We start from the raw sequence: 56,346 nt of genomic DNA on the forward strand, positions 1-56,346 counted from the left end.
GATCGTGTCCGGGACGTAGAGCGTGATGTGTGGCGCACGAACGCCCGAACCAGCGACCGGGCAGAACGCGCCGTAAATCATGCAGTCCCGGACGCGAACCCGGAGCGCACCCCGGCAACAACCCGCACCCGACCACCGGCCCGAGCCGCAACGCACCCCGGCAACAACCCGCACCCGGAAACCGGCCCCAGCCAAAACGCAGACCGCCCGAAACGCACCGCCCGCCTCAGAACACGGATTCCGCTTCGAACATCCGGTTCTCCGGCACCGTCTTGAGCTGCGTCACCGCCTCCGCCAGCGGCACCATCTCCACCGTCGTCCCCCGCAGCGCCGTCATCCGCCCGAACTCCCCCCGGTGCGCCGCCTCCACCGCATGCCAGCCGAACCGCGTCGCCAGCACCCGGTCGTACGCCGTCGGCGTACCCCCGCGCTGGACATGGCCCAGGATCACCGGCCGCGCCTCCTTGCCGAGGCGGCGCTCCAACTCCGCCGCCAGTACGTTGCCGATGCCCCGGAAGCGCTCGTGCCCGAACTGGTCGATCTCGCCCTTGCCGTACTCCATGGAGTCCTGCGCCGGATGCGCGCCCTCCGCGACGCAGATGACCGCGAACTTCTTGCCCCGCGAGAACCGCGCCTCGACCATCTTGACCAGGCTGTCGACCTCGAAGGGCCGCTCCGGCAGACAGATCCCGTGCGCGCCGCCCGCCATGCCGGACTCCAGCGCGATCCAGCCCGCGTGCCGGCCCATGACCTCGACGACCATGACCCGCTGGTGGGACTCGGCGGTGGTCTTGAGCCGGTCGATCGCCTCCGTGGCGACCGTGACCGCCGTGTCGAAGCCGAAGGTGCGGTCCGTGGAGTAGATGTCGTTGTCGATGGTCTTGGGGACGCCGACCACGGGCATCCCTGCGTCGGAGAGCAGTCGCGCCGCGGTCAGCGTGCCCTCGCCACCGATCGGGATGAGCGCGTCGATGCCGTACCGGCGGGCCAACTCGGCGCAGTTCTCCGCCGCTTCGCGGAGCCGGCCGCGCTCCAGGCGGGCCGAGCCGAGGATCGTGCCGCCGCGCGCCAGGATGCCGCTGACGGCGTTCAGGTCCAGTGGCCGGAAGTGGCCGTCGAGCAGCCCCTTGAAGCCGTCCTCGAAGCCGATGACCTCATCTCCGTGCCCGGTCATGGCCCGGTGCACGACCGAACGGATCACTGCGTTGAGGCCCGGACAGTCGCCGCCTGCGGTGAGAACTCCGATACGCATCGTGCTGTGTCTCCTGCTCGCTAGTGCTCGCCAGTGCTGTGCTTGTCCGGGAAGGGAGGGCCCCGGGCTGAGCGGTCCGATCCTCCCACGGGTGATCCACGCCACGTGCCGACCGCCCGGGCGGCGACCGCGGCTCGGGCGGTCTCGCCGGGCGGTGCCCGGATGTCCGGTCAGGGGGGTCCGTTCGGCGGGCGGGAACGGTCCGACCTGGGGTTTTCCGGGGCCGGGCGGCGTCTCGTACTCCCCGGGCGACGTAACCACCCCCGGAGGTATTGTCAAGAGGGCATTGCCACCCTAACGGGAATCGCTGATCACAGGAGCCGGGACCTCCTACGGGCCGCGGGGCCACCCCGTCGGAGTGGGACGTCCCCATGAACAGGGACGGGAGAGCACGCGTGACGCGCAGCGTGTACGTGACCGGGATCGACCGCGGGGACGGCCGCCAGGTCGTGGAGCTGGGGGTCATGGAGCTACTGACCCGGCAGGTGGACCGGGTGGGGGTCTTCCGTCCGCTGGTCCATGACGGTCCCGACCGGCTCTTCGATCTGTTGCGCGCCCGCTACCGGCTGTCACAGGATCCGGCGACGGTGTACGGGCTCGACTACCACGAGGCGTCCGCGCTCCAGGCCGAGCGGGGCACCGACGAGTTGGTCTCGCGGCTGGTCGAGCGGTTCCACCGGGTGGCGCGGGGGTACGAGGTCGTGCTCGTGCTCGGTACGGACTTCGCGGCGACGCAGCTGCCCGACGAGCTGGCGCTCAACGCCCGGCTCGCCAACGAGTTCGGCGCGTCGGTGATACCCGTGGTGGGCGGCAAGGGGCAGACGGCCGAGTCCGTACGGGCCGAGGCGCGCAACGCCCACCGCGCGTACCAGGTGCTGGGCTGCGATGTGCTGACCATGGTCGTCAACCGGGTGGCCGCCGAGGACCGCGAGTCGATCGCCGAGGGGCTGGCGGCCCAGCTGCCGGTGCCCTGTTATGTGCTGCCGGACGAACCGGCGCTGGCGGCCCCGACGGTGGCCCAGATCACCGCGGCCCTGGGGGGCACGGTGCTGCTCGGCGACGACTCGGGCCTGGCCAGGGACGCGCTGGACTTCGTCTTCGGCGGCGCGATGCTGCCGAACTTCCTGGGCGCGCTGACCCCCGGGTGCATGGTGGTCACCCCCGGGGACCGTGCCGATCTGGTCGTGGGGGCGCTCGCCGCCCACTCCGCGGGGACACCGCCCATAGCGGGGGTGCTGCTCACGCTGGACGAACGTCCCGAGGACTCGATACTGACCCTGGCGGCGCGGCTCGCGCCCGGCACGCCGGTGGTGTCGGTGCCCGGCCGCTCCTTCCCCACGGCCACCGAACTCTTCGGTCTGGAAGGGAAGTTGAACGCCGCGACACCACGCAAGGCGGAGACGGCGCTGGGTCTGTTCGAGCGGCATGTGGACACCGCCGCGCTGCTGGCGCGGATGTCGGTGGCGCGCAGCGGCCGGGTGACGCCGATGATGTTCGAGCACGAACTGCTCGAACAGGCCCGCGCGCACCGCCGTCGTGTCGTCCTGCCCGAGGGCGCGGAGGAACGTGTGCTGCGCGCCGCCGATGTGCTGCTGCGCCGCGATGTGTGCGAGCTGACGCTGCTCGGCGACCCGGAGGTCATCCGTAAGAAGGCGGCCGACCTCGGTATCGATCTCTCCGCGACACAGCTGATCGATCCGGCCACCTCCGAGCTGCGCCGGTCCTTCGCGGAGCGGTACGCGGAACTGCGCGCCCATCGGGGCGTGTCGGTGGAGCTGGCGTACGACGTGGTGGCGGACGTCAATTACTTCGGCACGCTGATGGTGCGGGAGGGGCTGGCCGACGGCATGGTCTCCGGTTCCGTGCACTCCACGGCCGCCACCATCCGGCCGGCCTTCGAGATCATCAAGACGCGGGCGGACGCCTCCATCGTCTCGTCGGTCTTCTTCATGTGCCTGGCCGACAAGGTGCTGGTGTACGGCGACTGTGCCGTGAACCCGGATCCTGACGCGGCGCAGCTCGCGGACATCGCCGTCCAGTCCGCCGCCACCGCCGCCCGTTTCGGGGTCGAGCCGCGGATCGCGATGCTCTCGTACTCCACGGGTACGTCGGGCTCGGGCGCGGATGTCGACAAGGTGCGCGAGGCCACGGAGCTGGTGCGCGCGGCGCGGCCGGATCTGCGGATCGAGGGGCCGATCCAGTACGACGCGGCGGTCGAGCCGTCCGTGGCGGCGACCAAGCTGCCCGAGTCGGAGGTGGCGGGCCGGGCGACGGTGCTGGTCTTTCCCGACCTGAACACCGGTAACAACACCTACAAGGCCGTGCAGCGCTCGGCGGGAGCCGTGGCCGTGGGCCCGGTGCTCCAGGGGCTGCGCAAGCCGGTCAATGACCTTTCGCGCGGGGCGCTCGTGCAGGACATTGTGAATACGGTCGCCATCACGGCCATCCAGGCGCAGGGCGAGGGCGTGTGAGCACCGCCGCCCGCGACGATGACCACGACTCCATGACTACGACAGAAGGCCGACAGCCCGTGACCGCGCACTCCCCCGCCACCCGTGTCCTCGTCCTCAACTCCGGCTCGTCGTCGCTGAAGTACCAACTGCTGGAGATGCGGGACAGCTCCCGGCTCGCGGTCGGTCTGGTGGAGCGCATCGGTGAGGAGACCTCACGGCTGGTGCACACCCCGTCGGCCCGGGAACTCGGTGGAAAGCGCGAGCGTACGGGGAGGATCGCCGATCACGCGGCGGCGCTTGAGGCGGTCGCGGACGAGCTGGCGCGCGACGGGCTGGGGCTCGACTCCCCCGATCTGGCGGCGATCGGTCATCGCGTCGTCCACGGCGGGCTGGAGTTCAGCGAGCCGACCCTCGTCGACGACGCCGTGCTGAAGGAGATCGAGCGGCTGGTACCGGTGGCGCCGCTGCACAATCCGGCGAATCTCATCGGTATTCGTACGGCGCGCGAGCTCCGTCCCGATCTGCCGCAGGTGGCGGTCTTCGACACCGCGTTCCATACGACGATGCCGGAGTACGCCGCGCGGTACGCGATCGACGCCGCGACGGCCGACGCGCACCGAATCCGCCGCTACGGCTTCCACGGCACGTCGCACGCGTATGTCTCCCGGAAGGCCGCCGAGTTGCTCGGCAAGGATCCGTCCGAGGTGAATGTGATCGTGCTGCATCTCGGCAATGGCGCGTCGGCGTCGGCCGTCGAGGGCGGCCGGTGCGTGGACACCTCGATGGGGCTGACGCCGTTGGAGGGGCTGGTGATGGGGACGCGGTCCGGGGACATCGATCCGGCGGTCACCTTCCATCTGAAGCGTGTCGCCGGAATGTCCGTTGACGAGATCGATGAACTTCTGAACAAAAGGAGTGGTCTGGTCGGCCTCTGCGGGGACAACGACATGAGGGAGATCCGCCGCAGGGTCGACGAGGGCGACGCGCGGGCGGCACTCGCTTTCGACATCTATATCCACCGGTTGAAGAAGTACATCGGCGCTTATACCGCGGTGCTCGGGCGAGTGGACGCCGTGGTCTTCACGGCGGGTGTGGGCGAGAACGCGGCGTCGGTGCGGGAAGCTGCCGTCGCAGGTCTGGAGAGTCTTGGCCTGACGGTGGACGCGGAGCGCAATACCGTACGTTCCGACGAGCCGCGGATCATCTCGGCGGAGTCCGCCGGGACCGTGGTGGCCGTGGTCCCGACGGACGAGGAGCTGGAGATCGCGCGACAGACCTTCGCACTGGTCGTCGAGGATCGGGCAGTCGACGCCTGAGCGGGCACCCGCCCATTTGTACATTCCACCAGACGGAATATTCCGCATCGAAACAAACCGATAGGATCCGCCTCATGCGCCGTTCCAAAATCGTCTGCACACTGGGCCCCGCCGTCGACTCGTACGAGCAGCTGAAGTCGCTCATCGAGGCCGGTATGAATGTGGCCCGACTCAACATGAGCCACGGAAGCCACCCGGAGCACCAGGAGCGGTACAACCGCGTGCGGAAGGCGGCCGCGGACACCGGCCGCGCCGTGGGTGTCCTCGTCGACCTCCAGGGCCCCAAGATCCGTCTGGAGACCTTCGCCGAGGGCCCGGTCGAGCTGGTGCGCGGTGACGAGTTCACCATCACCACCGAGGATGTCGCCGGCGACAAGTCCATCTGCGGCACCACCTACAAGGGCCTGCCCGGGGATGTCTCCAAGGGCGACCAGATCCTGATCAACGACGGCAATGTCGAGCTGCGGGTGGTCGAGGTCGACGGCCCGCAGGTCAAGTCCATCGTCATCGAGGGCGGGGTGATCTCCGACCACAAGGGCATCAACCTGCCGGGCGCGGCGGTCAATGTCCCCGCCCTGTCCGAGAAGGACATCGAGGACCTGCGCTTCGGTCTGCGGATGGGCTGCGACATGATCGCGCTCTCGTTCGTCCGCGACGCGCACGACGTGCTGGACGTCCACAAGATCATGGACGAGGAGGGCCGCCGGGTCCCCGTCATCGCCAAGGTCGAGAAGCCGCAGGCGGTCGCCAACATGGAGGCCGTGGTCGCGGCCTTCGACAGCGTGATGGTGGCGCGCGGTGACCTGGCCGTCGAGTACCCGCTCGAAAAGGTCCCGATGGTGCAGAAGCGGCTGATCGAGCTGTGCCGCCGCAACGCCAAGCCGGTGATCGTGGCGACCCAGATGATGGAGTCGATGATCACCAACTCCCGCCCCACCCGCGCCGAGGCGTCCGATGTCGCGAACGCGATCCTGGACGGCGCGGACGCGGTCATGCTCTCCGCCGAGTCCTCGGTGGGCGCGTACCCGGTCGAGACGGTCAAGACGATGTCGAAGATCGTGGTCGCGGCCGAGGAGGAACTGCTCTCCAAGGGCCTCCAGCCGCTGGTCCCGGGCAAGAAGCCGCGTACCCAGGGCGGTTCGGTGGCCCGCGCCGCCTGTGAGATCGCGGACTTCCTGGGCGGCAAGGCGCTGGTCGCCTTCACCCAGTCCGGCGACACGGCCCGCCGTCTCTCCCGCTACCGCGCGGCCCAGCCGATCCTGGCCTTCACGACGGACGAGTCGACCCGTAACCAGCTCACCCTGAGCTGGGGCGTGGAGTCCTTCATCGTGCCCTGGGTGAGCAGCACGGACGCGATGGTCGATCTGGTGGACGAGGAGTTGCTGAAGCTCCAGCGCTACAACGAGGGCGACGCCATGATCATCACCGCCGGCTCCCCTCCCGGCGTCCCCGGCACCACCAACATGGTCCGCGTCCACCACTTGGGCGGCGGCGACCGCGACTGAGGCGTATGCCCGACGCGGTGACGAGCGTGTACGGCTGTGGGCCGCGCCCTTGAGGGGGCGCGGCCCACAGCCACATCTCTCCCGCGGCTCACGGGGATTCGGATCAGTTCGTGATGTAGTTCTGGAGGCCGGGGACCGTGAGCGTGCCGCCGAACTGGCCCGCCTGGGTCACCTCGACGTCGGTGAAGAAGGCGAACGGGATGTTCAGCGGGGGCGGGGTCTCCGGGCTGAAGGTGATCGGGATGAGGCCGAAGAGGTTGCCCTTGAGCCGTTCCGTGTACATCGTCACCTCGCCGTCGCGGATCGTGGAAGTGGAGCCCTCGCGCGCCTTCACATGGCCCGTCCTGCCCTGGGGGTAGACGACGGTCTGGTGCAGGTCCTTGATGTCCAGCGAGGTGGAGGTGAACTTCAGCGCCTTCTTGATCTTGCCGCTGCCCGTCTTCACCTCGACGATCCCCTTGTAGTCCAGGCCACGCAGCGTCAGCAGTGAACTGTGCAGCGTCCATGGGTGGTCGGGCAGGAGCGGGATGCCCTGCTCCTGCTCGGCCGCGGCCAGGGCCTCGGGGTCGGCCGTCGGGCAGGGGAAGGGCTCCTTGCCGTCCGCGCCCGCGGGGATGTCGTCGTCCTTGCGGGCGTCGAGCCCCTTCGCGTCCTCGTCCAGTTCCTCGACCTCGGCGCCGACCTTGTCCGCCGCGTCCTTGATGGCGTCCTTGGTTCCGTCGACGGCCTGGTCGGCCGGCCCGTCGCTCGTCCCCTTGTCGTCGGTGGAGCCGTCCGCCGGGCCCTCCGTCCTGGAACTCTCCGGTTCGGACGTCGGCTTCGTGGTCGGTTCGGTGTCCGGCTTCCGTGTGGCGGAGGTGCTCGGCGCCGGGCTGCTCGTCTTGTCCTTGTCCGGTACGCCGAGGAGGTCTCCCAGCGCGTCTCCCAGCCCCAGCGGGTCCAGCGGGTTCCTGGACTCCGTGGGGGCCGGGGTCGAGTCCGGTCCTGACGACTCGTCGGCGGGCCGCTTGGAGTCCGAGGCCTCGGAGTCCGACGTTCCGGAGTCCGACGATCCGGAGTCCGAGGAACCTGAATCCCCGGATTCCGGCGCTGAACTCCCGCTCGTCGTCGGCTCAGGCGACTCCGGCTCCGGCTCCGGCTCCGGCGGTGACTCACCCGGCTTCGGCGACGCCGACTCCGACGCCGACGGCGTGGGACCGGGCGACTCCGACGCCGAGGCGGACGGCTCGTCCGAGCGGGTCACGCACGGCCCGGGGGCGAAGGGGATGTCCTTGCTGTCGTCGGCCAGCGCGAGCCGGGGTGTGAGCCCCATGCCCACGAAGACGGCCGTCGGCATCGCCGCCAGCGCCATCGCCTTGCCGGCGGGTATCTGGAGCTTGGTCAGGAGCGACTTCTTGGGGGCCGCGTGCCGCGGCCCTTTTCTCACCCGGGAATCATCGCCTCCGGCCGCGACTCGCTGTGTGCTGTCACCCCGCACTGTTCCTCCCGCCGTTGGCATGGGCAGTCGTATCCGTCACGTTCGGGTCCTCCCCGTCGCGCGGACCGGGGAAGAAAGGGTCACCGTCGCCGTCGGACTCCGGTGCCTCGTGGGGGGTGTCGAGTTCGGCGGCCGACCTGACCCACTTGTCGGGTGCCCAGGAGATCGAGAGCGCGCCGCCGAGCATGGCGAGCAGGAAGCCCAGCAGGAAGCCGCCGATGTTGGAGACCGGGATCGATACCAGCGCCAGCAGAATGGCGGCGACACCGGCGAAGACCCGGACGGCGCTCTGGAACCACATCGTCAGACCCAAGGTCACCAGCAGTACGCCGATGATCAGCGAACCCGCGCCGGCCGTGGTGGACATGGCCAGGGTCAGATTGCCGAAATGGAGCTGGGCGTAAGGGAAATAGGCGATCGGCAGCCCGCCGAGAAGGGTGAACACGCCCGCCCAGAACGGCCGGGAGCCTCGCCAGGCGCGGAACCGAAGCCGCCAGTAGGTGAATCCGCGGGAACCTGTGGACTCGGCGCTCATGAAAAACAGCTCCCTGGAAAACGGTATGCGGTATTGCGATCAAAGACAGGGGGCCGAGCGGGCCGAACAGTCCGGGGACCGCCCGGCCCACTCGTCGGCGGTGCTTACGGCCGTGACCGGCGATGTCTGCCGCGCGACCGGGCAGAGCGCGCCGGGAGGCGCACTAGAAGCACTCGTATTTCTTGGGGTCACCGATCTTGAGCCTCAGATTGAGGTCGGGAAGCTTGAACGTGCCCGCGGTGGTCGCCCACGCGGTCTGCCTCACGTCCCTCAGAACGGCCTCATCGGCCTGCTGGGCGAAGCCGTTCGGGTCCGCCCTCGTTCCCGGCTGGATGCCGGGGGTCTTGGTGGAGCCGGCCGCCACACCGATGTCGATGTTCTTGAACTCCGCGTCGGCGTCGAGCGATTCGACATCGAGGTAGAGGTTCTCCGCCTTGATGTCCGTGCCCTTGTTGCCGGCCTTCAGCACCAGCGTCACATGGCTGCCCCACGGCAGCGGGGTGACCACGGACTGGCACATGTTCGTGATGTCGGCGGTCTTGAACCCGGACACGGCCACCGGGTGCGCGGCCGGCTTGCCCTTGGAGTCGACACCCTCGGCAACGCCGCCGTACTGCACGAAGTTGTAGCCGACCAGCTTCTCGGCCCGCACCTTGAAACTCTGCCCCGACACGCTGAACGACGCGGCCAGCGCCCCCTGTGCGAGCGCGACACCTATCGCCGCGGTCGCGGCCACACTCGGCACCATGACGACGGCGAACCGCCGCCATCTGGTCCCGCCTCGAACTTGGGACTCCATGAATGTCCTCCTTCTCGGACGTACATCTCCGGATCGGGTGGGAGCCCGTCCTGGGATGGGAGAAGTGCTACGTCCTCGGTAAGGAGAGCGCCCGTGCCCGAGGCGCCAACCGCGTCCGGAACCACCGGCGATCACCCCCGAGCGACAACCACTGGCCACGCCTTCGCGCAACCTCTGGACAGGCCCTGCCGGGTAGGCAGGAACCCCCCTGTCCGGGCCGGCGGACGCTGCCGCCGGTCCGCTCGGTGGGGACCCAGGACCGACGGCGCGGCTGGCTGCCGTGCTGGTGCGGAATTGGACCGAGCGTCGCCGATCGTGGTGCATTCGCGCCCGGGACACAAGGGGGTTCGTTACTGGCTAGTAACGGCCCGATAACCAGCGGGCGACCCGGCGGTATCGGGCGGCCACACAGGGTGTGACCCAACGGTGCGACAGAAACGGCGATTGCCCCTCATAGCAGGACAGGGCAAGGGGGTCGATTTACTGCGAGTAACAGCGGCCGCTTTTACCAAGTTTTGGTAAAGCGCGACCGCTGTCGTCGCCGTGTCACCAAATCCGCGCGCACACCGCGGAGTCGGCGACCGTGAATCCGGCGAATACCTCAACTACCTCAACGCATCAGAAAAGAACCCTCGCCAGAGCCGAACGCGCCGCCGTCACCCTGGAGTCGTCCCCACCGATCACTTCGAACAGCTCCAGCAACCGCACCCGCGCCGCCTCCCGGTCGTCCCCGGCCGTCCGGCGCACGGCCTCGACCAGCCGGCCGAAGGCGTCCTCCACATGTCCGCCGACCAGATCGAGGTCGGCCGCCGCGATCTGCGCCTGGACATCGCCCGGCTTGTCCGCCGCGTCCTTGCGTACCCGCGCCTGGTCCATGTCCTGTACGCGCGCGAGCAGTTCGGCCTGGGCGAGGCCGAGCCTGGCCTCCGAGTTGCCGGGGTCGTCGGCCAGGACGTCGCGGTACGCCCGCGAGGCGCCGGCGAAGTCATTGGCGTCCAGCGCGCGTACGGCCGCCTCCAGCAGGGCGTCGTACGGTCCCTCCGGTTCGACGGCCTCCTGCTCGGCGCCGTCCGCCGCGTCCGTCTCCGCGCCGGGGTCGACCGCGATGCCGGTCAGCCCGAAGCGCTCCTCGCCGACCTGGATCAACTGGTCCAGGGTCCCCCGGATCTGGGCCTCCGGGGCCGCGCCCTGGAAGAGCGGCAGCGCCTGTCCCGCCACCACCGCGAAGACCGCGGGGATGCCCTGGATCCCGAACTGCTGCATCAGCATCTGATTGGCGTCGACATCGATCTTGGCGAGGACGAACCGGCCGTTGTACTCACGCGCCAGCCGTTCGAGCACCGGGCTGAGCTGCTTGCAGGGCTCGCACCACTCGGCCCAGAAGTCGATGACGACCGGGACCTCGGTGGAACGCTGGAGGACATCGCGCTCGAAGCCCGCCTCATCGACGTCGATCACCAGACTGGAGGGGGGTACGGCAGCGGTGCCGCCCTGGCGGGCCGCCTCCGCGCGGGCCTGCTCCGCCTTCGCCTTGGCCTCACCGGCCGCCTTCACCGCGGCAAGGTCGACGACGCCGCTCATGGACATGTTCCTAGGCTGCATGAGTACATCCTCCCCCCTCCGCGCACACTTCTGAAAAGCGGTAGGCCCACCACCGCGCGACGGGCGTGCCCGCCTCCGCTTTCGCTACGCCCCGTAGCGTAACGGCCGGGTGGCGTGGCAGGGAAGATCCATCCGGTGAACTGGCTCACAGCGCCTGGGCTACTGGCCGGTATGGTCGCCGTCATGTGCAGTCGAAGAGGGCGCCCCCGCAGCGCCGAGGCCGACTCCGCCATTCTGGAGGCGACCCGGGCCGCGCTGGGTGAGCTGGGCTGGTCCAAGCTGACGATGGGCGATGTGGCGGCCCGGGCGGGCGTCGCCAAGACCACGCTCTACCGACGGTGGCCGGCCAAGAGCGCGCTGGTCGTGGACGCGGTCGCGGTGCTCTTCGACGAGCTGGAGCTGCCGGACCGGGGCAGCCTGGCGGCCGATGTCGAGGGCGTGGTGGTCCAGTTCGCGGCGCTGCTGGAACGGCCCGAGACCAAGACGGCCCTGATGGCGGTGGTCGCGGAGGCCACCCGGGACGAGGCGCTGCGGGCCCGTGTCCGCGCCTCGATCGTCGACCGCCAGAAGAGGCTGGTGCTGCTGGGCCGCGAGCGCGCCCAGAGCCGCGGTGAACTCCCCCGCGAGCCGGACCAGGTGAAGGCGGCCCGCACGGCGGATCTGATCTTCGATGTGATCGCCGGCGCGGTGTTCCATCGCACCCTGGTCAGCGCGGTGCCGGTCGACGAGGAGTGGGCGCGCATGTTCACGGCCCTGCTGCTCGGCGGTCTGGCCGCGGTACAGGACTGACTCAGGCGTAGGGGGCCGGCTCGGGCGTACGGGCCGGCTCGGGCGTACGGGCCGGCTCAGGCGAGAGGCCGGCTCAGGCGTACGGGCCGGCTCAGGCGCACCGGGCCGACCGCCGTACCGGACCGGCTCCGCCGCGGTTCGCGTATGTGTCGCGTCAGCGGGCCAGCCGTCCCAGCAGCGACGAGGCCGCCGCGATGCCCACGGCCGCCGCCCCCAGCAGTACGCCGAAGTCGAGCAGCAGATGGGACGGCGTACCGAGCAACAGCCCGCGCAACGCGTCGACCTGGTAGCTCAGCGGGTTCATCTTGCTCAGCACCTGGAGCCAGCCGGGCATGATCGCCACCGGATAGAGGGCATTCGAGGCGAAGAAGAGCGGCATGGTGATGGCCTGCCCGATACCCATCAGCCGGTCGCGCGTCAGCACGATCCCGGCGATCGTCATCGACAGACAGGAGAAGAACGCCGAGCCGAGGACCACCACGACGGCCACCCCGAGCAGCCGCAGCGGGTTCCAGGTCAGACCGACGCCCAGGGCCGCGGCGATGACGATCACCACCACCGCCTGGATCAGCGCCTTCACCCCGGAGGCGAACGCCTTGCCACTGATGAGCGCGGCCCTGGGGGTTGGCGTGACCAGCAGTTTGGTCAGAATACCGGCGTCCCGCTCCCAGATGATCATGATGCCGTAGAAAATCGCGATGAACATCGCGGACTGGGCGATGATGCCGGGCGCGAGAAAGTCGATATACGGAATGCCGCCGGTGGGGATGGCCTTGATCCTGGTGAAGGTCTCACCGAAGATCAGCAGCCAGAGCGCGGGCTGAACGGCCCGGGTGTACAGCTCGGTACGGTCGTGCCGCAGCTTCTGCAACTCGACCACGCACATCGCGACGACCCTGGCGGTCAGCACTCGCCAGCCGGTGCGGGCACGGGGTGGTACGAGCAGCAGGTCCAGCCGGCCGGGGCCGGTCTCCTCAGCCGACGCGGGACGCGGTGCGGCGGGTGCTCCTGACATCTCGGAAGTCGCCTCCCTCCTCGTCGAGACCGCTGCCTGCCACATCCCTGAAGACATCCTCCAGCGTCGGCAGGGCGTCCTTCCCGCCCGAGCCCGAGGCACCCGAGGCGCCCGAGGCGCCCGAGGCACCCGACGCCGCCCGGCGCTCGCGCAGTTCGGCCCTCAGCTCACCGGGGGTGCCGAGCGCGTGGATCCGTCCGTGGTGCATCAGTGCGACGCGGTCGCAGTACTGGTCGGCCTCGTCCATGTAGTGCGTGGTCACCAGCACGGTCATGCCCGTGGCTTGCCGTACGGCGTTGATGCGCTCCCAGACGCTGGTGCGGGCGATCGGGTCGAGGCCGATCGTCGGCTCGTCGAGCATGAGCAGTCTCGGCGCGCTGACCAGCGCCTGCGCGAGTTCGAGCCGGCGGATCATGCCGCCGGAGTACGTCTTGGCCATCCGGTCGGCCGCGGCGGTCAGATCGACGGCGGCCAGCGCCTGGGCGACCCGTCGCGAGCGCTCGCGGCGCGGGACGTCGAAGACCCGGGCGAACAGTGTCACGTTCTCGCGGCCCGTCAGCGCGGCGTCGGCGGACAGTTGCTGGGGTACGTAGCCCAGCAGGCGGCGTACCGCCATCTTCTCCTTCGCCGCGTCGTGTCCGAACACCCGCACCATGCCCGCCGGTACGGGCAGCAGGGTGGTGATGCAGCGGATCGCGGTGGTCTTGCCCGCGCCGTTCGGACCGAGCAGCCCGAAGACCTCGCCCGCGTGGACCGAGAGGTCGAGGTTCTGGACGGCCCTGGTCTCGCCGAACGCGTAGTCCAGTCCGCGGCAGCTGACGGCGTCGGGCCCGGCGGGGTCCACGCCGTCCGGCCCGGCGTCGCCGGTGAACGGTGTGTCGGTCATGTTCCCTCCGTTCTCCGTCCCCCCGCTCCCACTCCCCCCGCTTTCACTCCCCCCGATTCCCGCACTGCCCCCGCTCGCGCGCCTCCGTCGTGCAGGTTCTCGGCGAGCCCGCGCAGTGCGGGCAGGGCCGCCACCAGCGCCGCGCGCTCCTCGTCCGACAGATGTTCCACCTGCTCGCGCAGGAGCGCGCGCCGGCGCGATTCCCATTCGCTCAGCCGCGCCTCGGCCGCCGGGGTGGGCAGCAGACGCGCCGAACGCCGGTCGTCCGGGTCGGTCTCGCGCAGCAGATAGCCGGCCCGGCTGAGCTGATTGACCAGGGTGGAGACCGAGTTGCCGGCGAGAAACAGCTCCCTGGCGGCGTCCGACACCCGGATCCCCGGACGGGCCGCGACCAGCCGCAGCAGCTCGATCTGCGCGCCGCGCAGCGGCGGCACGGGCGAGCTCTCGCGCAGCCGCCGCCGGATCATCCGCTGGACGCCCGCGAGGACGACCGCGAGCGAGTCGGGGAACTCCTCCGTGGTCATACCACCATTTTAGCTCTCACTCAGAGGTATTCGCGAAGAGGAGAAGGGAACCAAGCGGCCACAGGGGCCGAGTGGATCAGAAGCCGGGGAGCCTCAGAAGCCGGGCGGTTCCGTGTACGTCCCCCACTCCTCGCGCAGCACGCCGCAGATCTCGCCGAGCGACGCCTCGGCCCGTACCGCCTCCAGCATCGGGGCGATCATGTTCGAGCCGTCGCGGGCGGCGCTCAGCATGGCCTCCAGGGCCGTACGGACCCGGGCGTCGTCCCGGGCGCCCTTGCGCTCGGCCAGGACCTGGACCTGGTCGCGCTCGACCTCATGGCTGACCCGCAGGATCTCCAGATCGCCGGTGACCGAGCCATGGTGGACATTGACGCCGACGACCCGCTTGTCGCCCTTCTCCAGCGACCGCTGGTAGCGGAACGCGGACTCGGCGATCTCGCCGGTGAACCAGCCGTCCTCGATCCCCCGCAGGATGCCGGAGGTGATGGGACCGATCGGGTGCTGTCCGTCCGGGTGGGCGCGCAAACCGCGCTCCTTGATCTGTTCGAAGATCTTCTCGGCGTCGGCCTCGATCCGGTCGGTCAGCTGCTCGATGAACCAGGAGCCGCCCAGCGGGTCGGCCACGTTCGCGACGCCCGTCTCCTCCATCAGCACCTGCTGGGTACGGAGCGCGATCTCGGCGGCCTGCTCGCTCGGCAGGGCGAGGGTCTCGTCCAGTGCGTTGGTGTGCAGGGAGTTCGTACCGCCGAGGACGGCCGCCAGCGCCTCCACCGCCGTCCGTACGACGTTGTTGTACGGCTGCTGCGCGGTGAGGGAGACACCCGCCGTCTGGGTGTGGAAGCGCAGCCACTGGGCCTTGTCGGTCCGCGCGCCGTACACCTCCTTCATCCAGCGCGCCCAGATCCGGCGGGCCGCGCGGAACTTGGCGATCTCCTCGAAGAAGTCGAGGTGGGCGTCGAAGAAGAAGGAGAGACCGGGCGCGAAGGTGTCCACGTCCAGGCCCCGGCTCAGCCCCAGCTCCACATAGCCGAAGCCGTCCGCGAGGGTGTACGCGAGCTCCTGCGCGGCCGTCGCCCCGGCCTCGCGGATGTGGTACCCGGAGACGGAGAGCGGCTTGTACGCGGGGATGGAGGTGGCGCAGTGCTCCATCAGATCGCCGATCAGACGCAGATGCGGCTCGGGCTGGAACAGCCACTCCTTCTGCGCGATGTACTCCTTGAAGATGTCGGTCTGGAGCGTGCCGTTGAGTATGGCCGGATCGACGCCCTGGCGCTCCGCCGCGACCAAGTACATGCAGAAGACCGGCACCGCGGGGCCGCTGATGGTCATCGAGGTGGTGACCTCGCCGAGCGGGATTCCGCCGAAAAGGATCTCCATGTCGGCGGCGGAGTCGATGGCGACCCCGCAGTGGCCGACCTCGCCGAGCGAGCGCGGATCGTCGGAGTCGCGGCCCATGAGCGTCGGCATGTCGAAGGCGACGGAGAGGCCGCCGCCGCCGTTGGCCAGGATCGTCTTGTAGCGCTCATTGGTCTGCTGGGCGTTGCCGAATCCGGCGAACTGGCGGATCGTCCACGTCCGGCCGCGGTAGCCGGTGGGGTGCAGCCCCCGGGTGAAGGGGTACTCCCCCGGCCACCCGATCCGCTCGAAGCCCTCATAGGTGTCGCCGGGCCTGGGCCCGTAGACCGGCTCCACCGGGTCACCGGAGAGCATGCTGAAATCCGCGTCGCGCTTGCGGGCCTTGTCGTACCGGGCCTGCCAGCGCAGGCGGCCCTCCTCCATGGCGTCCATGCCTTCAAATTTACTAGGACGTCCAAGTAAATGTCGATGCCAAACCGCCCACAGCTCGTGCGGGCGGGGCCGTCAGGCCTCGGCGGTGGCGGGCTCGCGGTCCGTGACCAGCGGCCGGGCCTCGCGGGTGATCTTCGGCTCGACGAAGAACGACGCGACCGGGATGCACCCCGCGGCCAGCACCCAGAGGAGCTTGCCGAAGGGCCACTTCGCCTTGGAGCCCAGATCGAAGGCGAAGACGACGTACACGATGAACAGCACACCGTGGATCTGGGAGATCAGCATCGTGTCGCCGGTGTCGAATCCGTACTTCAGGATGATCGCCACGGTGAAGACCAGCAGCCATACGGCGGTGACGTACGCCATCACCCGGTAGCGGGACAGCACGCTCTGTTTCATGGCCCCGAGCGTATCCCGGGCCCTTCCGGCGCCGACGGGCCCCCCGGCTCAGCCCGCGTCGTCGAAGCCCCCTGGCTCAGCCCGCGTCGTCGAAGTCCCTGGCCGCCACCCGCAGCGGGCGGAGCATCGCGAAGATCTCCGCGCACTCCTCGGTGTCGTAGGCCCCGAGCCCGAAGTCCATCTCCACCAGATCGTGGGTGGCCGCCTCCACCACCTCACGGCCCTTGTCGGTGATGGACGCGAGCGTGCCGCGGCCGTCGTTCGGATTGGGCCGCTTGTCGACCAGACCGGATTTCACCAGCCGGTCGACGGTATTGGTGACCGACGTCGGGTGGACCATCAGCCGCTCGCCGATCTTGGACATCGGCAGCTCGCCCGCCTTGGAGAAGGTGAGCAGCACCAGCGCCTCATACCGGGCGAACGTCAGCCCGTACGGCTTGACCACCGCGTCCACGCCCGCCAGCAGGATCTGTTGCGCGCGCATGATCGAGGTGATCGCCGCCATGGCCGGCATGGGCCCCCAGCGCTGCTGCCAGAGTTCGTCGGCGCGGGCGATGGGGTCGAAGGGAAGGCTGAGCGGTTTCGGCACGGCTCCGACCCTACCGAGAGGTCACTTGACGGCGGGCCCCGTCTCGCACTTCGGTCCGTTCGGTCGGCCCGGCCGCCCTCGGCAGGTGTCGCACCTCACAGTCGACGCAGTGTTATGTAACGATATGCCGGTCTTGTCACTGCCCAGTCATCTTCCGAGGGGGCTGGATGTCCAGCCGGGGACCACACCGCCCGCACGCAACGCGCCGCCGCCCGCGCTCGCTCGCCTCCGCCGCCCTCGCGGCGGCGCTGGCGCTGACGGCCACCGGCTGCTCCCCCGAAACCGGCGAGGACTCCGTCGAGCGGACCGACCGGGCCGGGCGGACCGGCCCCTCCGCGCTCCGCGGCGAAACCGACCCCACCACGTCCTCGCCTTTCTGGATCGACCCGGAGAGCGACGCGGCCCGCCAGGTCAGGGTGTGGGAGAAACAGGGACGTACGGACGACGCGAAGGCCCTGCGGCGGATCTCCGAGCGCGCGGTGGCCGAATGGCCGGCCGGTGACAACCCCGAGCCCGGGATCGACCGGGTCGTACGCGGCGCGAAGGCCACCAGGAGCACGGCCGTCCTCGTCGCGTACAACATCCCCCACCGCGACTGCGGGCTCTACTCCGCGGGCGGCGCCCATGACGCCCAGTACTACCGCGACTGGATCGGCGCCTTCGCCGAGGCCATCGGCGACGCCGAGGCCATCGTGATCCTGGAGCCGGACGCCATCCCGCACCTGACGGACGACTGCACCCCGGCGGAGCATCATGACGAGCGGTACGAGCTGCTCGCCCACGCCATCGACAGGCTCAAGCGGCAGCCGCGTACCAGGGTCTATCTGGACGCCGGAAATCCGGACTGGATCTCCGACCCCGCCAGGCTCACCGAGCCGCTTCGGCGGGCCGGGATCGCCGCGGCCGACGGCTTCTCGCTCAATGTCTCCAACTTCCAGACGAACGACGTGGTCAAGGCGTACGGCACCCGGCTCTCGGGGCTGCTCGGCGATGTCCACTTCACCATCGACACCAGCAGGAACGGCGCGGGCCCGCTGCGGGGCAACCGGGACGAGGCCTGGTGCAACCCGCCGGGCCGGGCGCTCGGCTCACCGCCCACCACCAACACCGGCAACGAGCTGCTGGACGCCTATCTCTGGATCAAGCGCCCCGGCGACTCGGACGGCCCCTGCCGGGGCGGCCCGGCGGCCGGCACGTGGTGGCCCGACTACGCGCTGGGCCTCGCCCTCAGGACGAAGGACAAGAACGAGGCGAAGGACTAGAGGCGAAGGACTGGACGAGGCGAAGGACCGGACGGGAAGTCCGACGTCTCGTCCAAGCGCCTGCTGGGGCATGTCTTTGGCGCGGACGTATGCGTCTCAGTCCACCCGGACCCACTTCGCCCGGGACGGGACGCCGTCGGAGTCGGTGACGAAGAGCATGTACCAGCCGGGCGGCACCATCGCCCGGTCCTTCGGCACCTCGACCGTCACCGCGTCCTTGCTCTTCGTGAGTGCCAGCTCGATCGAGCGTTGCTCGACATCGGTCGTGTGGGTCACGGCGCTCGGCCGCATCAGCCTCGCCTTCACGATCCGGTCGGGCCGGGCGGCGCGGAAGGTGGCCCGGCCGTCACGGTCGACCTCCTTCGGGCCCTCCCCCAGCGCCGGTCTGTTCTCACCGGCCCTGTCGCCCTGAAGATAGGGCGGCGTGTAGATCTCCACCCGCTGTTCGAAGGTGCCGAGTCTGGTGTTGTCCGCGTCCCGGAAGAGCGGGTCGGAGCCGAAGGTGACCACACGGCCGTCGGGCAGCAGCAGCGCCTCCGAGTGGTAGTTGCGCCCCACGGTCGGGTCGGCGGCCGGCCGGAACGTATTGGTCCGCGGCTCGTAGAACTGCGCCTTGAGGATGTCGCTGGCGCTGCGCCCGCGATAGTCGGAGGAGCCGCCGGTGGTGAACACCGTGTCGTCCGGGAGCAGCACGCTGCTCAGATAGCGGGTGCCCTGCGGCAGCCTGGGCCCTTCCTGGAAGGCCGGGCTGTCCTGCTTGAGGTCGACGATCGCCGTGCGGCTGGTGGCCTTGGAGGACTCACCGACGCCCCCGCCACCGAGCACCATCACCCGCTGGTCCTGCGCCGGCGGCAGCATCAGGGAGGCCGAGGTCTCCGTCTGATCCTGGTCGGTGAGCCCGCCGACCTCGGTGAAGGTGTTCTTCGTGAGGTCCCAGAGCCCCGGCTGCCGGCCCTTCTCGGCGGGCCCGTACCCCGCGTTGGAGCCCGAGTAGAACAGCTTGCCGCCCTTGGTGAGGAAGAGCGCGGGATAGGTCGGGAAGTAGCGGGTGGGGCCCTTGGACCACTCCTTGGTGGCCGGGTCGTACAGCTCGTTGTCCCCGGTGAGTACGGCGCCGACGTCGTCGAGACCCGAGACGGCCAGCACCTTCCCGTTGTCCAGGGTCACCAATGTGGGGTACCAGCGGGCTTCCTTCATCGGGTTCACCGGGACGTACTTCTCGGCCCTGGGGTCGAACTCGTACGCGGATCTGATGCCCTGGAAGTCCTGCTTCTCCGTGGTGAGTTTCTGCGCGAGGCCATAGAGATTGTCCGCGTCCTTGCCCGTGAGCCCGACGATCTCGTACTGCGCGGCCTGGGTGGTCAGCCCTCGCGGGCCCTTCTCGGCGGCCTCCACGAACACCCGCGCCTCGCCCGCCGTCACCTTCGTGCGCCAGGGCAGCATCCGGCCGCCCTGCCCGTACCCGACCTTGAGTTCCTTCTTCGCCCTGGGCACGGTGACATCGAACTTGCTGACGAACTCGACACCCGAGGGGGAGCGGAAGCGGGTGCCCTTCTTGAAGGTGTAGGACCGGTCGGGATTCTCGTTCTTGACCCGCATCCGGCCGCCGGCCCGCTCCACCTCGCCGTCGAGGACCTCGTAGCGTGCCGTGCCGCCCGCCACCAGCAGCCGCCCGTCGGGGAGTTGGGAGTGGCCCGAGCAGAAGAAGTCCTCCGGGGTGGGGATCTTCTTGAAGGAGTTGTCCGCCGGGTTCCAGAGGATCGTGTCGAACGACCCCTCGTCGAACTTCTTCTGGTTGTTGCCGGAGCCGGCGATGATCAGCACCTTGCCGGTGTGCAGCAGGGCCGCGTGGATCGCGTTCGTACGGTATTCCTTCGGGACGTCGAGGATCTCCCAGGAGCCGTAGCGCTGTTTGTAGCCCGGCTGCGCGATCTTGTAGGCGTGGTACTTCTCCTGGGCGAAGGAGAAGGCCGCGGGAGCGTTGAGGGCGGCCAGCACCACCAGCGCTCCGCCGCCGAGCAGCGTCCTCTTGAACTTCTCCGACGGCCTGCGGCGCGGCCGGTGGCGCGGGGACATGGGTCAGTTCCCTCCTGTCGTCGTCACAGGCGTCACGGCGAACGCCGGCTCCGGTGCCAGCTCCAGTGCCGGTTCCTCCAGTTCCAGTTCGGGCTCCCGTTCCGGCTCCCGTTCCAGTTCCGGCCGCGGGGTCGGTTCCAGGCCCGGCTCCAGGGCCGGCCCCGGGTCCTCGACGGCTGTCATGCCGGTGCGTACGGTGCCGCGCTCGGCGCGCTCGGAGCGCTCGGCGCGCAGCGTCCAGCACCAGACGCCCACCGGCGCGAGCGCGATCGCCAGCGCCAGGACCGCCCAGGTGCGCATCGCCGCGTGGGTGTGGCCGAGGAACACCGACGCGACGAGCGAGGCGATCAGCACGGCGGCCCAGAACAGATGGAGCCGGAAGGTCATCAGCCGGTCGGGGCTCGCCCGGCCGCCCTTGGGGGTGACCACGAACCGGCCGTGGGTGCGGAGTACGGCCGAGATCAGCGACCGCAGATAGACCGGCGCGGAGAGCGCGGACATCGCCATCCCGGCGAGACCGCCCGAGCCGCACGGCTCGTGGGGCGAGACGTTGTGCCGCCGGTTCCAGAGATAGAGCCCGATCTGCAGGGCGGCGGCGTCGCTGTAGAGCATCAGCAGGACCGAGGTCGAGACCTGGGTGCCCGAGGCGCCGAACCAGAGGAAGAGAACGCAGCTGAGGATGCCGAGGAACCAGTTGATGGCGGTCATCGGGTAGTAGACGAGCATCAGCGTGTAGCTCAGCAGCCGGCCGGGCGGCACCCGCAACGGCGCCTTCCAGTACTGCTTGAGCAGCGTCTCGTACGTCCCTCGCGACCAGCGCAGCTGCTGGGTGAAGAAATCGGTCCAGGAGGCGGGGCCCTCGCCCACGGCCAGTACGTCGGGGGTGTAGACGGAGCGCCAGAACCGGCCGGTGACGGGGTTCCTGGTGCGGTGCAGCTCGAACCCGGTGGCCATGTCCTCGGTGATCGAGTCGTAGAGACCGCCGATCTGCATGACCGCCCTGATCCGGACGACATTGTTCGTACCGACGAACATCGGGGCGTGGTAGCGGTTGCCGGCCCGCTGGATCAGCGCGTGGAACAGGAACTGCTGGGACTCGGCGGCCTTGGTGACCGGCGCGCTGTAGTTGCCGTACACCTGGGGGCCGACGACGAAGGCGGTGTCCGGGTCGCGGAAGTAGCCCATCATCCGCTCCAGGAAGTTCGGGAGCGGGATGTGGTCGGTGTCGACCGAGGCGAAGAAGTCGTAGTCCTCGCCGTGCATGGCGAGCCAGGCGTTGTAGTTGCCGTGCTTGGTGCGTGCCCTGTGCACGCCCCGTGGGCGGTTCCACTCGGGTATGCCGTGCCGGGTGAAGTGGCGTACCCCCAGGTCCTCGCAGAGCGCCCTGGCCGCGCTGTCGTCGCCCTCGTCCAGCAGCCAGATGTCGAGCGTGCCGCGGTGCCGCAGCCGGACGGCTCCTTCGAGCGTGGCCCGCACCATGGCGAGCGGTTCCTTGCCCGGGACGTACGTGGTGAGGAACGCGACGCGGGTGCCCGGTTCGGCGGGAACGGGTATGGGGTCCCTGGCGACCATCGTGGCGTGGGCGACCGAAGTGACGTTGACGAGCATGAAGAGGGCGATGAGCCCGATCGAGCCCAGCATCACCTGGTCGAAGACCACCAGCCAGCGGTCGGCGCCCTCGCGCTCGGTGCGGTGGGTGGGCCAGACCAGATAGCAGAGCAGGGCCCCGGAGAGCAGCGGCGCCAGGGCCATCAGCAGGACGGCTCTTATTCGGTGGGGTTCCCGCGCGAGCAGACTCCGGTAGCGCACCCGGTAGGCCACGGCCCGGTCCGGTTCGCTGAGCGGGCCGGCCAGGCAGCTGTGGATGTCGTAGTCGTACTCAGAACCCTCCGGCCGCACGGATGCCTCCAGCTGTCGCACCAGATTGATATCCCTACAAAAAGGGACATTTAACGGCGTGTCGACTTGAGGCGTCCGTGCGAGCGGCACTCCGCGCGGAGGTTACGGCGTACGGGTCAGTCAGTCGGCGAGGTAGCGCTCCACCGTCTCGACCTTCGAGGTGAGCCCGTCCGTGACCCCCGGCCGGATGTCGGCCTTGAGAACGAGTGAGACCCGCCCGGCGCGGGCCTCGACCGCGGCGACGGCCCGCTTCACGACGTCCATCACCTCGTCCCACTCCCCCTCGACCGAGGTGAACATGGCGTCCGTGCGGTTGGGCAGCCCGGACTCGCGGACGACCCGGACGGCGTCGGCGACGTACTCGCCGACGTCCTCCCCCACGCCCAGCGGGCTCACCGAGAACGCGACGATCATGCGCTCACCGTGCCCTCGCGCCGCGCGCGCGAGGCGATGACCGCGTCGTCGGCGGCGCGCTTGAGCTTGCGCTCGGCGAAGAAGCCGCCCGCCGGCAGGACGGAGAGGACGAAGTAGAGGGCCGCGGTGCCGAAGGACCACTTGGTGCGGTTCCAGGCGTCCAGCCAGAACACCACGTACAGCACGAAGAGCAGCCCGTGGACGGCGCCCATCACGGGGACCGCGTTGAAGTCCGTCGTGCGCTTGAGCACCGAGCAGACGAGGAGCAGCAGGAACGACACGGCCTCCGGGGCGGAGACCAGACGGAGACGATGGAGGGAGGAGGCGGTCTTGATGTCCACGAGGAGGCACCTTCGGCATCGGGGGCAGACGTGATCTTGTGAATGTGTGCACAAGCGCGCTCTCATTGTGGCAGCCCGGCTTTGCCCGACCGTTATCAGGGTCGGATCGGGGGTGATCCCGGACCATGGGCCCTGTTCCCTGTCAGTGCCGCCCGTTACCTTCGATCCGTGGCTCAGTTCCGACTGCAAGGCAGCAAGGTGCTCGCCGTCGACATGACCGGCGACGCCGTCAAGGCGAAGAACGGCTCGATGGTCGCGTACGACGGCCGGATGGCGTTCAAGAAGATGTCCGGCGGCGGTGAGGGTCTGCGCGGGATGGTGACCCGCCGGCTCACCGGCGAACAGATGACCGTGATGGAGGTGAAGGGTCAGGGCACCTGCTACTTCGCCGACCGCGCGAGCGAGATCAGTCTTGTCTCGCTGCACGGCGACAAGCTCTTCGTCGAGGCGAGCAATCTGCTGTGCACCGACGCGGGGCTGCGTACGGGCACCTCGTTCACCGGCCTGCGGGGCGGGGCGACCGGCACCGGCCTGTTCACGACCACCGTGGAGGGCATGGGCCAGGCCGCGATCATGTCGGAGGGCCAGGCGGTGATCCTGCGGGTGACCCCGCAGTACCCGCTCTTCGTCGACCCCGGCGCCTATATCGCGCACCAGGGGAACCTCCAGCAGAAGTTCCAGTCCGGCGTCAACTTCCGTACGTTCATGGGCGAGGGCTCGGGCGAGGCCTTCCAGATCCGCTTCGAGGGCGACGGGCTCGTCTACATACAGCCCAGCGAGCGGAACACGATCGGGGGCGACGTCTGATGCCGTTCCGTGAGATCAACTCGAAGATGGTCGAGGCGACGGTCCTGCCCGGCCAGAAGATGTTCAGCCAGCGCGGCGCGATGCTCGCGTACCGCGGCGACGTCAGCTTCACCCCCAACATCCAGGGCGGTCAGGGCGGTCTGATGTCCATGATCGGACGGCGCGTGGCCAATGAGGCGACCCCGCTGATGACGGTCGAGGGGAGCGGCACGGTGATGTTCGGCCATGGCGGCCATCACATCCAGGTCATCAATCTGGCGGGCGACACCCTGTATGTGGAGGCGGACCGGCTGCTCGCCTTCGACGGGACCCTCCAGCAGGGCACGATGTTCATGGGCTCACAGGGCGGGATCATGGGCATGGTGCGGGGACAGGTGACGGGCCAGGGCCTGTTCACCACCACCCTCAAGGGCCATGGCGCGGTCGCGGTGATGGCGCACGGCGGGGTGATCGAGGTGCCCATCGCCCCGGGACGCGAGGTCCATGTGGACCCGCAGGCGTATGTCGCGCACCACGGCGACGTACGGAACAAGCTGTCCACGGCGCTCGGCTGGCGCGACATGGTCGGGCGCGGCTCCGGCGAGGCGTTCCAGCTGGAGTTGAGCGGCAGTGGCGCGGTGTACGTCCAGGCGTCGGAGGAGAAGCTGTGAGCGCGCCCGTGATCCATGACCCGATGACGCTGCCGAGCGACGACAACGTCAACTCGTACACCTTCTGTGTGGAGTTGAAGGGGAGCCAGTGGTTCCTGCAGAAGGGGAAGATGATCGCCTACTACGGGCAGATCACCTTCGACGGCATCGGCCACGGCCGGTTCGAGCGGCTGATGCGTACGAGCTTCCACTCACCGCTGCACGCCAGTGACTGGGTGGTGGCGGAGGGCAGCGGCAAGATGCTGCTCGCCGACCGCGCCTTCGACGTCAACTCGTTCGATCTGGAGGACGGGAATCTGACGATCCGGTCCGGCAATCTGCTGGCCTACCAGCCCTCGCTGGCATTGAAGCAGTCGATCGTGCCGGGCTTTCTGACGCTGATCGGTACGGGGAAGTTCGTGGCCGCGTCCAACGGGCCCGTGGTCTTCATGGAGCCACCCCTGCGGGTGGATCCGCAGGCGCTGGTGGGCTGGGCGGACTGCCCGTCGCCGTGCCACCACTACGATCACGGCTATATGACCGGAGTACTGGGCGGGATCAGGTCGTTGACGGGGATCGGCGGTACGTCCGGCGAGGAGCATCAGTTCGAGTTCGTCGGGGCCGGGACGGTGCTGTTGCAGTCCACGGAGGCGCTGATGGCGGAGCAGCCGTTGGGTGCGGTCACCTCGGAGCCCGGGGTGCCGGGCGGCGGCGCCCCCTCGGGACACTCCGGGCATCAGGGGTCACCCGGGTCCACGCCCCGGATGCCGGGGCAGCTCGGCGATCTCCAACGTCGCTTCGGGCTGTGAGCGGTAGTCTGCGGAGTGTGACGTCGAACGCCTGCGCCCGTGGCCGGTGATCGGGTGCGCGGGGTCACACTCTCAAGCTTCGTACAGATTTCAACTTCTTAGGTAGAATCCATACATGGAGACCGAGACCGCCACCCGCTGGCTGACCGACGCGGAGCAGTGCGCCTGGCGCACCCATCTGGATGTCAACAAACTGCTGACGCACCAGCTGGAGAAGGACCTTCAGCCGTTCGGCCTGACCATGAACGACTACGAGATCCTGGTGAACCTCTCGGAGTCGGCGGAACGGCGCATGCGGATGAGTGACCTCGCGGCCACCACGCTCCAGTCCAAGAGCCGGCTCTCCCACCAGATCACGAGGATGGAGACCGCGGGGCTGGTCCGCCGGGAGAACTGCGAGTCCGACCGGCGCGGGCTCTACGCGGTCCTGACGGACCAGGGGATGGAGACCATGCGGAAGGTCGCGCCGCACCATGTCGCGTCCGTACGCAAGCACTTCATCGATCTGCTCACGCCCGAGGCGCTGGCGGAGCTGCGGGCGTCGCTGACGCCGGTGGCCGAGCAGCTGCGCGGACGGCGCGGCAGGAGCTGATACGGGGCGGCCGCCGGGCCCGGGGCAAGGGCTCGGCCGCCGCGTCGCTCGGGCCGCCGCGGCGCTCGGCCGCCCCGGCACTGGCCGCCCTCGGCTCAGGCGGCCGCGGCCGTGTCGGTGGCGTCGGTGGTGTCGGTGCTTTCGTCACGGTCGGCGCTCGGGCTGTCCGCCCGGGGCAGGCGCAGCTCGAACAGGGCGCCGCCCGCCCGAGCCCCGCCGACCGTGAGCGTGCCGTCGTGGCGCACGGCCACATCGCGTGCGATGGCCAGCCCGAGTCCGGCGCCGCCGTCGTCCCGACCGCGCGCGTCGTCGAGCCGTACGAACCGCTCGAAGATCCGCTCACGCTCCGCCTGAGGTACCCCGGAGCCGTCGTCGGCCACCGCGAGCACCACCTGATCACCCGACCGGTACACGGACGCGGTGACCGACGCGCGGGTGTGCCGCTGGGCGTTGTCGAGCAGATTCCCCAGCACCCGGGCCAACTGCCCCCGCGATCCTGCCACTTCGAGCCCCGACCGGACATCGAGCGTGACCGGGACACGGTCCCTGGTCCGCTGCGAGACCTCCTCGCGGACCAGCGCGCCCAGGTCGAACCGCGCCCGGCCCGGCCGCTCCCCCGCGTCCAGCCGGGCCAGCAGCAGCAGATCCGCGGCGAGTTGCTGGAGCCGTACGGTGTCCGCGACCGCGCCCGGCACATCCAGCAACTCCGGGTGCGCGTCTCCCACTTCCAGCTGGGTACGGAGCGAGGCGATGGGGCTGCGCAGTTCGTGCGAGGCGTCCGCGACAAAGCGGCGCTGCCGCTCCACGGCGGCCTCCAGCGCGGTGAGCGTCTCGTTGGTCGTACGGGCCAGCCTGGCCACCTCATCGTCCGAGGCGGGCTCCGGCACCCGCCGGGAGAGATCCGTCGAGGCGGTGATGGCCGCCATCTCGCGCCGGATGCCCTCCACGGGCCGAAACGCCCGCCGGGTCATCAGCCACGTCACTCCCCCGACGACCAGCAGCAGGACGGGGAGCCCCAGCAGCATGGAGACGGTGGTCGTGTTGACCGCGGCCTGCCGGTCCGCGAGCGAGGCGCCCGCGTGGACGACGACCGTCTCGCCCGCGCGGTCGGTCACCTCGACGGCGGCGAAGCGGTAATCACCGCTCTCGCCGTCGACGGTCGCGCTGCCGGTGGTGAAGGAGGAGCGGTCGCCTATCTCGCCGACCGCGGGGTCGTCGTCACCGCCGCCGTCGTCGTCACCGTCGTCGTCACCCCCGTGGTCGTCCGTGCCGCTGTCGTCGTCGGCGCCGTCGTCGTCACCGGGTGCGGCGGTCGTCCCCGGGGCGGGGATCTTCACGGGAGTCACCGCGGACACCGCCGTACCACTGATCCGCTGGAGGTCCTTGGTCGCCGCGAGCAGCCCCCCGCCCTCGTCGGTCACCTGTACGGGGTGTTCCGCGTTGTCCGGCAGATCGAGCCCGGCGTACGAGGCCCGGTCGGTCACCAGGGAGGCGATGTCCAGGGCGACTTCGCGGGCCGCCCGATCCGCGCTGCGGTCGGCCTGGTCGGTGAGGTTCGAGCGGAGCGAGAGAACGACCGCGATCCCGGCGGCCACCAGCGCGACCGCCACGACGGCCGTCGCGCCGAGCGAGGCCCTGGCCCGTACGGAGGACGCGAACCGGCGTCCGCCCACGCTCATGACGCGACCAGCCGGTAGCCGGCGCCGCGCACCGTCTGGATGGTCGCGGCACCGAGCTTGCGCCGCAGGGCGCTGATGTAGACCTCGATGATGTTGGGGTCGCCGTCATAGGCGAAGTCCCAGACGTGCTCAAGGATCTCCGGTTTGCCGATCACTTCCCCGGCCCGGACCGCCAGTTGCTCCAGCACGGCGAACTCCTTCGCGGTGAGCGCCACCTCGGTCCCGTCCCGCACGACGCGGCGGGCGGCGGTGTCGACGCTGAGGCCACCGATCCTGAGCACCGGCGAGGCGCCGGACGAACCGCGGCGGCGCAGCAGGGCCTTGACCCGGGCGACGAGTACCACGTACGAGAACGGCTTGGTCAGATAGTCGTCGGCGCCGGTGTCCAGCCCCTCCGCCTCGTCGTACTCGCCGTCCTTCGCGGTGAGCATCAGGATCGGTACGTCATGACCGGCCGCGCGCAGTGCGGCGCAGACGCGGTAGCCGTTCATGCCGGGCAGCATGATGTCGAGCACGACCAGGTCGTACACGCCCTCGCCCGCCCGGTGCAGCCCTTCGAGGCCGTCGTGGACGACATCGACGGCGAAGCCCTCGGCCCTCAGCCCCTTGGCGAGCGACACCGCGAGCCGTTTCTCGTCCTCCACGATCAGCAAACGCATGGCCCCAGCTTCCCAAACCGAACCTGAAGATCACTTCAGGTGGCTTCAGGCTGGCTTCAGCTTCGCTCCGCCACATTGAAGTCGTTCCACACGGACTGCACGGACCGACTCGGGGAGGACCCCTCATGAAGCGCAATCTCGCCATCGCGGCCATCACCATGGCGGCACTGATCGGCGGCGGCACCTACACGGCGGTCGCCATGGGAGACGACGACAGCCGGGGCACGGGTACGGCGACGCTGCCCACGCCGGTCGCGAAGCTGGGGACGGTGTCGGACGACTCCGGGAACGACATCCTGGACGACTCCCAGGACGACGGGACGGTCAACGGGAAGGACGCGGGGAACGGCACAGGGAAGGACGCGGGGGAGGGCGACCGCACGCCGGGGAAGCGGCAGTCGGCCACCGTCAGCGGTACGGGCCTCACCGCGAGCGAGGCCGCCGCCGTGGCCCTGAAGAAGTACCCCGGCGCCGTGGCCTCCGTCGAGCGCGACGACGACGGGGACCGCCACTGGGAGATCGACCTGTTCGGCAAGGACAACCGCTGGCACGAGCTGCGGGTCGACGCGGCCAACGGCACGGTGCGGGTGGACCGCGACGATGACGGCGACGACGACCACGGCGACGAACGCGCCGCGCTGCGCGCCGCCTCGGTGGACGTCCAGCGCGCGACGGCCGCCGCCCTCGCCACCGTATCCGGGGCGGTGACCTCCGCCGAGATCGACGACGACCACAACGGCCGCTGGGAGGTCGATGTACGGGGCGAGGACGGCCGTACGCACGAGCTGAACGTCCACGCCAAGACCGGCAAGGTCACCGTGGACAGCGACGACGACCGCTGGGACGACAACAGCCGTGGCGACGACGACAGTCGGGACGACGACGGCCGGGACGACGACGGTCATGACGACCACGACGACCGGGACGACGACGGTTACGACGACTGAGCCGGCTCGGAGGCGTCACCGGCGCTGTCACCGGCACTCCGCCCGGCCCACTCGGCCGGGCGGTTCGTGGCGCGCGGCGCCACGGCCCCGCGGACCACCCCCGTCAGGCGCCGTCCGTCAGCCCCGCCACCAATTCGTCCGCCGCCGTGTACGGGTCCAGTTCCCCCGCCACGATCCGGTCCGCCAGCGCGCCCAGCCGCCGGTCGCCGTGCAGATCGCCGATGCGCCGGCGCAGCGTGGTGACGGCGATGGTCTCCACCTCGTGGGCGGCGCGGCGGGCGCGGCGCCGGGTGAGGGCGCCGTGCTCCTCCAGCCAGGCGCGGTGCTTCTCCAGGGCCTCCACCACCTCGTCGATGCCCTCGCCCCGCGCGGCGACGGTCTTGACGATGGGCGGCCGCCAGTCGCCGGGCCCCCGGGCCTCGCCGAGGCCCAGCATGTGGTTGAGCTCACGGGCGGTCGCGTCGGCGCCGTCGCGGTCCGCCTTGTTGACCACGTACACATCGCCGATCTCCAGGATCCCGGCCTTGGCCGCCTGGATACCGTCGCCCATGCCGGGCGCGAGCAGCACCACGGAGGTGTCGGCCTGGGAGGCGATCTCCACCTCGGACTGGCCGACCCCGACGGTCTCCACCAGGATCACGTCGCAGCCCGCCGCGTCCAGCACCCGGATCGCCTGCGGGGCGGCCCAGGCGAGCCCGCCGAGATGGCCGCGGGTGGCCATGGAGCGGATGTAGACGCCGGGGTCGGAGGCGTGCTCGGACATCCGCACGCGGTCGCCGAGCAGCGCTCCGCCGGAGAAGGGGGACGAGGGGTCGACGGCCAGCACCGCGACCCGCTTGCCCGCCTTGCGGTACGCGGTGACGAGCGCGGAGGTCGAGGTCGACTTGCCGACACCGGGCGATCCGGTCACCCCGACGACATACGCGTTGCCCGCGAGCGGCGCCAGCGCGGCCATCACCTCGCGCAGCTGCGGGGACGCCCCCTCGACCAGTGAGATCAGCCGGGCCACGGCCCGCGGCCGGCCCTCCCGCGCCTGAGCCACCAGCTCAGGGACGTCCCGCATCACAGCTCCGTTCCTTCGATCCGTACCCGTACTCGCGACGCGCTCCCGCTCGGTCCCTACTTGGCCACGCGCAGGATGAGCGCGTCCCCCTGGCCGCCGCCGCCGCACAGCGCCGCCACGCCGGTCCCGCCGCCGCGCCGCCCCAGCTCCAGCGCGAGATGGAGGACGAGCCGGGCGCCGGACATGCCGATCGGATGCCCGAGCGCGATCGCGCCGCCGTTCACATTCACCCTTTCCGGGGAAACCCCGAGGTCCTTCATTGACTGCACCGCGACGGCCGCGAACGCCTCGTTGATCTCGATGAGGTCCAGGTCCTCGACGCCGATGCCCTCCTTCTTCAGGGCGTGCTGGATCGCGTTCGACGGCTGGGACTGGAGCGAGTTGTCCGGGCCCGCCACATTGCCGTGCGCGCCGATCTCCGCGATCCACTCAAGACCCAGCTCCTGGGCCTTGGCCTTGCTCATCACCACGACCGCCGCCGCACCGTCGGAGATCTGCGAGGACGTGCCGGCCGTGATCGTGCCGTCCTTGTCGAACGCGGGCCGCAGCTTGGCCAGGGACTCCACGGTCGTCTCGGCCCGGATGCCCTCGTCGTGCGAGAAGAGCACCGGGTCGCCCTTGCGCTGCGGGATCTCGACGGGCGTGATCTCGGCCTCGAAGACACCGTTCTTCTGGGCCGCCGCGGCCCGCTGGTGGGAGAGCGCGCCGAACTCGTCCTGAGGGCCGCGCGTGATGCCCAGCCGGGTGTTGTGCTTCTCCGTCGAGGCGCCCATGGCGATGTCCTCGAAAGAGTCCGTCAGTCCGTCGTACGCCATGGAGTCGAGCATCTCCACGGCGCCGTACTTGTAGCCCTCACGGGACTTGGGCAGCAGGTGCGGCGCGTTGGTCATCGACTCCTGGCCGCCCGCGACCACCACCTCGAACTCGCCGGCGCGGATCAGCTGGTCCGCCAGCGCGATCGCGTCGAGTCCGGAGAGACAGACCTTGTTGACGGTGAGCGCGGGGACGCTCAGCGGGATGCCGCCCTTGACCGCGGCCTGACGTGCCGGGATCTGCCCTGCCCCGGCCTGGAGCACCTGGCCCATGATCACGTACTGCACCTGGTCGCCGCTGATCCCGGCCCGGTCCAGCGCCGCCTTGATCGCGAAGCCGCCCAGCTCCGCGCCGGAGAAGGACTTCAGCGAGCCCAGGAGCCGCCCCATGGGGGTGCGGGCGCCCGCGACGATCACAGACGTGGTGGTGTTCGTATCCGACATGAGACGCGATCCCCTTTGCGTACAGCTGAGGAGTGAACGAGATGGGGGGTTTGGAGGGAGTCCCCCCAAAGAGAGGTGCACTTTCAATGTACTGAGCGGCTCTCCCGTGGGTCACCAGGCAGCGCGTGTGATCGCGCGCACGTTGCGTAATCACCCCGGTACCGCTGCACTGTCCCCATGCTGACGCGAATCGACCACATCGGAATCGCCTGCTTCGACCTCGACAAGACCGTCGAGTTCTACCGGGCGACCTACGGCTTCGAGGTCTTCCACACCGAGGTCAACGAGGAGCAGGGCGTACGGGAGGCCATGCTCAAGATCAACGAGACGTCCGACGGCGGGGCTTCGTACCTCCAGCTCCTCGAACCCGTCCGGGAGGATTCGCCCGTCGGGAAATGGCTGGCGAAGAACGGCGAGGGTGTTCACCACATCGCGTTCGGTACGGCGGATGTCGACGGTGACGCCCAGTCGGTCCGTGACAAGGGCGTACGCGTTCTGTACGACGAGCCGCGCACCGGCTCGATGGGCTCCCGCATCACGTTCCTCCACCCCAAGGACTGCCACGGCGTACTCACGGAACTGGTCACCTCCCGCCCGGAGCACTGACCTTAAGGATTCCCGGCCCGGTAGAGTGGGGCGCTCCGGGCCGGGGCCGGGCCGGGGCCGCGCCCCTGCCGTAGATCTGTCACCATTCCCCGGGGGGCCGTTCGCCGCGAACGGTGCTCGATTGGGCAGTTGCGACCAGGGGACGGATGGGACCGCGCAGTGCGGGGCTACGAACGCCAGGAGAGCCACCGAGCTGACGACGACCACCTCTCGCGGTTCGAAGCCGAGATGGACCGGCTGAAAACCGCGCGGGAGAAGGCCGTCCAGCACGCCGAGGACCTCGGTTACCAGGTCGAGGTCTTGCGCGCCAAGCTCCACGAGGCACGCCGTGCGCTGGCGACCCGTCCCTCGTCGTACGACAGCGGAGACCTCGGCTATCAGGCCGAACAGCACCTGCGCAACGCCCAGATGCAGGCGGAGCAGATGCGCGCGGACGCCGAGCGCGAGCTGCGGGACGCGCGCGCCCAGACGCAGCGCATCCTCCAGGAGCACGCCGAGCACCAGGCCAGGCTCCAGGCCGAGCTGCACGCCGAGGCCGTCCAGCGCAGGCAGCGGCTCGACCAGGAGCTGGCCGAGCGCCGGCAGACCGTCGAGTCGCATGTCAACGAGAACGTCGCCTGGGCCGAGCAGCTGCGGGCCCGTACCGAATCCCAGGCCCGCCGGCTGCTCGACGAGTCCCGCGCCGAGGCCGAGCAGTCCCTGGCCGCCTCCCGCGCGGAGGCCGCCCGGGTCACCGAGGAGGCGCGGCGGCGGCTGGGCGCGGAGTCCGAGGCGACCCGCTCCGAAGCGGAAGCGATCCTGCTGCGGGCCCGCAGGGACGCCGAACGGCTGCTGAACGCCGCCTCCTCGCAGGCGCAGGAGGCCACCAGCCACGCCGAACAGCTGCGTACGTCCACCACCGCCGAGGCCGACCAGGCCCGCCAGCAGGCCGCCGAGCTGGGCCGCGCGGCCGAGCAGCGGATGCAGGAGGCACAGGAGCGGCTGCGGGAGGCCCGCGCGGAGGCCGAGAAGATCGCCGCGGAGGCCAAGGAGACCGCGGTCAAGCGGGTGGCCGCCGCCGAGTCGCAGAACGAGCAGCGCACCCGTACCGCCAAATCGGAGATCGCCCGGCTGGTCGGTGAGGCCACCAAGGAGGCCGACGCCACCAAGGCCGAGGCCGAGCAGGCGCTCGCCGACGCCCGCGCGCAGGCCGAGAAGCTGGTCGCGGAGGCCGCGGAGAAGGCCCGTACGGTCGCCGCCGAGGACACCGCCGCCCAGCTGGCCAAGGCGGCCCGTACCGCCGAGGAGGTGCTGACCAAGGCGTCCGACGACGCGAAGGCCACCACCAAGTCCGCGGGCGAGGAGGCCGAGCGGATCCGCCGCGAGGCCGAGGCCGAGGCGGACCGGCTGCGCGGCGAGGCGGCGGAACAGGCCGACCAGCTCAAGGGCGCGGCCAAGGACGACACCAAGGAGTACCGCGCCAAGACGGTCGAGCTCCAGGAGGAGGCCCGCAGGCTGCGCGGCGAGGCCGAGCAGCTGCGCGCCGACGCGGTCGCGGAGGGCGAGCGGATCCGCGGCGAGGCGCGCCGCGAGGCCGTCCAGCAGATCGAGGAGGCGGCCAGGTCCGCCGAGGAACTGCTGACGAAGGCCAAGGCGGACGCCGACGAGCTGCGCTCCGGTGCCACCACGGAGAGCGAGCGGGTACGCACCGAGGCCATCGAGCGCGCCACGACGCTGCGCCGGCAGGCCGAGGAGACCCTGGAACGCACCCGCGCCGAGGCCGAGCGGCTGCGCGCCGAGGGCGAGGAGCAGGCCGAGGCCACCAAGGCCGCCGCCGAGCAGGCCGCCGCCGAGCTGCGCGAGGAGACCGAGCGCGGCGTCCAGTCCCGTAAGGACGAGGCCGCCGGCGAGCTGACACGGCTGCACACGGAGGCCGAGCAGCGGCTGTCCTCCGCCGAGGAAGCGCTCACCGACGCCCGCGCGGAGAGCGAGCGGATCCGGCGGGAGGCCGCCGAGGACAACGACCGGCTGCGCGCCGAGGCCGCCGAGCGGATCCGGGCGCTCCAGGCACAGGCGGAGCAGGAGGCGGAGCGGCTGCGTGACGAGGCCGCCGCCGACGCCTCGCAGTCCCGTGCCGAGGCGGAGAACGCGGCCGTACGGCTGCGGTCCGAGGCCGCCACGGAGGCGGAGCGGCTCAAGACCGAGGCGCAGGAGAGCGCCGACCGGATCAGGGCCGAGGCCGCCGCCGCGGCGGAGCGGGTGGGCACCGAGGCCGCCGAGGCGCTGGACGCCGCGCAGGAGGAGGCGACCCGCCGCCGCCGCGAGGCCGAGGAGACGCTGACGGCCGCCCGCGGCGAGGCGGACCAGGAGCGCGAGCGGGCCCGCGAGCAGAGCGAGGAGCTGCTCGCCTCGGCCCGTAACCGGGTCGAGGAGGCCCAGACCGAGGCGCAGCGGCTGGTCTCGGAGGCGGACTACCGCGCCACGGAGCTGGTGGCCGCCGCCGAGCAGACCGCCCAGCAGGTACGGGACTCCGTCGCCGGTCTCCAGGACCAGGCCGAGCAGGAGATCACCGGGCTGCGGGCCGCCGCCGAGCACGCGGCCGAGCGGACGAGGACCGAGGCGCAGGAGGAGGCCGACCGGGTACGCGCGGACGCGTACGCGGAGCGGGAGCGCGCCAGTGAGGACGCCACCCGGGTCCGGACCCGCGCACAGGAGGAGTCGGACGCCGCGCAGGTGCTCGCGGAGCGCACTGTCGGCGAGGCGATCGCCGAGGCGGAGCGGCTGCGCGCCGACACCGCCGAGTACGCGCAGCGGGTACGGACCGAGGCGTCGAACTCGCTCGCGTCGGCGGAGCAGGACGCGTCCCGCACCCGCGCCGAGGCCCGTGAGGACGCCAACCGGATGCGTGGCGACGCGGCGGGCCAGGCCGACCGGCTCATCGGCGAGGCCACCGGCGAGGCCGAGCGGATGCGCGCGGAGGCCGCAGAGACGGTGGGCGCCGCGCAGCAGGCCGCCGAGCGGTTGCGGGTCGAGGCCGAGCAGTTCAAGCGGGACACCGAGGCCGCCGCGGAACGGCTCAGGACCGAGGCCCAGGAGGAGACGGACTGGCTCCTGGACGAGGCGCGCAAGGACGCGGCCAAGCGCCGCGCGGACGCCGCCGAACAGGCCGACCAGCTCATCAACAAGGCTCAGGAAGAGGCGCTTCGGGCCGCCACCGAGGCCGAGACGCAGGCCGATACGATGGTGGGCGCCGCCCGCAAGGAGGCGGACCGCATCACCGCGGAGGCCACCGTCGAGGGCAACTCCCTGGTGGAGAGGGCCCGCACGGACGCGGACGAACTGCTCGTCGGAGCGCGCCGGGACGCGACAGCCGTCCGGGACCGGGCCGAGGAGCTTCGTGTCCGCGTCGAGGGCGAGATCGAGCAACTGCACGAGCGGGCCAGGCGCGAGACGTCCGAGCAGCTGAGAACGGCGGGAGAGCGTGTCGACAACCTGATGAAGGCGGCCAATGAGCAGCGCGCCGAGGCCGAGGCGAAGGCCAAGGAGCTGGTGGCCGAGGCCAATTCGGAGGCGAGCAAGGTCCGTATCGCCGCCGTGAAGAAGGCCGAGGGGCTGCTCAAGGAGGCCGAGCTGAAGAAGGGCGAACTCGTCAGGGAAGCCGAGAAGCTGCGCGCGGACGCGGCTCAACAGGCCAAACAGACAGTCGACGAAGGCAAGCGCGAACTTGATGTGCTGGTCCGCAGACGAGAGGACATCCAGGCCGAGATCTCCCGTGTTCAGGACGTACTCGAAGCGCTGGAGTCATTCGAGGCACCTGCCGTGCCCGCGAAGGACAACCCCGTCAAGGCGGGTGCGGCGGCGGGGACCACCCGTTCGAGTGGCAAGTCTTCCGACGGCTAGCCACTCAAAAGGCTGGACATTCTCCATATCAAACCCGCATCAGCTCGATGACACGCCGCTTTGGCCCCTAGGATTCCCTCTATCACCTCACCGGTCTCATTCGACAGGAACCCCATGAGCGACACTTCCTCCCCATTCGGCTTCGAGCTCGTGCGGCGTGGTTACGACCGCGGTCAGGTGGACGACCGCATTACCAAACTCGTCGCCGACCGTGACAGTGCCCTGGCCCGCATCACCTCTCTGGAAAAGCGCATCGAGGAGCTCCACCTCGAAACGCAGAACGCCCAGGCCCAGGTCAACGACGCGGAGCCGTCGTACGCCGGGCTCGGTGCCCGCGTCGAGAAGATCCTCCGCCTCGCCGAGGAGGAGGCGAAGGACCTGCGCGAGGAGGCCCGCCGCGCCGCCGAGCAGCACCGCGAGCTGGCCGAGTCGGCGGCGCAGCAGGTGCGCAACGACGCCGAGTCGTTCGCCTCCGAGCGCAAGGCCAAGGCCGAGGACGAGGGCGTCCGTATCGTCGAGAAGGCGAAGGGGGACGCCGCCACGCTGCGCTCGGAGGCGCAGAAGGACGCGCAGTCCAAGCGCGAGGAGGCCGACGCGCTCTTCGAGGAGACTCGCGCCAAGGCCGCCCAGGCCGCCGCGGACTTCGAGACGAACCTCGCCAAGCGGCGTGAGCAGTCCGAGCGCGACCTGGCGTCGCGTCAGGCGAAGGCCGAGAAGCGTCTGGCCGAGATCGAGCACCGCGCCGAGCAGCTGCGTCTGGAGGCCGAGAAGCTGCGCACGGACGCGGAGCGCCGGGCCCGTCAGACCGTCGAGACGGCCCAGCGTCAGTCCGAGGACATCGTGGCGGACGCGAACGCCAAGGCCGACCGGATCCGCAGCGAGTCGGAGCGCGAGCTGGCGGCGCTCACCAACCGCCGCGACTCGATCAACGCCCAGCTGACCAACGTCCGCGAGATGCTGGCCACGCTGACCGGTGCCGCGGTGGCCGCCGCCGGCTCCCCGGCCGACGACGAGCCGATCTCGCGCGGCGTCCCGGCCCAGCAGTCCCGCTGATCCAGGGCGACCGTCCGGTCGGTGGCGCTTCTCCGACCGGATGACGATCGCGTCGGATAACGGCCGCGTCGGATAACGATCGCGCCAAGCCCTCCGTCACTCCGGTGGCGGGGGGCTTTGTGCCGCCCTAGGTTGGTCCGCATGATCGAGGTCCACGGGCTCACCAAACGCTTCGGCCGCAAGGTGGCGGTCGATCAGCTCTCCTTCCAGGTGCGACCGGGGGTGGTGACGGGTTTTCTCGGCCCCAACGGCGCGGGCAAGTCGACCACGATGCGGATGATGCTCGATCTCGACAATCCGACCAGTGGTTCGGTACGGATCGACGGCCGGCACTACCGCGAGCTGACCGAGCCGCTCAAGCACATCGGGGCGCTGCTGGAGGCCAAGGCGATGCATGGCGGGCGCACCGCGTACCACAATCTTCTCTGTCTGGCGCAGAGCAATCGCATCCCGGCGAGCCGGGTGGACGAGGTGCTGGACATGGTCGGACTGAGCGCCGTCGCGAAGAAGAAGCCGAAAGGTTTCTCCCTCGGAATGGGGCAGCGGCTCGGGATCGCTTCCGCGCTCCTGGGTGATCCCGAGGTCCTGATCTTCGACGAACCGGTGAATGGTCTGGACCCCGAAGGCATCCACTGGGTACGCAATCTGATGAAGGCTCTGGCCCGCGAGGGACGCACCGTCTTCGTTTCGAGCCATCTGATGAGTGAAATGGCGCTGACCGCCGACCATTTGATCGTGATCGGTCAGGGCCGGCTGCTGGCGAACACCTCGATGGCCGACTTCATCCGGGAGAACTCCCGCAGTTACACACGGCTGCGTTCACCGGAGCGCGGGCGGCTCGAAGACGCCCTGCGCGACGCGGGGTTCACGGTGGTCGAGGCCGAGGAGGGCGTGCTGGAGATCGACGGCGCGTCCACCGAGGAATTGGGGGAACTGGCCGCGCGGCACGGGATCGTGCTGCATGAGCTGAGTTCCCAGCGCGCCTCGCTCGAAGAGGCGTTCATGCGGATGACGGCGGAGTCGGTGGAGTATCACGCCCACGCGGGCCCCGGTGGCGGGCCGGCGCCCGCGGGCCCCCGTTGGGGCGCGGACCGGAGCACGGAGTTGGGCGCGGCGCGGGGCGCGGAGCAGGGCGCGGACCGGGGCGCGGACCCGCGCGCCGAACGGGGCGGCGACCTGCGCGGCGAGGAGGTCTGACATGGCATCGGTAACGGCGGTCCTGCGGTCCGAGTGGACCAAGATCCGTACGGTCTCCTCGACGACCTGGACGCTGATCAGCGCCCTGGTGGTGACCGTGGCGCTGGGCGCCGCGCTGTCCGCGGTGCTGAACTCGCAGTTCGGGGATCTCTCCGTGGCGGAGCGGTCGACCTTCGACCCGACGTACACCAGCTTCTCCGGGATGGTCCTCGGTCAGCTGGCGATGGTGGTCTTCGGGGTGCTGGTGGTCGGCTCCGAGTACTCCTCGGGCATGATCCGCACCTCGCTGGCCGCCGTGCCGCGGCGCGGCACGTTTCTCTTCTGCAAGATCCTGGTGGCCGGGGCGCTGGCGCTGGTGGTCGGGATACTGACCGGATTCCTCGCGTTCTTCGTGGGCCAGGCGCTGCTCGGCGAGCACGGTACGACCATCGGCGAGCCGAACGTGCTGCGCGCGGTGATCGGCAGCGGGCTGTACATGACGCTGATCGCGCTCTTCTCGATGGGGGTGGCGGCGATGCTGCGCAGCTCCATCCTGTCGCTCGGCATCCTGATGCCGTTCTTCTTCCTGGTCTCGCAGATCCTGGCGGCCGTTCCCGGCGCCAAGGAGGTCGCCCGGTACTTCCCCGACCAGGCCGGCCGCCAGATCACCCAGGTCGTCCCGAACGCGCTGAGCGCCAGTCCCGCCCCCTACGGGCCCTGGGCCGGTCTCGGGATCATGGCCCTGTGGGTGGTGGCGGCGCTGGCGGGCGGATACGCGGTCCTGAAGAAGCGGGACGCGTAGGCTCGTGCCGGGGAGACTCCGCTCGTCGCGGCGCTCCGCGGCATCCCGTACGAGGAAATCACCCGGCGACGCCCCGTCGTAACGACTTGGCCGGAACCGTCAAGGCACGGATATCCTCGTAACTCTTACGGGGGCTTCAGGTCAGGAACGGCCACTGCCCCGACGACCTGACCTGTCGATGGGGCTGGAGAATGATCGAGGCAGTCGGCCTGACGAAGCGCTACGGCGCCAAGACGGCCGTGTACAACCTTTCCTTCCAGGTACGGCCGGGACACGTCACCGGGTTCCTGGGCCCCAATGGTTCCGGCAAGTCGACGACGATGCGGATGATCCTCGGGCTGGACCGGCCGACCGCAGGCCAGGTACGGATCGGCGGGCATCCCTTCCGGCAGCTCCCGAACGCACCGCGCCAGGTGGGCGCGCTGCTGGACGCCAAGGCCGTGCACGGCGGGCGCAGCGCGCGCAATCACCTGCTGTCGCTGGCCCAGCTCTCCGGGATCCCGGCCGCCCGGGTCGACGAGGTCCTCGGGGTCGTCGGTCTCCAGGGCGTGGCCAAGAAACGTTCCAAGGGCTTCTCGCTCGGTATGGGCCAGCGGCTCGGTATCGCGGCGGCGCTCCTCGGCGATCCGCAGGTGCTGCTGTTCGACGAGCCGGTGAACGGGCTCGACCCCGAGGGCATTCTCTGGGTCCGGAATCTGATGAAACAGCTGGCGTCCGAGGGCCGTACCGTCTTCGTCTCGTCCCATCTGATGAGCGAGATGGCGGTGACCGCCGACCATCTGATCGTGATCGGCCGCGGTCAGCTGCTGGCCGATATGACGATCAAGGACTTCATCTCGGCCAACTCCGCGGACTTCGCCCGGGTGCGTACGCCGGAGACCGATCCGCAGCGGCGCGAGAAGCTGGCCACGGCGCTCGCCGAGGCGGGCGGCCAGGTGCTGTCCGAGCCGGACGGGGCCCTGCGGATCACGGGCCTGCCACTGTCGCGGATCAGCGATCTGGCGCACGAGGCGGAGGTACGGCTCTGGGAGCTCTCGCCGCACCAGGCGTCGCTGGAGGAGGCGTATATGCGCATGACCCAGAGCGTCGTGGACTACCGTTCGACGGCCGACGCGCTGGAGGGCTTCGAGCCGCCCTATCAGCCCGGCTACGGGCCGCCGGGGGCCTCCGAGGCGCCCGTCGTCCCGGAGGTGCCGCAGCAGGGCTGGTACCCCCCGCCGCCGCCCGGGGCCAACCCGTACGCGGGCGCTCCCCCGGCCTCGGCGCCGGCGTCGGCACCCCCGTCCGCACCCGCACCCGCGTCCGCACCGTCGGCCGCTCCCGCGGCGGCATCCGCCGCAGACATGACGAAGCGCGACAGCAACGAGGACGCCTGATGACGACCCCGCACCAGCAGTCTCCAGGGCCCCGGACACCGCAGGGGACCGCGCAGTGGCAGGGCGGCGGCCCCCCGGCCGGTTACACCTCGCCGATCCCGGTCCGCCGGGCACATCTCGGCGACGCCCTGGCCTCCGAGTGGACCAAGCTCCGTTCCGTACGGTCCACGATGTGGACCCTCGGCGTCATGGTCGTGCTGATGCTGGGCATCGGACTGCTCGCGGCCCTGCTGGTCTCCACCGTTTCGAGCGACCCGGAGACCCCCAGCGGCCAGGACGCCCTCTCCCTCGGCTTCTTCGGTGTGCTGCTCGGCTCGATGTGCGTGATCACGCTGGGCGTGCTGACGATCGCGTCGGAGTACGGCACGGGCATGATCCGTACGACCCTCGCCGCGTGCCCGAGCCGTGGCCGGGTGCTCGCGGCCAAGTCGCTGGTCTTCTTCCTGCTGGTCTTCGTGATCTCGATGGTGGTCACGATGACCGTCGCGGCGCTCCAGGTCTCGATCGTGGGCGCGGAGTCGCCCAACGCCCGGGGCTGGCTGCTGGCGACGGCCGGGGTCAGCCTCTATCTGGCGACGCTCGGGCTGCTCTCGCTGGCGGTCGGGACGCTGATCCGGCACTCCGCCGGAGCGATCACCGTCATGATCGGCGTGGTGCTGTTGCCGCTCGTGCTGGCGATGTTCATGTTCTCGGACTCGCTCACGGCGCTGCGTGAGAGCCTGTTCGACTACTCGATCCCCAACCAGATGGCGGCGTTCTACAGCGAGGGCATCCGCGTCTCCGGGCCTTCGGGCTGGGAGCCGCTGTGGCTCCTGCTGGGCGTGACGGCGATCGCGTTGGCCGCGGCGTACTTCGTGCTGGACAAGCGGGACGTCTGAGCGGTCCCGCGTCGCGGCGTCGCTCAGTACTTCGGTGCGTTACGGGACCGCTGCACCCGCGTGGTGCGGCGGTCCTTCGCGTTCCAGCACGCCTGGTGCCAGTGCCGCCGGTCATCGACACCGCCGTACTCCGGCCACGCCACCACATGCGGCACCGCGCCGGGGATCTCCTGGTCGCAGCCGGGGCAGCGGTAGCGCTTGCCCTCGGCGCTGGCCCCGGCGACATGGCGCACGGACCAGCCCTCGCCCTGCCAGGACTCGGACCGCTGGAAGCCGCCGTACCGGTCCCCCGCCTCGCCTGCTCGCTCGGTCGGGTTCTCGCCGCCTCGGGGGCGGTTGCGGCGCGGGGACACAGGACACCTCACGGGGCAGACAGCACGGTTCCCTCCAGCCTACGGCCCGCGTCACGGGGTACACGCCCCTCGCGGATCCGCTCCGCCCGGGGCGGGAGAGGCACTGACCGGACAATCGCAAGAATTTCCCATGTGGGCCGTGCCCTTGGCACGTGTCAGACGTTGTTGCCAGCAGGGGGAGTCGCGTCGGCCGCAAGGAGGCAGAAGGCGATGCGTGTGGGAGCTTTTGTACTGGCCGGCCAGTTCCCGGGCCAGGGACAGGGGGAGGCGCTGCACCGGGCGGTGCGCACCACGGAGTTGGCGGAGGAGTCCGGGCTCGACTCGGTCTGGCTCGCCGAGCACCATTTCGTGCCGTACGGCGTCTGTCCTTCGGCCGTGACCCTGGCCGGAGTGCTGCTCGGCCGAACCCAACACATCCGGGTGGGAACGGCGGTCAGCGTGTTGCCGAACGTACATCCGGTGGCACTCGGCGAGCAGGCGGCGCTGCTGCATCTCGTCTCCGGCGGCCGGTTCACGCTCGGTGTGGGACGCGGCGGCCCCTGGGTCGATCTGGAGGTCTTCGGCACGGGCCTGAGCGCCTACGAGGAGGACTTCCCGGAATCCCTCGCCCTGCTGCTGCGCTGGCTGCGCGAGCCGCGGGTGGGGGCATCGGGGGAACGATTCCGCTTCCGCGAGGTCCCCGTCGTACCGCGCCCCGACGAGCTGATCGAGCCGAGCACGGGCCCCGAGACGGTCATGGCCTGCACCTCGCCCAAGAGCGTCAGACTGGCCGCCGAGCACGGTCTGCCGATGCTGCTCGGCATGCACTGCGGCGACGAGGAGAAGGCGGAGATGGTCGCCCTGTGGCGTACGCACGCGCGCGCGGCGGGCCGTACGGCCGACGAGGTCGACGGCGCCGCGCATGTGTCGGCCGGGGTGGCGCAGATCGGCGACGGCCGCGCGGAGGCGACCGAGACGCTCGTCAAGGCGATGCCGGGCTGGCTGCGCCAGGGCCTGGGCGCCCATGTCACGGTCGACGGAAGAGTCCGGGCCATGCGGGACCCCGTGGAGTACACCGAACTGCTCTGCGCTCTCCACCCGGTGGGCCCGCCCCGGCTGGCCGCGGACCGTCTCGCGGCCACCGCGGAGCGCACCGGCATCACCCGCTTCGCCCTGCTCGTGGAAGGCTCGGGCGATCTGGCGACAACGGAGGAGAACGTACGGCGGCTGGGCGCGGACGTACTGCCCCAACTCGCCTGAGGGACGCTGCCGCTCCGACACCGTGCAACCGGGGCGCGATGCGGAGCGGCAGCAAGAGGCGTCAGCAGTCCCGGAGTTCCGGTGACTGATTGAGCAACTGGGCCCGCACCGAGGTGAAGAGGGCCAGCCGCTCGTCGACCGTGGAGTCCAACGGGAACACCGCGACACGGTGGCAGTTCTGGAATGCGAGACGCACCCCGAAGTGACGCTGTAGCGCACCGCGAATGGCATCACTCGCGAGCGCGCGCAACAGCTGACCACGTGCTTGCTCGTCCGGCGGGGGCGTCTGGTTGTCGGCGAACTGTCCACCGTCCACCTTCAGCTGTGCCACCAGAGAACTGATCATCTCCCATGCGTAGGGCAGGGAGGTCCGGACGCAGTCGACGAAAGCCGCTTCATCGACCTCGCCTCGCTCGGCCTGATCCAACAGCGCCGGTGAGACGTCGAGCGACATGGGTTCTCCTCTCGCGACCCCGGGAGGCGGGGTCTTACGGGCAGGGAAGGAGGCGACGACGACGCAGCGTGCACGACCGGCGACCTCCTGCATCCACGTTAGGCGCGCTGTCCGGACCACACCAGCAGAATGGGAACACAACCGGCCAACAACGAACGGGGCTTCCGGGGCGAATCGCGCGCGGCGGCGGCAGTCGAGTAGCGTTGCCGACCATGCGTCTCGTCATTGCCCGCTGCTCCGTGGACTACGCGGGCCGGCTCACCGCCCACCTGCCCACCGCTCCCCGTCTCATCCTGGTCAAGGCCGACGGGAGTGTGTCGATCCATGCCGATGACCGGGCGTACAAACCGCTCAACTGGATGTCACCGCCCTGCACACTGAAGGAGGGCTCCGACGCGGACGCCGGCGTGTGGACCGTCGTGAACAAGGCGGGCGAGAAATTGATCATCACCATGGAGGAGGTTCTCCATGACTCCTCGCACGAGTTGGGCGTCGATCCCGGCCTCATCAAAGACGGCGTAGAAGCACACCTTCAGGAGCTGCTGGCCGACCGGATCGAGACGCTGGGCGAGGGCTACACACTGATCCGCCGCGAGTACCCGACGGCGATCGGCCCGGTGGACATCCTGTGCCGGGACGCGGACGGCGTGACGGTCGCGGTGGAGATCAAGCGGCGCGGTGAGATCGATGGCGTGGAACAGCTGACGCGCTACCTGGAGCTGCTGAACCGCGATCCGCATCTGGCGCCGGTGCGGGGGGTGTTCGCCGCGCAGGAGATCAAGCCTCAGGCGAGGGTCCTGGCGACGGACCGGGGCATTGGATGCGTGGTGCTGGACTACGACGGGCTGAGGGGTATCGAGGACGACAAGTTGCGGTTGTTCTGACGGGGAGTTGACCGCCGTCTCGTGACGAGGGGCCCGAGCGCTCGGCAGATGCCGCGCCCGGGCCCTTTCTCCTGTCCGCACCCGCGTGCCCGTCTCCACACCCGCACGATCACACCTTCACGTTCTAGTTAGAAGCTATCGCGGAATCTATTGACACTCCCCTTCCGTGTGGTTATAACTTATAACGAACGCGAGAGTGAGTAACCCAACGGAGTGCGCGGTGGAGGTCGTCATGAACCCCGAAGGACTGGTCGAGAACCCCGAAGGCTTGGTCGAAGTCATCCTGCCCGGCAAGGTGGAGCCGGAAGGGCTGCGGATACGGCGCGGCACCATCCCCACCGCGGGACCCGGACAGGTCGTGATCCGGATGGAGGCGACCGGGGTCTCCTTCGCCGAGCAGCAGATGCGCCGCGGCAGGTACTACGACCAGCCGGCGTTCCCGTTCGTGCCCGGCTACGACCTGGTCGGCACGGTGGTGGCGACCGGGGAGGGGGTCGAGCCAGGTCTGGCCGGCACCCGGGTGGCCGCGCTGCTCAAGGTCGGTGGCTGGGCCAGCCATGTGCTCGTCGACGCGGCGGACACCGTCGAGGTGCCCGCCGGGATCGGCGCGGCCGAGGCGGAGACCCTGGTGGTCAACGGCATCACCGCGTGGCAGATGCTGCACCGCACGGCACGCGTCCGCGCCGGGCAGACCATCGTGGTGCACGGCGCCAACGGCGGCGTCGGCTCGGTCCTGGTCCAACTCGCCCACGCCGCCGGGGTGAAGGTGATCGGCACGGCGTCCGACCGTCACCACGACGCCCTGCGGGAACGGGGCGTCACCCCCGTCGACTACCGCACCGAGGACGTCACCGCGCGGGTCCGCGCGCTGGCCCCCGGTGGGGTGGACGCCGTCTTCGACCATGTCGGCGGCCGGGGCATCGTCGACTCCTGGAGCCTCCTCGCCCCCGGCGGGACGCTCGTCTCGTACGGCAGCGCCTCCACCCGGGACGACGAAGGGTCCAAGCAGTGGCCCGTGTTCAAGCTGCTCGGCCGGGTGTGGGTGTGGAACGCGCTGCCCAACCGCCGCCGGGCCTACTTCTTCAACGTCTGGGCCGGACGCGCCCTGGCCAAGGAGCGGTTCCGGGCCCGGCTGCGCGCCGACCTGACCGAGGTCTTCGCCGCCTTCCTGCGCGGTGAGGTCACCGCCCAGATCGCCGCCCAACTGCCGCTCGCCCGCGTCGCCGACGCCGTGCGGCTGGCGGAGTCCGGCACGGTCGCCGGAAAGGTCGTACTCACCCCGTAGTACTCACCTTGTAGCGAGTCCGTCCGGGCCCCGGCCTACACGACCGTCGGATCCGGCGAGGGTTCTGACACCGCCGGATTCGGACCGCTCACCGTGGTCTGAGGGGACGACGGCGGTGGCGGGCTGTCCGTGGGATCCTCCGTCGGATCGTCGTCGCTCGGCGATGTCGACGGTGTCGGCGGCGGGCTCGACGAACTGCTCGGCGGCTTGCTCGGCGAGGTCGACGGCTTCGACGGCGGCTTGGACGGGGAGTTCGGCTCCGACGGCTCGTCGTCGGGGGACGAGGCGCTGTCCGACGGGGTGCCCGAGGGGGACGCCGGGCCGGAAGGGCTCGCGCTGTCCGTCGGAGCGGCGCTGCCGGAGGTGCTGGGCGCGGGCAGTTGGACGTCCGGGTTCGGGGGCACGTCGTCGACGGGCTCGTCGGCCGGCAGGTCGCCACCGCCGTTGTCGGCGTCCGGGGACTGTCCCGTACGGACGTTGTCCGACGGGGTGTTGTCACTGCCCGAGGTCGCGCCCAGGGTCACCACCGTGCCCAGAACGGCCGCGAGCACCGCGCCCGCTCCCGCCGCGACCAGGTTGCGGCGGGCGCCGAAGACAAGGCCGCGGCGACGGTGGGGCGCGGGCAGCGGAGCGGTGCCGGGTCCGGGCCCTGGCACCGGGGACTCGCGCCGGGTGACCAGCGTCTCGCTCTCGCCCGGGGCCGGGGCCGCATCGGCGGCGAACCCGGCTCCCGGACCCAACGCCGGCGGCCCCTCCGCGCCCGTCGGCAACGCGGGCAGCACGAGCGGCGCGGACGTGCCGGGCCGTTCGGTCTCGCGGTCCGTGACCAGCGCCAGCGCCCTGCGTCCCGCGACCGTACCGACCTTGTCGGCGACGGCCCCGCGCATGCCGATCGACGCCTCCAGCTCCGCGCGGGCCCGCTCCAGGTTCCCCAGGCAGAGCGCGAGGATGCCCAACTCGTGGTGGAAGTACGCCTCTTCCGCGACCTCCCCGGCGATCCTGGCGGCCTCGGAGCCGGATCTCAGCACGCGCTCCCAGGCGCCCCAGTGGAGCCCGGCCAGAAAGGCGGGCGCGGCGCTGCGGGCCAGCAGGACGGCCGCGCTCGGGTGTCCCGATTCCTGCCCCGGGACCAGCGGGCCCATCGCCGCGAGGATCGCGTCCGCCTCCGCGGCGGCACGCTCGGGGGTGACCGAGGGGTGCCCCGCCCACCAGGCGTAGTGCTGGGCTGCGGTGTGCGCGTGGGCCACGGCGTCGTCCGCGTACCCCTTCGCCTCCAACTGCGTGGCGACGCCGGGCGCGAGCCGGTAGCGCGCGCCGACCGGGGTGAGGAGGCCGCAGCTCATCAGTTCGCCGAGCGCGGCGTCCGCGTGGGTGTCGCCCACCAGCGCCGGCAGATGCGCCTGGTGCGGGACCTCACCGCCGAGCGCGACCGCGAAGCGCAGCGTGGCGCGGGCGGCCTCGCTCAGCCGGGAGGCGAGCAGCACGGCGGGCGCGGCGCCCTCGCCGAGGGTGGGCAGCGGGATGTCGTAGCCGTCGGAACTGGCGGCGACACGTGGTGACGCGTCGTCGGATGTCCGCTCGAAGGGCCGTGCGAAGGGCTCGAACTCGTCGGAGGCCTCGGAGTTGCCGCGCAGTTGGTCGCGCTGCCGCAGCAGCGCGCCCGCCTGGACGAAGCGCACCGGCAGGCCCTCGGACTCGAACCAGAGGTCACCCGCCCAGTTCGCCTCCTCGTCGGTGAGGGCCCGTTCGACGACGCGCTCCAGCAGTTCGAGCGAGGAGCCGCGGCCGAGACCGCCGAGGGCGACCTCCTCCAGTCCCGCGTCCGCGGAGGGCGGGTCGGTGTCGGGCGTCGCGGCCAGCAGATAGGCGCATTCGGGGGTCGCGGCGAGGAGTTCGTCCAGCGCCTCCCCGCCGAGCTCCAGATCGTCCAGGACGACGATCGCGCCGATCTCATGGACCAGTTCGAGCAGTTCCACGCGGTCGGGGCGGTGGAGCGCGCAGTGGTGGACGGCCGCGAACAGCTCGTACAGCAGCTCGGTGGTGGTGCGGCGATGGCCGGAGAGGCGTACGACCCCGTCGGGCGCGAGATCCGCGCAGTCCGCGGCGACGGCTTCGAGCAGCGCGGTACGTCCGGAGCCCGGGGCGCCGGTGAGGCGTACGGACCGGCCGCGCCCCAGCAGCCCGGCCAGCCGCTCGCGTTCCGCGCCACGCTCCAGCAGCGGAAGGGGTGGCGCGGCGGGTCCCGGCGGTACGGAGGGCCGGCCCGCGCGCTGGAGATCGGCGCGTTCGGCGGCGGTGCGCCGCGCGGGGGCGTCGGGCTGTCTGCCGGGCGGGCAGAGTTCGATCTCGCTGCCGTCGACGGGGTTGACGGTGAGCAGGTACTCGCCGGAGATCAGCTGGACCGTGCGGACGGGCGGCGGGGTGGTGACCGGCCCGGCGCCCTTGAGGTGCGCCAGGGCCGGGGTGACATGCGCGGGGGTGACCTGGGAAGGCGTGGCGGGCGTGGCCGCGGGCACGGTCTCGGCGCGCGGCGGACGTGCCGAGTCCGCGCCCTCACCCGCGCGTTCGTCGTGGCCGTACTCTTCCGGTCCCCGGTCTATCGGGTCCATGGTGAAAAGCTCCCCAGATCCTGGTGTGCGATGCCCCCCGGCCTCACACACCCATCTGTCGCTTCTGGTGCCGGTGTCTGCGTCTATGGGTCAGTCAATCGGCAGACGGCCGAACCCTAGACCTCCGCAGGGTATCCGCCTACAGCCGGGGTACCACGCCGTCCAAGACATCACGGTCTCATGAGAATTGTGCGATGTGGGCCGGTCAGACCCGAGGAAGTGACTCTGCGGCGATTCCACCCTCGATGGCGAGAATGCGGTGCAGTCGGGTCGCCACCAGCAGTCGCTGCATCTGCGGCGGGACACCGCGCAGCACAAGCCTACGGCCGCACCGCCCCGCGCGTCGGTGGGCTCCCATGATGACGCCGAGTCCGGTGGCGTCCCAGGAGTCCAGTGCGGTCAGGTCGAGCACCAGATCGCCGACGCCGTCGTCGACCGCCGAGTGCAGGACCGTACGGGCGTCCGCCGCGCTGCGTACGTCGAGGCGGCCCCCGACGACCAGCTCGGCGTGGTCGCCCCTGATGTGCATATGCGCTCCCCGAGAGTGCTTTCCGTGCTCCGTAGTCTGTTCTGTCTTCCAACAACTGACTGCCGCGCGACCCAAGAAGTTGCCGTCTGTAAGCGAACCGATATCGAATTCACCCTGTGGGGTGAGGTGCGGGTACCGGTGGGGCGGCTCAGTGCTTGTAGAACCCCTGCCCGCTCTTACGGCCGATGTCACCCGCGTCCACCATCCGGCGCATCAGCTCCGGCGGTGCGAACTTCTCGTCCTGCGACTCGGTGTAGATGTTGTCGGCCGCGTGGAGCAGGATGTCGACACCCGTCAGATCGGCGGTGGCGAGCGGGCCCATGGCGTGGCCGAACCCCAGCTTGCAGGCGGTGTCGATGTCCTCGGCGGAGGCGACGCCCGACTCGTAGAGCTTGGCGGCCTCGACGACGAGGGCGGAGATCAGCCGCGTGGTCACGAAGCCCGCCACATCGCGGTTGACGACGACACAGGTCTTGCCCACCGATTCGGCGAACTCCCGTGCGGTGGCGAGGGTTTCGTCGCTCGTCTTGTAGCCGCGCACCAGCTCGCACAGCCGCATCATCGGCACCGGCGAGAAGAAGTGTGTACCGACGACACGTTCCGGGCGCTCGGTCACGGCCGCGATCTTCGTGATCGGGATCGCCGAGGTGTTGGAGGCGAGGACGGTGTCGTCCCGTACGAGCTTGTCGAGCGTGCGGAAGATCTCGTGCTTGACGTCGAGCTTCTCGAAGACGGCCTCGACGACGATGTCGGCGTCGGCCGCGGCCTCCAGGTCGGTGGTCGTGGTGATCCGGGCGAGCGCCGCGTCGGCGTCGGCCTCTTCGAGCTTGCCCTTGGCGACGAACTTGCCGTACGAGGCCCTGATCCCGTCGATGCCCCGGGCCAGCGCCGCGTCGGTGACATCCCGCAGGACGACGTCCCAGCCCGCCTGCGCCGAGACCTGCGCGATTCCGGACCCCATGAGTCCGGCCCCGATGACGGCGAGCTTCCTTGCCACGACGCACCCCATGATTCCTGTTCGGCTTCAGTTCAGCCTTAACACCTGTTTACATTGCGCTCTCTGCCGGAGGTTAGCGGTCACGGACGGCCAAGTGACGGTGAAGAGATGCGCGTCACGTCTCACATGACGGACATCACACCGGCGGCGCCCATCAGGCGTCGCGCAGCGCGTACTTGAGTACCTTTCCCGCGGCGCCCACCCACTTCGCCCAGCGGGTACCTGACCGGACCCGTGTCCGGGAATAGGCTGGCCATATGGTCAATCTGACGCGCATCTACACCCGCACCGGCGACAAGGGCACGACGGCGCTCGGCGACATGAGCCGCACCGCCAAGACCGATCGGAGGATCGCCGCGTACGCCGACGCCAACGAGGCCAACGCGGTCATCGGTACGGCCGTCGCCCTGGGGCAGCTCTCCCCGGAGGTCGTCAAAGTCCTCGTCCGGGTCCAGAACGATCTGTTCGACGTGGGCGCGGACCTGTCCACTCCCGTGGTGGAGGAGCCGAAGTTCCCGCCGCTGCGGGTCGAGCAGTCGTACATCGACAAGCTGGAGGCCGACTGCGACCACTTCCTGGAGGGGCTGGAGAAGCTGCGCAGCTTCATCCTCCCCGGCGGCACCCCGGGCGCGGCGCTGCTGCACCAGGCGTGCACGGTCGTACGGCGCGCCGAGCGCTCCACCTGGGCGGCGCTCGACGTGCACGGCGAGACCATGAACGCGCTGACGGCGACCTATCTGAACCGTCTCTCCGACCTCCTGTTCATTCTCGCCCGCGTGGCGAACAAGGAGGTTGGGGACGTCCTCTGGGTCCCGGGCGGCGAGCGCTGAGGTCAGCTCTTCTCGCCGACGGACGAGGGCCGTTCCACCCGGACGGAGTCGGGGTTCACGGGGGGCTTCTTCGGCCAGAGCGCGTACGTCAGGGCGATCACCCCGTGGATACCGACGACGCGCGCCGCGTTGAACTGCCACGCGAGCAGCGAATCCGTGGTGCCCGCGTCGCCCACGTACCAGATCGCGATCTGGAGCAGGACGGCCGCGACGGCGCCGGCCACCACCGTACGGAGCCACAGTCGGCCCTCGTGCCGGGCGCGGGCCATGCCGTACTTCGGTGGTCCGACCGGCGGGGGGCCGCCGGCGAAGCGATGGGCGAACCAGCCGTCGATCCGCTTGATCGTGTAGTGGCCGTAGCCGACCGTGAAGCCGATGTACATCGCGGCCAGACCGTGCTTCCAGTCCGGCTCCGCGCCGTTCCTGAGATCGATGGTCGTGACCACCAGCAGCACGACCTCCAGCAGCGGTTCCAGCAGCAGGACCGCCGCGCCCAGTCGCGGCATCCTGGCCAGATAACGCAGGGCCAGCCCGACGGCCAGCAGTACCCAGAAGCCGATCTCGCAAGCGATGATCAGTGTGACGATCACAGCGCCTCTCCTTCCTGTTGGTTCCAGGCTCCCGGCCGTAGGGGCACGGCACGTCGTCGCCAGTGACGAACCGTGACTGCATCCTTCGATGTACTCGGTCCTCGGCCGCCCTGTGGAGGACGGTGCCGCGCGGGCCGTGTTTGATGGATGGATGATCGCTTCTCGCCGATCTGCCGCGTTCCTCCCCGCCCATGGGTCCGGGTGCCCCTCCCGTCGGCCGCACCGCGTGGACGCGCTGATCGCCCTGGCCGGACTGCTCGGCGGTGTCGCCCTGTGGTCGGCCGGTCTGCACACCCAGGGGGGCCGCGTGCTGCCCGGGGCCTGGGTGCTGCTGCCGCTGGCCGTCATGGCGGGGGTGGAACTGCTGCGCAGGACCGCGCCAGGGACCGCCTTGGCCGTCGGCACGCTCGCGCTGGTCGCCGATCAGCTCACCACCGGCAGTCTGGCGACGATCGTGATGTTCACGGATGTGATGTACGCGGCCGTGCTGTACGGGACACCGGCCGCCGCCCGCCGGATCCCCTGGACCACGGGGGCGATCACGGTCGCGGTGACCATCGGTTTCGTCACCTGGCTGCGCGTTCCCGAGGCCCTGCTCATCGGTGTGGTCACCGCGTTGATCAGCTTCTTTCCGGCCAGTACCGGTGTTCTCGTACGCAACCACCGGGACGCCGCCGAGTCGGCCAGGCTGCGGGCCGAGCAGACCGCGCTGCTGGCCGAGATGGACCGGACGCAGGCGGTGGCGGCCGAGCGCACCCGGATGGCGCGTGAGCTGCATGACATGGTCGCCAACCATCTCTCGGCGATCGCCATCCACTCGACGGCCGCGCTCTCGCTGGACGACGAGCGCACGACCCGGGACGCGCTCGGCGTCATCCGGGAGAACAGCGTCGAGGGGCTGGCCGAGATGCGCCGGCTGATCGGGCTGCTGCGCGAGAGCGACGAGAGCGGCACGGTGTCCGCCGCGCCGACGCTGCGCGCGCTGGACACGCTGGTGGCGCAGGCCCGGACGAACGGCGCCTCCAGCGGGCTGCGCTTCACCCTGGACGACCGGCGCGGCGAGGGCTTCGCGCTGCCCACACCCATCGATCTGGCCGCGTACCGCATCATTCAGGAGTCGCTGACCAACGCGCTCAAACACGCGGTCCCCGGCACGACCACCGTCGAGCTGGACGGGTCCGAGCGCGCGCTGACCGTGCGGGTCCGCAGCCCGTTCGGTGACCGGCCGGGGCCGCGCGTGCCGGGGGCGGGCGCCGGACTGATCGGGATGCGCGAGCGGGTCGAACTGCTGGACGGAGAGTTCGAGGCGGGTCCCGTCACCGCTGCCGACGGGGGAAAGATCTGGCTGGTACGGGCCGAACTGCCCGTCGTGGAAGGGCGGGAGAGCGCATGACGATCCGGGTGCTGATCGCGGAGGACCAGTCGGCGGTACGGGCGGGGCTGGTGCTCATTCTGCGCAGCGCGCCGGACATCGAGGTCGTCGGGGAGGCGTCGGACGGCGAGGAGGCGGTCGCGCTGGCCCGGGAGCTGCGGCCGGATCTGGTGCTGATGGATGTGCAGATGCCACGGCTCGACGGGGTGTCGGCGACCCGCGAGGTGGTCGCGGAGCGGCTGGCGGATGTGCTGGTGCTGACCACCTTCGATCTGGACGAGTATGTCTTCGGGGCGCTGCGGGCCGGGGCGGCGGGCTTTCTGCTGAAGAACGCGGAGGCGGGTGAACTGCTCGGAGCGGTGCGGACGGTGGCGCGCGGCGAGGGCCTGATCGCCCCGGCCGTCACCCGCCGGCTCATCGCCGAATTCGCCGTGCCGACCCCCGTACGCCCACCCGGCGCCGCCGACCCGGCGATCCTGGACGTCCTCACGCGCCGGGAGCGCGAGGTGCTTTCCTGCCTGGGCGAGGGGCTGTCGAACGCGCAGATCGCGGCCCGGCTCACGATGGCCGAGGCGACCGTGAAGACCCATGTGAGCAGGCTGCTGGGCAAGTTGGAGCTGCGCAGCCGGGTACAGGCCGCCGTCCTCGCTCAGGAGCTGGGAATCTGACCGGCGGCTCCTCACCTTTGGTCTGGACCTATTGACGAGTGGTCCAGACCTTCCTACTCTCACCGCACACACTGCGGTGAGCCGTCGCAGGGTGAGCAGTGCACGGACCCACCCCCGTTTTGTCCTGTACTCACCTGAGGAGCACGCTTGAACTCCCAACCCGCCCTCCACAGACCCCGATTCAGATCCAGAGCCGTCGCGGGTCTCACCGCGCTGCTGCTGCCGCTGGCCGCCCTCGTCGGGCTGGCCACCCCCGCGGAGGCCGCCACCTCGGCCACCGCCACGTACACCAAGGCCTCCGACTGGGGCACCGGCTTCGAGGGCAAGTGGACGGTGAAGAACACCGGCACCACGAGCCTCAGCTCCTGGACCGTCGAGTGGGACTTCCCCGCCGGTACGGCGGTCACCTCCGGCTGGGACGCCGACATCACCGGAGCGGCCAACCACTGGACGGCCAAGAACAAGACCTGGAACGGCACGCTCGCCCCCGGCGCGACCGTCACCTTCGGCTTCAACGGCACCGGCTCGGGCACCCCGACCGGCTGCAAGCTCAACGGCGGCTCGTGCGACGGCGGCCCGAGCGTCCCGGGCGACAACCCGCCCTCGGCCCCCGGCACCCCGACCGCCAGTGAGATCACCAATACCTCGGTGAAGCTGAGCTGGACCGCGGCCACCGACGACAACGGCATCAAGAACTACGACGTCCTGCGGGACGGCGCGAAGGTCGCCACGGTCACCGGTACGACCTACACCAACACCGGTCTGACCGCGGGCACCGACTACTCGTACACCGTCCAGGCCCGTGACACGGCCGACCAGACGGGCCCGGTCAGCGGCGCCCGCGCGGTGCGCACCACCGGTGGCGACCCGGGCCCCGGTCCTGGCCCCGGCAGCAAGGTCAAGCTCGGCTACTTCACCGAGTGGGGTGTCTACGGCCGGAACTACCACGTCAAGAACCTGGACACCTCCGGTTCGGCCGCCAAGATCACCCATATCAACTACGCCTTCGGCAATGTCACCGGCGGCAAGTGCACCATCGGTGACTCCTACGCCGACTACGAGAAGGCGTACACCGCCGACCAGTCCGTCGACGGCGTCGCCGACACCTGGGACCAGCCGCTGCGCGGCAGCTTCAACCAGCTGCGCAAGCTCAAGGCGAAGTACCCGCACATCAAGGTCCTCTGGTCGTTCGGCGGCTGGACCTGGTCGGGCGGCTTCGGCCAGGCCGTGCAGAACCCGGCCGCCTTCGCTCAGTCCTGCTACGACCTGGTGGAGGACCCGCGCTGGGCCGATGTCTTCGACGGCATCGACCTGGACTGGGAATACCCCAACGCCTGTGGTCTGACCTGTGACACCAGCGGCCCCGCGTCGTTCAAGAACATGATGCAGGCCATGCGCGCCAAGTTCGGTCCCAACAATCTGGTCACGGCCGCCACCACGGCGGACGCCTCGGCCGGCGGCAAGATCGACAAGGTCGACTACGCGGGCGCGGCCCAGTACATGGACTGGTTCAACGTCATGACGTACGACTTCTTCGGCGCCTTCGCCGCGCAGGGCCCGACGGCTCCGCACTCCCCGCTCACCTCGTACCCGGGCATCCCGCAGGCGGGCTTCAACTCCGCCGAGGCGATAGCCAAGTTCAAGGCGCAGGGCGTACCGGCCAACAAGCTGCTGCTCGGCATCGGCTTCTACGGGCGCGGCTGGACCGGCGTGACCCAGGCGACCCCGGGCGGCACCGCGACCGGCGCCGCACCCGGCACGTACGAGGCCGGTATCGAGGACTACAAGGTCCTGAAGAACACCTGCCCGCCCACCGGCACCATCGCGGGTACCTCGTACGCCAAGTGCGGCAGCAACTGGTGGAGCTACGACACCCCGGCCACCATCACATCCAAGATGGCCTGGGCGAACCAGCAGAGCCTGGGAGGCGCCTTCTTCTGGGACTTCACGGGTGACACCGCCAACGGCGAGCTGGTGACCGCGCTCAACAACGGTCTCGGATAGCCGCGACAGCACAGGTGAAGGGGGCGGCGCCCGAGCGCCGCCCCCTTCATCATGCCCGGCCAGACCCTGACAGCGGGTCAGGGCTCAGGCCACATTCACCCGCTGACCCGGCGGAGCCGCCTCCAGCCAGGCCAGAAAGCCGGTGAGGGCGTCATCACTCATCGCCAGCTCCAGCCGGACCCCGCGGTGCGCACAGCCCAGGACGACCGCGTCGGAGAGCAGCGCCAGCTCCTCCTCGCCCTCGGGCGCGCGGCGCGACACCACTTCGATCGCGGAACGCTCCAGCGTACGGCGCGGGCGCGGGGCGTAGGAGAAGACCCGGAACCAGTTGATGCGGTCGCCGTTGTAGCGGGCCACGCCGTACACCCAGCCCTTGCCGGAGAGATCGGGTTCCGCCGGCACGTTCCAGCGGAGACTACAGTCGAACGTTCCGCCGGAGCGCTGGATCAGCCGCCGGCGCAGACCGAAGACGAAGAGCCCCACCGCAACCAGTACGACGACCAGTCCGCAAATGAGCAGAGCGAGGACCATCAAACACCGACCTCCTCGCCTCATTCAGTACCGGAACAGGAACCGCACCCGCATCGCCTCAGCCGCGACCCGGTCCGGAGGGATCCGGAACGAGCCGCGGCTGAGGATAAATCCGTGATAGCAGTGCTCAGCGCACCGCCACCGCACGCAGTCGGACATCGGCGCGCCGTTCGGCGGCGTCGTCCTCAGCCGACTTCGCGCGTTCCAGCGCACGCTCGGCGCGCTGGGTGTCGATCTCGTCCGCCAGCTCGGCGATCTCCGCCAGCAGCGAAAGCTTGTTGTCGGCGAACGAGACGAAACCGCCGTGCACAGCGGCCACGACTGTTTCGCCCGCACTCGTACGAATGGTCACCGGGCCCGACTCCAGCACACCGAGCAGCGGCTGGTGACCGGGCATGACGCCGATGTCGCCGGACGTGGTGCGCGCGACGACCAGGGTGGCCTCGCCGGACCAGATACTGCGGTCAGCGGCGACCAGCTCGACATGCAGCTCAGCAGCCAAGGGTGGCTCCTCGGGTCACCACCCGGCCGTATCGCCGGGTGTTGGCTTCAATTCTATGGGGTGTCGATAAGAGCGTCGGAGGGGGGCGGGAGGTACCCGCCCCCCTCCGTGCGCCCGACGGCTCAGGAAACGCCGAGTTCCTTGGCCTTGGCCTTCAGGTCGTCGATGCCACCGCACATGAAGAACGCCTGCTCGGGGAAGTGGTCGTACTCCCCGTCACAGATCGCGTTGAACGCGGCGATCGACTCGTCGAGCGGCACGTCGGAACCGTCCAGACCGGTGAACTGCTTGGCGGCGTGGGTGTTCTGCGACAGGAAGCGCTCGACGCGACGGGCCCGGTGGACAACGAGCTTGTCCTCCTCGCCCA

General features: G+C 70.2%; 51 protein-coding genes and 1 pseudogene (1 of these 52 cut by a window edge). 24 read left to right on the top strand and 28 right to left on the bottom strand.

The features are described from left to right. Positions 1-226: 226 nt before the first annotated feature. Positions 227-1,252, bottom strand: coding sequence for an ATP-dependent 6-phosphofructokinase (locus ABTZ59_RS18035; protein ID WP_249953443.1), 1,026 nt, complete (start codon positions 1,250-1,252; stop codon positions 227-229). 395 nt (positions 1,253-1,647) lie between these two features. Between ABTZ59_RS18035 and pta the strand changes: the two genes are divergently transcribed. The 3 genes from pta (at position 1,648) to pyk (ending at position 6,526) form a co-directional block, all read left to right on the top strand. Next, complete coding sequence (gene pta, locus ABTZ59_RS18040) at positions 1,648-3,723, top strand: phosphate acetyltransferase (protein ID WP_351399130.1); 2,076 nt, start codon at positions 1,648-1,650, stop codon at positions 3,721-3,723. 32 nt (positions 3,724-3,755) lie between these two features. Continuing rightward, on the top strand, positions 3,756-5,021 hold the full coding sequence (locus ABTZ59_RS18045) for an acetate kinase (RefSeq protein ID WP_351399143.1): 1,266 nt from the start codon (positions 3,756-3,758) through the stop codon (positions 5,019-5,021). A 74-nt stretch (positions 5,022-5,095) separates the two neighbouring features. After that, positions 5,096-6,526: a pyruvate kinase gene (pyk, locus tag ABTZ59_RS18050; RefSeq protein ID WP_351399154.1), complete on the top strand. Its 1,431-nt coding sequence runs from the start codon at positions 5,096-5,098 to the stop codon at positions 6,524-6,526. A gap of 103 nt (positions 6,527-6,629) precedes the next feature. Here pyk and ABTZ59_RS18055 read toward each other — a convergent pair whose 3' ends face one another. The 4 genes from ABTZ59_RS18055 to ABTZ59_RS18070 all read right to left on the bottom strand — a co-directional run bounded on the left by ABTZ59_RS18055 (position 6,630) and on the right by ABTZ59_RS18070 (position 10,939). Continuing rightward, positions 6,630-8,003: a hypothetical protein gene (locus tag ABTZ59_RS18055; RefSeq protein ID WP_351399160.1), complete on the bottom strand. Its 1,374-nt coding sequence runs from the start codon at positions 8,001-8,003 to the stop codon at positions 6,630-6,632. Next, entirely contained in the window at positions 7,993-8,538 is a 546-nt protein-coding gene (locus tag ABTZ59_RS18060; protein WP_351399173.1) for a DUF6114 domain-containing protein, read from the bottom strand. Before ABTZ59_RS18060 ends, ABTZ59_RS18055 begins: the two co-directional genes overlap by 11 nt. A gap of 163 nt (positions 8,539-8,701) precedes the next feature. Then, entirely contained in the window at positions 8,702-9,337 is a 636-nt protein-coding gene (locus tag ABTZ59_RS18065; protein ID WP_351399184.1) for a DUF6230 family protein, read from the bottom strand. Positions 9,338-9,955: 618 nt separating this feature from the next. Further along, a complete protein-coding gene (locus tag ABTZ59_RS18070) occupies positions 9,956-10,939 on the bottom strand; it encodes a tetratricopeptide repeat protein (protein WP_351399192.1) in 984 nt (327 codons plus the stop codon). 183 nt (positions 10,940-11,122) lie between these two features. Between ABTZ59_RS18070 and ABTZ59_RS18075 the strand changes: the two genes are divergently transcribed. Continuing rightward, the gene (locus ABTZ59_RS18075; RefSeq protein ID WP_351399211.1) at positions 11,123-11,728 is read left to right on the top strand and encodes a TetR/AcrR family transcriptional regulator; all 606 of its coding nucleotides are present in this window, start codon (positions 11,123-11,125) and stop codon (positions 11,726-11,728) included. A gap of 154 nt (positions 11,729-11,882) precedes the next feature. Here ABTZ59_RS18075 and ABTZ59_RS18080 read toward each other — a convergent pair whose 3' ends face one another. From ABTZ59_RS18080 to ABTZ59_RS18105, 6 genes and pseudogenes are all read right to left on the bottom strand, one after another. Beyond that, the gene (locus ABTZ59_RS18080; protein ID WP_351399228.1) at positions 11,883-12,743 is read right to left on the bottom strand and encodes an ABC transporter permease; all 861 of its coding nucleotides are present in this window, start codon (positions 12,741-12,743) and stop codon (positions 11,883-11,885) included. Further along, positions 12,703-13,629 (bottom strand): ATP-binding cassette domain-containing protein, encoded by a 927-nt coding sequence (locus ABTZ59_RS18085; RefSeq protein WP_351399245.1) that lies wholly within the window; start codon positions 13,627-13,629, stop codon positions 12,703-12,705. Before ABTZ59_RS18085 ends, ABTZ59_RS18080 begins: the two co-directional genes overlap by 41 nt. An 86-nt stretch (positions 13,630-13,715) precedes the next feature. Then, positions 13,716-14,153: pseudogene (locus ABTZ59_RS18090) on the bottom strand (MarR family winged helix-turn-helix transcriptional regulator); the annotation flags it as partial. A gap of 93 nt (positions 14,154-14,246) precedes the next feature. Then, positions 14,247-15,941 (bottom strand): coenzyme B12-dependent isobutyryl-CoA mutase large subunit, encoded by a 1,695-nt coding sequence (gene icmA / locus ABTZ59_RS18095; protein WP_351399261.1) that lies wholly within the window; start codon positions 15,939-15,941, stop codon positions 14,247-14,249. Positions 15,942-16,013: 72 nt separating this feature from the next. Next, the gene (locus ABTZ59_RS18100) at positions 16,014-16,340 is read right to left on the bottom strand and encodes a DUF3817 domain-containing protein (protein WP_351399268.1); all 327 of its coding nucleotides are present in this window, start codon (positions 16,338-16,340) and stop codon (positions 16,014-16,016) included. A 76-nt stretch (positions 16,341-16,416) separates the two neighbouring features. Further along, the gene (locus tag ABTZ59_RS18105) at positions 16,417-16,929 is read right to left on the bottom strand and encodes a MarR family winged helix-turn-helix transcriptional regulator (protein WP_351399277.1); all 513 of its coding nucleotides are present in this window, start codon (positions 16,927-16,929) and stop codon (positions 16,417-16,419) included. Between the two features lie 167 nt (positions 16,930-17,096). Between ABTZ59_RS18105 and ABTZ59_RS18110 the strand changes: the two genes are divergently transcribed. Then, positions 17,097-18,191 carry a glycoside hydrolase family 6 protein gene (locus tag ABTZ59_RS18110; protein WP_351399285.1) on the top strand — a complete coding sequence of 365 codons (1,095 nt, stop codon included), beginning with the start codon at positions 17,097-17,099 and terminating at the stop codon, positions 18,189-18,191. A 96-nt stretch (positions 18,192-18,287) separates the two neighbouring features. Here the strand turns inward: ABTZ59_RS18110 and glxA are convergent, their stop codons facing one another. The 4 genes from glxA to ABTZ59_RS18130 all read right to left on the bottom strand — a co-directional run bounded on the left by glxA (position 18,288) and on the right by ABTZ59_RS18130 (position 22,921). Next, positions 18,288-20,267 carry a radical copper oxidase GlxA gene (glxA, locus tag ABTZ59_RS18115; RefSeq protein WP_351399294.1) on the bottom strand — a complete coding sequence of 660 codons (1,980 nt, stop codon included), beginning with the start codon at positions 20,265-20,267 and terminating at the stop codon, positions 18,288-18,290. A gap of 3 nt (positions 20,268-20,270) precedes the next feature. Continuing rightward, positions 20,271-22,166 (bottom strand): glycosyltransferase family 2 protein, encoded by a 1,896-nt coding sequence (locus ABTZ59_RS18120; RefSeq protein WP_351400264.1) that lies wholly within the window; start codon positions 22,164-22,166, stop codon positions 20,271-20,273. A gap of 120 nt (positions 22,167-22,286) precedes the next feature. Then, positions 22,287-22,580, bottom strand: coding sequence for an MTH1187 family thiamine-binding protein (locus ABTZ59_RS18125; RefSeq protein WP_014048385.1), 294 nt, complete (start codon positions 22,578-22,580; stop codon positions 22,287-22,289). Beyond that, positions 22,577-22,921, bottom strand: a complete 345-nt coding sequence (locus ABTZ59_RS18130) for a DUF3817 domain-containing protein (RefSeq protein ID WP_030351952.1) — start codon at positions 22,919-22,921, stop codon at positions 22,577-22,579. The genes ABTZ59_RS18125 and ABTZ59_RS18130 overlap by 4 nt, the downstream gene beginning before the upstream one ends. Positions 22,922-23,089: 168 nt before the next feature. Between ABTZ59_RS18130 and ABTZ59_RS18135 the strand changes: the two genes are divergently transcribed. From ABTZ59_RS18135 to ABTZ59_RS18150, 4 genes are all read left to right on the top strand, one after another. After that, a complete protein-coding gene (locus ABTZ59_RS18135) occupies positions 23,090-23,728 on the top strand; it encodes an AIM24 family protein (RefSeq protein WP_351399319.1) in 639 nt (212 codons plus the stop codon). Next, positions 23,728-24,378: an AIM24 family protein gene (locus tag ABTZ59_RS18140; RefSeq protein WP_351399328.1), complete on the top strand. Its 651-nt coding sequence runs from the start codon at positions 23,728-23,730 to the stop codon at positions 24,376-24,378. The genes ABTZ59_RS18135 and ABTZ59_RS18140 overlap by 1 nt, the downstream gene beginning before the upstream one ends. After that, on the top strand, positions 24,375-25,166 hold the full coding sequence (locus tag ABTZ59_RS18145; RefSeq protein ID WP_351399336.1) for an AIM24 family protein: 792 nt from the start codon (positions 24,375-24,377) through the stop codon (positions 25,164-25,166). The genes ABTZ59_RS18140 and ABTZ59_RS18145 overlap by 4 nt, the downstream gene beginning before the upstream one ends. Positions 25,167-25,281: 115 nt before the next feature. Continuing rightward, entirely contained in the window at positions 25,282-25,758 is a 477-nt protein-coding gene (locus ABTZ59_RS18150; protein WP_351399353.1) for a MarR family winged helix-turn-helix transcriptional regulator, read from the top strand. Positions 25,759-25,853: 95 nt separating this feature from the next. Here the strand turns inward: ABTZ59_RS18150 and ABTZ59_RS18155 are convergent, their stop codons facing one another. Beyond that, positions 25,854-27,437, bottom strand: coding sequence for an ATP-binding protein (locus ABTZ59_RS18155; protein WP_351399363.1), 1,584 nt, complete (start codon positions 27,435-27,437; stop codon positions 25,854-25,856). Continuing rightward, positions 27,434-28,096: a response regulator transcription factor gene (locus ABTZ59_RS18160; RefSeq protein WP_351399370.1), complete on the bottom strand. Its 663-nt coding sequence runs from the start codon at positions 28,094-28,096 to the stop codon at positions 27,434-27,436. Before ABTZ59_RS18160 ends, ABTZ59_RS18155 begins: the two co-directional genes overlap by 4 nt. A 125-nt stretch (positions 28,097-28,221) precedes the next feature. Between ABTZ59_RS18160 and ABTZ59_RS18165 the strand changes: the two genes are divergently transcribed. Then, positions 28,222-29,043: a PepSY domain-containing protein gene (locus ABTZ59_RS18165; protein ID WP_351399375.1), complete on the top strand. Its 822-nt coding sequence runs from the start codon at positions 28,222-28,224 to the stop codon at positions 29,041-29,043. 103 nt (positions 29,044-29,146) lie between these two features. Here ABTZ59_RS18165 and meaB read toward each other — a convergent pair whose 3' ends face one another. After that, positions 29,147-30,106, bottom strand: a complete 960-nt coding sequence (meaB, locus tag ABTZ59_RS18170; protein WP_351399389.1) for a methylmalonyl Co-A mutase-associated GTPase MeaB — start codon at positions 30,104-30,106, stop codon at positions 29,147-29,149. 56 nt (positions 30,107-30,162) lie between these two features. Then, entirely contained in the window at positions 30,163-31,362 is a 1,200-nt protein-coding gene (locus ABTZ59_RS18175; RefSeq protein WP_351399411.1) for an acetyl-CoA C-acetyltransferase, read from the bottom strand. A gap of 177 nt (positions 31,363-31,539) precedes the next feature. On the opposite strand from ABTZ59_RS18175, the gene mce reads away from it, so the two are divergent. From mce to ABTZ59_RS18210, 7 genes are all read left to right on the top strand, one after another. Beyond that, a complete protein-coding gene (mce, locus tag ABTZ59_RS18180) occupies positions 31,540-31,968 on the top strand; it encodes a methylmalonyl-CoA epimerase (RefSeq protein ID WP_249953469.1) in 429 nt (142 codons plus the stop codon). Positions 31,969-32,127: 159 nt separating this feature from the next. Beyond that, positions 32,128-35,847, top strand: a complete 3,720-nt coding sequence (gene scy / locus ABTZ59_RS18185) for a polarized growth protein Scy (protein ID WP_351399446.1) — start codon at positions 32,128-32,130, stop codon at positions 35,845-35,847. 114 nt (positions 35,848-35,961) lie between these two features. Beyond that, on the top strand, positions 35,962-36,900 hold the full coding sequence (locus ABTZ59_RS18190; RefSeq protein WP_351399461.1) for a coiled-coil domain-containing protein: 939 nt from the start codon (positions 35,962-35,964) through the stop codon (positions 36,898-36,900). 141 nt (positions 36,901-37,041) lie between these two features. Continuing rightward, positions 37,042-38,097, top strand: coding sequence for an ABC transporter ATP-binding protein (locus ABTZ59_RS18195; protein WP_351399482.1), 1,056 nt, complete (start codon positions 37,042-37,044; stop codon positions 38,095-38,097). A gap of 1 nt (position 38,098) precedes the next feature. Continuing rightward, positions 38,099-38,878 (top strand): ABC transporter permease, encoded by a 780-nt coding sequence (locus ABTZ59_RS18200; RefSeq protein WP_351399495.1) that lies wholly within the window; start codon positions 38,099-38,101, stop codon positions 38,876-38,878. A 191-nt stretch (positions 38,879-39,069) separates the two neighbouring features. Beyond that, a complete protein-coding gene (locus ABTZ59_RS18205; RefSeq protein ID WP_351399510.1) occupies positions 39,070-40,254 on the top strand; it encodes an ABC transporter ATP-binding protein in 1,185 nt (394 codons plus the stop codon). Further along, complete coding sequence (locus ABTZ59_RS18210; RefSeq protein ID WP_351399520.1) at positions 40,254-41,132, top strand: ABC transporter permease subunit; 879 nt, start codon at positions 40,254-40,256, stop codon at positions 41,130-41,132. The genes ABTZ59_RS18205 and ABTZ59_RS18210 overlap by 1 nt, the downstream gene beginning before the upstream one ends. 23 nt (positions 41,133-41,155) lie before the next feature. Here the strand turns inward: ABTZ59_RS18210 and ABTZ59_RS18215 are convergent, their stop codons facing one another. Continuing rightward, positions 41,156-41,485, bottom strand: a complete 330-nt coding sequence (locus ABTZ59_RS18215; RefSeq protein ID WP_249953475.1) for an Rv1322 family protein — start codon at positions 41,483-41,485, stop codon at positions 41,156-41,158. 210 nt (positions 41,486-41,695) lie between these two features. On the opposite strand from ABTZ59_RS18215, the gene ABTZ59_RS18220 reads away from it, so the two are divergent. Continuing rightward, entirely contained in the window at positions 41,696-42,724 is a 1,029-nt protein-coding gene (locus ABTZ59_RS18220) for an LLM class flavin-dependent oxidoreductase (RefSeq protein WP_351399547.1), read from the top strand. Between the two features lie 61 nt (positions 42,725-42,785). Here ABTZ59_RS18220 and ABTZ59_RS18225 read toward each other — a convergent pair whose 3' ends face one another. Beyond that, positions 42,786-43,178, bottom strand: a complete 393-nt coding sequence (locus tag ABTZ59_RS18225; protein WP_249953477.1) for an SCO5389 family protein — start codon at positions 43,176-43,178, stop codon at positions 42,786-42,788. 212 nt (positions 43,179-43,390) lie between these two features. Here ABTZ59_RS18225 and nucS point away from each other — a divergent pair, with 212 nt between their 5' ends. Beyond that, positions 43,391-44,062: an endonuclease NucS gene (nucS, locus tag ABTZ59_RS18230; RefSeq protein ID WP_351399608.1), complete on the top strand. Its 672-nt coding sequence runs from the start codon at positions 43,391-43,393 to the stop codon at positions 44,060-44,062. 232 nt (positions 44,063-44,294) lie between these two features. Further along, positions 44,295-45,347: a medium chain dehydrogenase/reductase family protein gene (locus ABTZ59_RS18235; RefSeq protein WP_351399617.1), complete on the top strand. Its 1,053-nt coding sequence runs from the start codon at positions 44,295-44,297 to the stop codon at positions 45,345-45,347. A gap of 35 nt (positions 45,348-45,382) precedes the next feature. Here ABTZ59_RS18235 and ABTZ59_RS18240 read toward each other — a convergent pair whose 3' ends face one another. From ABTZ59_RS18240 to ABTZ59_RS18250, 3 genes are all read right to left on the bottom strand, one after another. Beyond that, positions 45,383-47,956 carry an ATP-binding protein gene (locus ABTZ59_RS18240; RefSeq protein WP_351399641.1) on the bottom strand — a complete coding sequence of 858 codons (2,574 nt, stop codon included), beginning with the start codon at positions 47,954-47,956 and terminating at the stop codon, positions 45,383-45,385. Positions 47,957-48,161: 205 nt separating this feature from the next. Beyond that, positions 48,162-48,485 carry an STAS domain-containing protein gene (locus ABTZ59_RS18245; protein ID WP_030351976.1) on the bottom strand — a complete coding sequence of 108 codons (324 nt, stop codon included), beginning with the start codon at positions 48,483-48,485 and terminating at the stop codon, positions 48,162-48,164. 148 nt (positions 48,486-48,633) lie between these two features. Further along, on the bottom strand, positions 48,634-49,482 hold the full coding sequence (locus ABTZ59_RS18250; protein WP_351399672.1) for a 3-hydroxyacyl-CoA dehydrogenase family protein: 849 nt from the start codon (positions 49,480-49,482) through the stop codon (positions 48,634-48,636). Positions 49,483-49,739: 257 nt separating this feature from the next. Here ABTZ59_RS18250 and ABTZ59_RS18255 point away from each other — a divergent pair, with 257 nt between their 5' ends. Then, positions 49,740-50,312 (top strand): cob(I)yrinic acid a,c-diamide adenosyltransferase, encoded by a 573-nt coding sequence (locus ABTZ59_RS18255; protein WP_351399688.1) that lies wholly within the window; start codon positions 49,740-49,742, stop codon positions 50,310-50,312. 2 nt (positions 50,313-50,314) lie between these two features. Here the strand turns inward: ABTZ59_RS18255 and ABTZ59_RS18260 are convergent, their stop codons facing one another. Continuing rightward, positions 50,315-50,902: a hypothetical protein gene (locus ABTZ59_RS18260; RefSeq protein ID WP_351399702.1), complete on the bottom strand. Its 588-nt coding sequence runs from the start codon at positions 50,900-50,902 to the stop codon at positions 50,315-50,317. Positions 50,903-51,053: 151 nt separating this feature from the next. Here ABTZ59_RS18260 and ABTZ59_RS18265 point away from each other — a divergent pair, with 151 nt between their 5' ends. The 3 genes from ABTZ59_RS18265 (at position 51,054) to ABTZ59_RS18275 (ending at position 54,946) form a co-directional block, all read left to right on the top strand. Next, entirely contained in the window at positions 51,054-52,295 is a 1,242-nt protein-coding gene (locus ABTZ59_RS18265; RefSeq protein ID WP_351399715.1) for a sensor histidine kinase, read from the top strand. Further along, complete coding sequence (locus ABTZ59_RS18270) at positions 52,292-52,942, top strand: response regulator (protein WP_351399732.1); 651 nt, start codon at positions 52,292-52,294, stop codon at positions 52,940-52,942. Before ABTZ59_RS18265 ends, ABTZ59_RS18270 begins: the two co-directional genes overlap by 4 nt. A gap of 147 nt (positions 52,943-53,089) precedes the next feature. Then, the gene (locus tag ABTZ59_RS18275; protein WP_351399740.1) at positions 53,090-54,946 is read left to right on the top strand and encodes a glycosyl hydrolase family 18 protein; all 1,857 of its coding nucleotides are present in this window, start codon (positions 53,090-53,092) and stop codon (positions 54,944-54,946) included. Between the two features lie 84 nt (positions 54,947-55,030). Here ABTZ59_RS18275 and ABTZ59_RS18280 read toward each other — a convergent pair whose 3' ends face one another. From ABTZ59_RS18280 to atpD, 3 genes are all read right to left on the bottom strand, one after another. Beyond that, positions 55,031-55,477 (bottom strand): DUF2550 domain-containing protein, encoded by a 447-nt coding sequence (locus ABTZ59_RS18280; RefSeq protein ID WP_351400267.1) that lies wholly within the window; start codon positions 55,475-55,477, stop codon positions 55,031-55,033. Between the two features lie 127 nt (positions 55,478-55,604). Next, positions 55,605-55,979: a F0F1 ATP synthase subunit epsilon gene (locus tag ABTZ59_RS18285; protein WP_351399751.1), complete on the bottom strand. Its 375-nt coding sequence runs from the start codon at positions 55,977-55,979 to the stop codon at positions 55,605-55,607. Positions 55,980-56,101: 122 nt separating this feature from the next. After that, positions 56,102-56,346, bottom strand: partial view of a F0F1 ATP synthase subunit beta gene (gene atpD / locus ABTZ59_RS18290; RefSeq protein WP_351399769.1) — the 3' portion only. It continues 1,210 nt past the right edge of the window; 245 of the gene's 1,455 nt are visible here — the last part of the coding sequence; the start codon falls outside the window, past its right edge; the stop codon is at positions 56,102-56,104.

This window comes from Streptomyces sp. NPDC094034, assembly GCF_040303865.1.
Taxonomy (GTDB): domain Bacteria; phylum Actinomycetota; class Actinomycetes; order Streptomycetales; family Streptomycetaceae; genus Streptomyces.

What these genes read in the sequence shown, in the direction of transcription:
- ABTZ59_RS18035 (WP_249953443.1), bottom strand. Translation starts at nt 1,252, where the DNA reads ATGCGTATCGGAGTTCTCACCGCAGGCGGCGACTGTCCGGGCCTCAAC.
- ABTZ59_RS18045 (WP_351399143.1), top strand. Translation starts at nt 3,756, where the DNA reads ATGACTACGACAGAAGGCCGACAGCCCGTGACCGCGCACTCCCCCGCC.
- pyk (WP_351399154.1), top strand. Translation starts at nt 5,096, where the DNA reads ATGCGCCGTTCCAAAATCGTCTGCACACTGGGCCCCGCCGTCGACTCG.
- ABTZ59_RS18060 (WP_351399173.1), bottom strand. Translation starts at nt 8,538, where the DNA reads ATGAGCGCCGAGTCCACAGGTTCCCGCGGATTCACCTACTGGCGGCTT.
- ABTZ59_RS18065 (WP_351399184.1), bottom strand. Translation starts at nt 9,337, where the DNA reads ATGGAGTCCCAAGTTCGAGGCGGGACCAGATGGCGGCGGTTCGCCGTC.
- ABTZ59_RS18070 (WP_351399192.1), bottom strand. Translation starts at nt 10,939, where the DNA reads ATGCAGCCTAGGAACATGTCCATGAGCGGCGTCGTCGACCTTGCCGCG.
- ABTZ59_RS18075 (WP_351399211.1), top strand. Translation starts at nt 11,123, where the DNA reads ATGTGCAGTCGAAGAGGGCGCCCCCGCAGCGCCGAGGCCGACTCCGCC.
- ABTZ59_RS18080 (WP_351399228.1), bottom strand. Translation starts at nt 12,743, where the DNA reads ATGTCAGGAGCACCCGCCGCACCGCGTCCCGCGTCGGCTGAGGAGACC.
- ABTZ59_RS18085 (WP_351399245.1), bottom strand. Translation starts at nt 13,629, where the DNA reads ATGACCGACACACCGTTCACCGGCGACGCCGGGCCGGACGGCGTGGAC.
- icmA (WP_351399261.1), bottom strand. Translation starts at nt 15,941, where the DNA reads ATGGACGCCATGGAGGAGGGCCGCCTGCGCTGGCAGGCCCGGTACGAC.
- ABTZ59_RS18100 (WP_351399268.1), bottom strand. Translation starts at nt 16,340, where the DNA reads ATGAAACAGAGCGTGCTGTCCCGCTACCGGGTGATGGCGTACGTCACC.
- ABTZ59_RS18110 (WP_351399285.1), top strand. Translation starts at nt 17,097, where the DNA reads ATGTCCAGCCGGGGACCACACCGCCCGCACGCAACGCGCCGCCGCCCG.
- glxA (WP_351399294.1), bottom strand. Translation starts at nt 20,267, where the DNA reads ATGTCCCCGCGCCACCGGCCGCGCCGCAGGCCGTCGGAGAAGTTCAAG.
- ABTZ59_RS18125 (WP_014048385.1), bottom strand. Translation starts at nt 22,580, where the DNA reads ATGATCGTCGCGTTCTCGGTGAGCCCGCTGGGCGTGGGGGAGGACGTC.
- ABTZ59_RS18140 (WP_351399328.1), top strand. Translation starts at nt 23,728, where the DNA reads ATGCCGTTCCGTGAGATCAACTCGAAGATGGTCGAGGCGACGGTCCTG.
- ABTZ59_RS18150 (WP_351399353.1), top strand. Translation starts at nt 25,282, where the DNA reads ATGGAGACCGAGACCGCCACCCGCTGGCTGACCGACGCGGAGCAGTGC.
- ABTZ59_RS18155 (WP_351399363.1), bottom strand. Translation starts at nt 27,437, where the DNA reads ATGAGCGTGGGCGGACGCCGGTTCGCGTCCTCCGTACGGGCCAGGGCC.
- ABTZ59_RS18160 (WP_351399370.1), bottom strand. Translation starts at nt 28,096, where the DNA reads ATGCGTTTGCTGATCGTGGAGGACGAGAAACGGCTCGCGGTGTCGCTC.
- ABTZ59_RS18165 (WP_351399375.1), top strand. Translation starts at nt 28,222, where the DNA reads ATGAAGCGCAATCTCGCCATCGCGGCCATCACCATGGCGGCACTGATC.
- meaB (WP_351399389.1), bottom strand. Translation starts at nt 30,106, where the DNA reads ATGCGGGACGTCCCTGAGCTGGTGGCTCAGGCGCGGGAGGGCCGGCCG.
- ABTZ59_RS18175 (WP_351399411.1), bottom strand. Translation starts at nt 31,362, where the DNA reads ATGTCGGATACGAACACCACCACGTCTGTGATCGTCGCGGGCGCCCGC.
- mce (WP_249953469.1), top strand. Translation starts at nt 31,540, where the DNA reads ATGCTGACGCGAATCGACCACATCGGAATCGCCTGCTTCGACCTCGAC.
- ABTZ59_RS18190 (WP_351399461.1), top strand. Translation starts at nt 35,962, where the DNA reads ATGAGCGACACTTCCTCCCCATTCGGCTTCGAGCTCGTGCGGCGTGGT.
- ABTZ59_RS18195 (WP_351399482.1), top strand. Translation starts at nt 37,042, where the DNA reads ATGATCGAGGTCCACGGGCTCACCAAACGCTTCGGCCGCAAGGTGGCG.
- ABTZ59_RS18200 (WP_351399495.1), top strand. Translation starts at nt 38,099, where the DNA reads ATGGCATCGGTAACGGCGGTCCTGCGGTCCGAGTGGACCAAGATCCGT.
- ABTZ59_RS18205 (WP_351399510.1), top strand. Translation starts at nt 39,070, where the DNA reads ATGATCGAGGCAGTCGGCCTGACGAAGCGCTACGGCGCCAAGACGGCC.
- ABTZ59_RS18210 (WP_351399520.1), top strand. Translation starts at nt 40,254, where the DNA reads ATGACGACCCCGCACCAGCAGTCTCCAGGGCCCCGGACACCGCAGGGG.
- ABTZ59_RS18220 (WP_351399547.1), top strand. Translation starts at nt 41,696, where the DNA reads ATGCGTGTGGGAGCTTTTGTACTGGCCGGCCAGTTCCCGGGCCAGGGA.
- ABTZ59_RS18225 (WP_249953477.1), bottom strand. Translation starts at nt 43,178, where the DNA reads ATGTCGCTCGACGTCTCACCGGCGCTGTTGGATCAGGCCGAGCGAGGC.
- nucS (WP_351399608.1), top strand. Translation starts at nt 43,391, where the DNA reads ATGCGTCTCGTCATTGCCCGCTGCTCCGTGGACTACGCGGGCCGGCTC.
- ABTZ59_RS18235 (WP_351399617.1), top strand. Translation starts at nt 44,295, where the DNA reads ATGAACCCCGAAGGACTGGTCGAGAACCCCGAAGGCTTGGTCGAAGTC.
- ABTZ59_RS18240 (WP_351399641.1), bottom strand. Translation starts at nt 47,956, where the DNA reads ATGGACCCGATAGACCGGGGACCGGAAGAGTACGGCCACGACGAACGC.
- ABTZ59_RS18245 (WP_030351976.1), bottom strand. Translation starts at nt 48,485, where the DNA reads ATGCACATCAGGGGCGACCACGCCGAGCTGGTCGTCGGGGGCCGCCTC.
- ABTZ59_RS18255 (WP_351399688.1), top strand. Translation starts at nt 49,740, where the DNA reads ATGGTCAATCTGACGCGCATCTACACCCGCACCGGCGACAAGGGCACG.
- ABTZ59_RS18265 (WP_351399715.1), top strand. Translation starts at nt 51,054, where the DNA reads ATGATCGCTTCTCGCCGATCTGCCGCGTTCCTCCCCGCCCATGGGTCC.
- ABTZ59_RS18270 (WP_351399732.1), top strand. Translation starts at nt 52,292, where the DNA reads ATGACGATCCGGGTGCTGATCGCGGAGGACCAGTCGGCGGTACGGGCG.
- ABTZ59_RS18280 (WP_351400267.1), bottom strand. Translation starts at nt 55,477, where the DNA reads ATGGTCCTCGCTCTGCTCATTTGCGGACTGGTCGTCGTACTGGTTGCG.